Source organism: Sulfuritortus calidifontis (genome assembly GCF_003967275.1).
In the GTDB taxonomy this organism is placed as follows: Bacteria; Pseudomonadota; Gammaproteobacteria; order Burkholderiales; family Thiobacillaceae; genus Sulfuritortus; species Sulfuritortus calidifontis.
Genome location: NZ_AP018721.1, coordinates 1,496,130 through 1,551,626, shown reverse-complemented (window position 1 = coordinate 1,551,626; position 55,497 = coordinate 1,496,130). Strand labels below are relative to the sequence as shown.

Below are 55,497 nucleotides of genomic sequence, written 5' to 3'. Positions count from 1 at the left end.
GCCAAGGCCGGCGCTGCGCATCGCGACACCCTTGCCCGCATGGTCAATCACCGGGCGCGGCCGCACCCAATGGCCCAGTGGTTTCTGCGTGACGCCGCCGGAACGGGCGAGGGTCTCGAAGGCTTGCGCCTGGAACCGGGCTGGCAGGGCCGCCGGCTGCCGGCCGAGGCCTTCCCCGAACTGCTCGTGGCGGAAGCCCTGAATAGCCGACTGGAACGCTCGGTTATTAACGATTATCATCTGTGGCTCGCCCCGCTGCTGCTGTTGCTGCCGAGGCTGTCCGATGCCGCGCGCGAGCGCCTGGAGGTCGCGGCGATGGCCCGGCCGCGCTGGCTGCTCAAGGTGCACCGCCTGCTGCCCAAGGTGCTCGACGCCGACCGGCTCAAGGCCACCTTGGTCGCCGCCAGGCTGGAGGCCGCCGCGGCGGACGGGGAACCGGATTTTTTTGCGAACTGAACCATGCGTCCATCACACATCGAAACCATTCTCGACCGCGAATTCGAAAGCTGCATCGAAGGCATCCACACCCCCGTCATGCTCTGGGGCCCGCCCGGCGTCGGCAAATCGCAGATCATCGCGGGCATCGCCCAGCGCCATAACGTACCCCTGATCGACATCCGCCTGTCGCAGATGGAACCGACCGACCTGCGCGGCATCCCGTTCAAAAGCGGCGACACCGTGAAGTGGTCGGTGCCCGACATGCTGCCCGACGCGGTGCGCCACGGCGAGAAGGGCATCCTCTTCCTCGACGAGATCAACGCCGCGCCGCCCACGGTTTCCGCCGCCGCCTACCAGCTTATCCTGGATCGCAGGCTGGGCGAGTACGCGATCCCCGAGGGCTGGGCCATCTTTGCCGCCGGCAACCGCCAGGGCGACCGCGGCGTCACCTACGCCATGCCCGCGCCCTTGGCCAACCGCTTCACCCATTACGAGGTCGAACCCAACCTCGACGACTGGATCTCCTGGGCGCTGGAACACGGCATCAACGACCGGATCATGGGCTTCCTGCGCTTTAGGCCCGATCTTCTGTTCGACTACGACCCGGCGCACAACCCGGTCGCCTTCCCCAGCCCGCGTTCCTGGGAATACGTGCACCGTGCCCTGGCCAAGTTCATGAACCGGCCCGACCTGATCACCGACGCCCTGCAGGCCTGCGTCGGCAATGCCGTGGGGGTCGAGCTCAAGGCCTTCATCGACAACATGGAAAACCTGCCGGACATCGATGCCATCCTCGAAGGCCAGGAGACGGGTGTGCCCAAGGGCATCGACCTGCAATACGGCGTCGCCGCCGCCCTGGTGCGGCGTGCCCGGGAGGCGGCCAACCAGCCCAAGGCCCTGGCCAATATCCTCAAATACGCCAAGCAGTTCCCCCAGCGCGAGATGGGGGTCATGCTGGTCACCGACCTGCACCGCGCCGTGGGCAAGCCCTTGTTCGCCGTGCCCGAGTTCGTCGAGTGGGCCAACAGCGTGGCCGAGCTGATGCTGTACGACTTCAAGCCGACTACTTGAATTGATTCCCTCTTCCTTTGGGAGAGGGGGAGAACGTATGAGCCAGGACACCTCCGCCATCGAGACCAAGCTCGCCGCGGCGCGCACGCGGCTGATCCTGGACAAGCCCTTCCTGGGCTCGCTGGTCATGCACCTGCCGCTCAAGGCGGCCGACCCCAAGTGGTGCAAGACCACGGCCACCGACGCCCGCGCCTTCTACTACAACGCCGACTACATCGCCCGGCTCACTCTGGAGCAGACCCAGTTCGTGCTGGCGCACGAGGCCATGCATTGCGCCCTGTCGCACTTCGCCCGGCGCAACCACCGGCAGAAGCACCGCTGGGATGTCGCCTGCGACTACGCGGTGAACATGATCCTCGACGACGAGCGCATGCCGCCGCCGGATGAGGCGTTGATGAACGCCGCCTACCGTGGCCTCACCGCGGAGGAGATCTATCCGCTGCTGCATGAGGACCCGCCGGAAGAGACGATGGACCAGCATCTGTTCGACCAGGAGAACGACACCCCGCCACAGAGCGAGGGCGAGCCGGAAGGACGCGACACCGGCGCGGGCGAGCCGCGCGAGGCGCAGTCGGGCGAGACCGAGGGCGAGCAGGACACCGGGAGCCAGGGCGGCAGCCAGGGCCGGGACAAGAACGACCAGCCGGGCCAGGGCCAGCAGGCCCAAGCCCAGGAAAGCCAGGACAGCGGCGAGGCGCAGAGTGATCTTCAGGAGCAGCCACCGCCGCCGCCCATGGACCCGGACAAGCTGTCCGAGCAGTGGAAGAGCCGGCTCGCCGCCGCCGCCCAGGCCGCGCGCCAGGCCGGCAAGCTGTCGGCTTCGCTCATGCGTTTCGTCGACAACCTGCTGGCGCCGCAATTGCCCTGGCGCGCCTTGCTCGCCCGCTACATGATGAACGCCGCGCGCGACGACTACAGCTTCCAGCGCACCTCGCGCCGCGAAGGCGAGGCCCTGATGCCGCGGCTCTACAGCCAGAGCGTCAACGTCGTGGTCGCGCTCGACACCAGCGGCTCGGTCACCGACGAGGAGCTGCGCGAATTCCTCGCCGAGATCGACGCGCTCAAGGGCCAGGTGCGGGCCGAGATCACCCTGCACGCCTGCGACGACAAGCTGGCCGAGGCCGGCCCCTGGCGCTATGCCATGTGGGAGCCGGTCACCCTGCCGGCCGAGGTGGCCGGCGGCGGCGGCACCGACTTCCGCCCCGTGTTCGACTGGGTCAACCGCGACCGGCTGAGCCCCGACCTGCTGGTGTACTTCACCGACGCCGAGGGGGCGTTCCCCGAGCAGGCGCCGCCATATCCCGTGGTCTGGCTGGTCAAGGGCAAGGCCCCGGTGCCGTTCGGCGTGCGCATCCAGCTCAATTGAAGGTCCGCTAGCACAAACATTTGATGCACTCGGGCCGCGGCCGGCCGATAATCCCGCCATGCCGAAAACCCTCCGCCGCCTGTTCCTGGCCCTGAGCCTGGCCTTGAGCGCCGCCGCCTTCGCCGCCGGCAGCGAGGTTGTCATCCCGGTCCCCTCCGGCGCCGAAATCCACAGTGCGCGCTATGCCGCCCAGGGCCAGACGCTCGCCGTCTTTCTCACCGGCGAATTCGGCTGGAGCGAATACGAATACCAGGCCGGCGCATACCTGGCCGGGCAGGGCATCGAAACCTGGGTGGCCGATGTCATGGGTGCCTATTTCCTGCCCCAGGGCATGAGCCAGGTGCGCAAGCTGCCCGATGCCGATCTCATCGCCTGGCTGGAGCGGGTACAAAAGCTAAGCGGCAAGCGCGAGATCGTGCTCATCGCCACCGCGCACATGGCGCAGCCGGCCCTGCGCCTGGCCCGGCTCTGGCAGGCGCAATACGCCAAGCGGGCCACGCTGCGCGGCGCGGTGCTCTTGTTCCCCCTGCTCTACGAAGAGGTCGAGCCCGGGCAGGAGCCGGTGTACGACCCCGTCGTGCGGCAGGCCCGGCTCGACATCGCCTATCTGCAGCCGCAGTCCTCCGCCGGCTACTGGTGGCGCGAACGGCTCAAGGCCGCGCTGGAATCTTCCGGCAGCCGGGTTCGGCTCACCGTATTGCCTGGCCTGCGCGACGGCTATTACCGGCGCGGCGACGCCACGCCGGAGGAGCTCGCCGAGGGCGGCAAGCTGGGCGAGCTGCTGCACGGCCAGATCGAGGCTTTGAGGAAAGGACGCCAATGAAACGCCTGCTGTTCGTCTTGCTGTTGACCCTGCTTACCGGGCCGGTCCTGGCCAAGGGCCTGAAGCCGCTGACGCCGCGGACCGCGCCGCAACTGGCCTTGCCCGCGCTCGACGGCGGCCGGTTCGATTTTCAGCAACTGCGCGGCAAGGTGGTGCTGGTCAACTTCTGGGCCACCTGGTGCCCGCCCTGCCGGCAGGAGATGCCGTCCATGCAGCGGCTCGACGACAAGCTAGCGGGCCGGCCCTTCGCCATGCTCGGCGTCAACGTCGGCGAGGCCCGGGCCCAGGTCAACGCCTTCCTCAAGATCGTGCCGGTCGGCTTCCCCATCGTGCTCGACGAGAAGGGCAAGCACCTGGAGGCCTGGCAGGTCTTCGCCTTCCCCACCAGCTATCTGGTCGACAAGCAGGGCCGCATCCGCTACGGCCTGTTCGGCTCCATCGAATGGGACGAGCCGGAGGCGGTGCAGGTGATCGAGGGGCTGCTGGCCGAGTGATGGCCTTGGGCGATTGTTCGTCATACCCGCGAAGGCGGGTATCCAGTTCTTGAATTTGGCTGGGCTCCCGCCTGCGCGGGAGCGACGAAACAGGTATGAATCAGGAGTTCTTCACAGCTTGCGCGCATCATAGGCCCAGTGCAGCAGGGCCTGTTTCTGCCGGCGTCGGCAATTGGGGTCACCCGCCAGGCAGTTCTTCTTGATCTGCGCGATGTGCCGGCGCACCGCCTTCCAGCGCTTGATCTGCCGCTCGTCGTCCGGGCAGCGGCGGCCCATGTAGTAGCGGCAATACCACTGAAACCAGCCGCGCGGGTCTTCCTCGTAAATCCAGCCCTTGCGCCGCCACTCCGCGAGCGATTGCGAGGCATCCACGCCGAAGAAATTGAGCTTGGGGTTACGCCGTTCTGGCGAGAGCTTGGCGTTTTCGAACCAGTCGGCCGGAAACTCGGCGGCGCAGTCGGTCATGTACTTGCCGCCGAACACGCCCATCGCCAGCATCTGCTTTGGCGTCAGTTCCGGCTTGAACTCCGGGTGGAAGTTCTCGCCCATGGGTTCGGTCAGGGTGTAGCTGTAGCCCTGCTGCATCCGGTCGTTGACTACGATGCGTTTGTTAGATGTTGGCATCTGGCGGATGTTACCGTGATTACCGGGAGCTGCCACAAACCTGGAAATCAGCTTGTGCGTGCCGGTTCCGCATGCAGCCTTGCGCCGAGCGCCTTCATCACTTTCATGACGGTATCGGTGAGGTATTCGGCGAAGGTTTCTTCATTGCCCAGGTAGGCCGAGGCATCGAATGGGGTGAGGTTTTCTGGCATGGCTGGTACCGATCAACCTTTGTACTTCCGCACCATGCCCACCACCACGCCGAAGATCTCCAACTGGCCTTTGGGCCGGATGATGGGGTAGGCCGGGTTGGCCGGTTTCAGCACGTAATCGCCTCTATCTCTCTCCAAGTATTTCAGCGTGAATTCGTTGTCGACGATGGCGACGACCAGGTCGCCGGCGTTGGCCGAGGGCCGGCGCTCGACCACCACGATGTCGCCTTCGTGGATACCGGCGTCGATCATGGAGTCGCCCTTCACCCGCACCAGCACCGTGCGCGAGGGGTGCTCGATCAGGTATTCGTCGATGGTCAGGCTGGCGGTGCCGGTGTCGGCCGGGTGGGGCAGGCCGGCGCGCACGGCGGAATCGGCCAGGGTGCGCTCGAAGAAGCGCGGGCCGGGTTTCAGCCGCTTGTCCGGCGTGGCCTCGAGAAAGCCGGCCAGCTTGAGCCGGGCGACCAGGGCGGCGACCGAGGATTTGGATTTCAGGCCGAGCATTTCGCCGATGGCGGAATAGGGCGGGAAGACCCGGTGTTCGGCGTAGTAGTCCTGCAGGTTGTTCAGGTAGTCGGTGTCGTTCGACATTTTGGGCACCTCGAAAAGCGGTGTCCCAACCTTATCGAACGATGGTTCGTCGCGTCAAGAGGGCTTGCGCCAGGCGGCGTTCAGGGCCGCTGGGGCCGCCAGCGCTTGAGCAGCAGCGAGTTGCTCACCACCGAGACCGAGGACAGGGCCATGGCGGCGCCGGCGATCACCGGGTTGAGCATGCCCAGCGCGGCGAGCGGCAGACCGAGCACGTTGTAGATGAAGGCGAAGAACAGGTTCTGCCGGATCTTGTCGAGCACGGCATGGGAGAGCGCCACCGCCTGCACCACGCCCATGAGGTCGTCGTGCATCAGGGTGATGTCGGCCGCCTCCAAGGCGATGTCGGTGCCCGAGCGCATGCCGAAGCTGACGTCGGCGCTGGCCAGGGCCGGAGCATCGTTGATGCCGTCGCCCGCCATGCCGACCACGCGGCCATCGGCCTTGAGTGCGGCCACGACGGCCGCCTTGTCCTGCGGCAGCACGCGGGCGCGGAATTCGGCAATGCCGGCCTCTGCGGCGATGGCGGCGGCGGTCGCTTCCTGGTCGCCGGTGAGCATGACCACCTGGATGCCGCGTGCCTGCAAGGCGCGCACGGCGGCCTTGGAGCTGGGGCGCAACCGGTCGGCGAAGACGAGTTGGCCGAGGAGTTTGGAGTCATCGGCGAGGGCGACGGTGATGGTGGCCGCAGTCGCTCTTCCCTCACCCCGGCCCTCTCCCGGAGGGAGAGGGGGCAATTCACCCCTCCCCCCCTGGGGGAGGGGGTGAGGGAATGTTTCTTCAGGGCCCTGAGCGGTTTCCAATACCCAGTCCAGCCGCCCCAAGCGCAGTTCCTTGCCTTCCACACGACCACGCACACCTTGCCCCGGAATGTTCTCAAAGGTGTCGACCGCGGGCAGCGCAATGCCGCGCGCCCGGGCGGCATCGAGCAGGGCCTGGGCCAGCGGATGGGTTGAGCCCTGTTCCAGCGCGGCGGCCAGGCGCAGCAGGTCGGCTTCTTCCATGCCGGCCGCGGCATGCAGTTCGACCAGGGCCGGCCGGCCTTCGGTCAGGGTGCCGGTCTTGTCCAGCGCCAGCACCGAGAGTCTTTCCGCCCGCTCCAGGGCGGAGGCCGAGCGCACCAGGATACCCAGTTGCGCGCCGCGGCCCAGGCCCACCATCAGCGCGGTCGGCGTGGCCAAACCCAATGCGCAAGGGCAGGCGATGACCAGCACCGCCACCGCGGGGATCAGGCTCGTGCCGAGCTCGCCGCTGTAGATCCACCACCCGGCGAAGGTGAGCGCGGCCAAGGTGACCACGGCCGGCACGAACACGGCGGCGATGCGGTCGGCCAGTTTCTGGATCGGCGCCTTGGAGCCCTGCGCCGCCTCGGTCAGGCGCACGATCTCCATGAGCTGGGTCTGCGCGCCCACGCCCTCGGCGCGGATCTTCAACATGCCGTCCAGGTTCTGGGTGCCTGCATAGACCCGGTGCGTTGCGCTGGGGCGATTCGTGACCTGGGTTCCCTCACCCCTAGCCCCTCCCCCGAAGGGGGAGGGGAACGAACCCCCCTCTCCCATTGGGAGAGGGGTTGGGGGTGAGGGAGTGAATGGGATACCCACTTTACTGACTGGCAGGCTCTCGCCGGTGAGCAGGCTCTCATCCACGCTCGAGGCGCCTTCGACCACCACGCCGTCGACCGGGATGCGCTCGCCGGCGCGCACCAGAACGAGGTCGCCGACCTTGAGCGCGGCGATGTCGATCTCGATGGTTTCGCCGTCGCGCTCGACGCGGGCGGTCCTGGGTTGCAGGCCGATGAGCTGCTCGATGGCGGAGGAGGTCCTGGCCTTGGCCCGCGCCTCCAGCAATTTGCCCAGACGCACCAGGGCGATCACCGCGGCGCCGGCCTCGAAATAGAGATGACCATCGGGGTCGAACAACAGCACGAACACGCTGTAGAAATAGGCGGCGCTGGTGCCCAGCGCGATGAGCACATCCATGTTGGCGCCGCCGCCGCGCAAGCTGTGATAGGCGCCGGCGTAGAAGCGCCAGCCGGCCCAGAACTGCACCGGCGTGGCCAAGAGCCATTGCAGCCAGCCGGGCAGCCAGGCCGCGTGGCTGCCGGAAAACATCGTCGCCATCTGCGCCAAGAGGGGCAGGGTGAGGGCGGCGGAGACGGCGAAGGCGATCACCTCGCGCCGGTATTCCGCCGCCTGGCGCGCCTTCGCCTCGGCCCGCGTCGCCTCGGTGATCGGGCAGGCCGAATAGCCGGCCTTGTGCACCGCGGCGATCAGGTCGTCGAGGGTAACGAGCCCCGGCGTGTAGTTCACCCGCGCCTTTTCGGTGGCGAGGTTCACCCGCGCCTCGACGCCCGGCAGGCGGTTGAGCACGGTCTCGATCCGCGTGGCGCAGGCGGCGCAGGTCATGCCGGAAAGGCGCAGGTCCAGGCTCTGCGGCGCCACGGCGAAGCCGGTCTTGGCCACCTGGGCGACGATGGCTTCGGCGCTGGCTTGCGCCGGGTCGTATTCCACCCGCGCGCGCTCCGCCGCCAGGTTCACCGCCGCGTTCACGCCCGCCAGCTTGTTCAGGTTGTGCTCCAGGCGGGTCGAGCAGGCCGCGCAGGTCATGCCGGCGATGGGCAGTTCGAGGACTTTCTTCTCGGCGAATTGGCTCATGCTTGTTTGGCCTGCTGGCGACGGATCTTGGTGAGTTGGTCGATATAGTTCGACCCCCATTTCTGCAAAGACTTCAGGATCGGCTCCAAAGTTCGGCCGAATTCGGTCAGCGAATATTCCACCTTGGGCGGTACTTCGGCATAGACCTTGCGCACGACGATGCGGTCGGCCTCCAACTCGCGCAACTGCCGGGTGAGCATGCGCTGGGTGACATCGGGCATCAGCCGCATCAGTTCGTTGAAACGCTTGGTGCCGCCGAGCAGGTGGAACAGGATGACGCCCTTCCACTTGCCGCCAACCACGGCCAGGCAGGCCTCGACCGGACAGCCGAAATCGCAATCGTAGCGTTTGTGTTTGAGGGCCATGTTCGCTTTGCCTTGGTATACAAAATGTAACTACATCACAGAAATGTGCATTCTTACGTGCTTGCAGCCAATGCTATACCTTCGTTCCCGGTTCGTGTGAACCTGACACCGGGAGAAAACAAATGAATGTATTCAACGCGATCGAGGCCCGCCGTTCGGTCAAGCAGTTCGATCCCGATTACAAGTTGAGTGAGGCCGAGATCGAGAAGTTGCTGTCGCTCGCCGTGCTGTCGCCGACGGCATTCAATATCCAGCATTGGCGTTTCGTGCGGGTGGAGGACAAGGCCCTACGCGAAAAGCTACGGGCGGTGAGCTGGATGCAGCCGCAGATCACCGATGCCTCTTTGCTGCTGGTGCTGTGCGCCGACCTCGACGCCTGGCGGAAGAGCCCCGAGCGTTATTGGCGCGATGCGCCGGCCGATGTGCGCGAGGGCGTGGTGGCCGCAATCCAGGCCTATTACGACGGCCGCGAGCAAGTGCAGCGCGACGAAGCCATGCGCTCCTGCGGCATCGCGGCGCAGAGCCTGATGCTGGCGGCCAAGGCCATGGGCTACGACTCCTGCCCGATGGACCTGTCGGACTTCGACCAGGTGGCACCGCTGATCAAGCTGCCGGCCGGCCATGTCATCGGCCTGTTCCTCGCCATTGGCAAGGCCATGCGCGAGCCCTGGCCGCGCGCGGGGCAACTGCCCTTGAGCGAGGTGGTGGTGCGCGACCACTTCTAAGTTTTGACGCTGGCCGCCCGGTAGGTGCGGACGGCGTCGGTAAAGACATGGGTCGCCGAGCGCAGGAAGAGTGCCGCGATGCCCAAGCCGACCACGAGGTCGGGCCATTGCGCGGCGGTGAGCCAGACGCCGGCGCCGGCGACGATGACGGCGCTGTTGGCGATGATGTCGTTGCGCGAGCAGAGCCAGACCGAGCGCATGTTGACGTCGTCGGCGCGGTGCTTCCACAAGAGATACAGGCAGAGCGAGTTGGCGGCCAGGGCCAAGAGGCCGATGGCGCCCATGGTCTCGTAGGTCGGCAGCGCGGGGTGCAGCAGTTTGTCGATGGCCTGGACCAGCACGAACAGGCCGAAGCCGGCCATGATGCCGCCCTTGATGAAGGCGGAGATTGCCTTCCATCTGTCGTCGCGGGCCAGCACATAGAGGCTGAAACCATAGACCAGGGCATCGCCCAGCATGTCCAAGGAATCGGCCATGAGCGCGGTGGAGCCGGCCAGCCAGCCGGCCGTGGCCTCGACCCCGAACATCACGAGGTTGATCGCCAGGACGATCCTGAGCGTCCTGGCCTGACTGTCGCGCATTTTGTCGCTGGCGCAAACGTCGCCGCAGCCGCAGGTGGCCATGGTTATCTTTCTTCGATGAATCTCATGGGTGATGGATACGGCATTGCCAATCGTCATTCCGGGCATGCCGCGATGCGGCATTGACCCGGAACCCAGGAAATAAAACTGGATGCCGGCTTTCGCCGGCATGACGAAAAGGGGTATGCCGATTGCTGACTAGGTTACTCCGGATTGCCCATTGCCGGCAGCCTTGCGCGGCCGGAAGCGGCGGATGCTTTGCCGCAATACCCGCAGGGTCTCTGCCGTGGCCCGGCCGTAGCGCAGGCCGACATAGAGCCGGGTGATCGCGCCGATCGTTTCGGCCAGATCGGGCCGGGCGGCGCCGGCGCGGCGGGCGAAAGCCACCGGGCCTTCATTGCCGTGGCGTTCCAGGCCGAGCCGGGCGAGCTTGCGGCAGAAGCGGGCGTAGAGCCGGGCGGCCGCATCCTGTTTGGTTCGCTTTTCACGCAGCAGGTAAAAGCCGGCCAGGCCGAGGATGAACAGCGTGCTGCCGGCACCGAGCAGCCAGAGCATGGCGTTGAGGTTGGCCAGCCAGGGGGCGAGGCGCGCAAGGAATTCGCGCTGGCGCACGTCGTTGTAGCCGAGCACCCAGAGGTTCCAGCGGTAGTTCACCAAATCCCAGGCCAGGCGCACGGGCGCGAGCCAGCCGGTCTCGACATCGATCAGCGCTGCCGGCCGTTCCGCCACCGGCAGCGCGGCGCCGACGCCCAGTTCCACCCGGGTCGGCGCCACGGCGGCGGTGGGATCGACCCGGCGCCAGCCTTCGCCCGCCAGCCAGACCTCGGCCCAGGCATGGGCGTTGCGTTGGCGCACGATCCAGTAGTTGCCCACCGCGTTGTATTCGCCGCCCTGATAGCCGGTGACCACCCGGGCCGGGATGCCGGCCGCGCGCATGAGGAAGACGAAGGCGCTGGCGTAGTGCTCGCAGAAGCCGCGCCGGGAGTTGAACAGAAAGTCATCCACCGCCTGCTCGCCCAGCCGGGGCGGCTGCAGGGTGTAGACGAAGGGCTCGCGCCGGAAGTGGTCGAGCGCCTGCTCGACGATGGCGGCATCGCTCAGGCCGCTGCCCGCCCAGCGTGCCGCCAGGGCGCGGGCGCGCGGGTTGATGGCATCGGGCAGGTCGAGGGCGCGAACCCAGGTGGCATGGTCGAGATCGGGTCCGTAACGGTAATCGAGCCAGGCCCGCACCTGGTATTGCAGGCGCTGGCTGACCGGGGCGCGGGCGAGCCAGACGAGGTCGCTGCGCAGATCGGCCTCGAGCCTGGGCAGTGCCTCGGGCAGGCCGAGCAGGAACAGCCAGTGCTGCTGGTGCGGCTCCAGGATGACCCGGTAGTCCACCGGCTGGCCGATGCCCTGGCCCACCACGCCGCCATAGGGTACGTCCTGCACGGTGCGCCAGGCGCGGCCGTCATAGTCCCAGAGCACGGGCCCGCGCCAGTAGAGCTGCTTGGGGTCGATGGCGCGGGTGTCGAAGCTGGCGCGGAAGGCGATTTCCTCCGACAGGATCAGGCGGTTGAAGTCGCCTGGCCGCATCTCGTCGGATAGGCCGGTGCGGGCCGAGCTTTCCTGCTGCAGGCTCCAGAGCGGGCCCGACAGCCGGGGAAACAGGATGAACAGGAACACCGCCAGCGGGATGGCCTGCAAGAGCAGCAGGCCGGCCGGCCGCAGCTTGGGCCAGAGCGCCTTGGGCTGTGGCATCTGGCTGGCAATGAGCGAGGCGGTCAGCGCGAGCAGGGCGAGCAGCATATAGGCGGCGCTGAGCAGGCTCTGGTCCTCCAGGAAGTGGGCGACCAGCAGGAAATAGCCGACGAAGATCAGGCCGCTGCGGTCGCGCGGGGCCTCGGTCTCCAAGAGCTTGGCCGCCGAGAGGAAGACCAGCAGCGCGACGCCGGCGCGCGGCCCGACGATGGTGCCGAACTGGACGAATACCGCGACCAGTCCGCCGACGGTGACGGCGATGCGCAGCCAGCGCGGCGGCAGCGGCAGGCGCCGGGCCGCGCGCAGCAGGCACCAGAGCGCGATGGCGGCCCAGACCAGGCTGAGCCAGAGCGGCAGCCGGGCCGTGTGCGGCGCCACCACCAGCGCCAGCGGCAGCACCAGCCAGAGCAGTTCGGGCAGCGCATAGCGCTGGCGCATCAGGCCTCCCCGAAGCGGGCCAGCGCTTCCAGGCAGGCGCGCAGATGGGCCTCGCCCCGGGCCGGGCCGAAGCTGCGCGCCGGCAGGCGCAGGCCGTAGTCGAGACCCGTCGCCTCGGCATCGAGCAGCCAGCGGGTCAGGCGCGAGAGCTTGGCCTCGGTGTTGCCGCCCGGCGTCTGCGTCCAGTCGAACCAGAGGCCGCGCGAAACCGGGGCGGCGAACTGCTTGGTGGCGAGCGGCTGCTCGCGCGCCAGGGTCTTCCAGGCGATGCGCTTGAGCGAATCGCCCGGCCGGTATTCGCGCAGGCCGTCGAATTCCTCGTCGCCCGGCCGGCTGGTCCGACCGGTCTGATCGCCTTCTGCGCCGGCGGGGAAGGGCAGGCTGTCGGCGGCGGGGCGCGGGTAGACCAGCACTGTCCAGTCCAGCTCCAGCACCGTCCAGCAGCGGAACAGGCCGAGCGGATAGGTGGTGGACAAGGCGAACCGGCCGGGCCGATGCAGGCCGCGCCGGGGCTGGGGCAGGCTCAGGCTCAGGTCGGCTCGGCCATGAGCCGGCAGGTCGGCGTGGGCGGGCGCGGCCTGGGCATGTTCGATGGCGATGCGGTAGCGCCCGAGGCCCGTGGGGTTGTCCAGATGCAGGACGAAGTGCGCGCTCTGGCCGGCGAACACCGGAGCGACATGGCCGGCGTGCAGGCGCAGACCGTTCAGGTTGCGGTGGGTCTGGATCAGCCCGGCCACGCCGATGCCGGCCAGCAAAAAGGTGAACAGATAGGCCAGGCTCAGGCTGTAGTTCATCGCCCCCAGCAGCAGGGCGCCGAGCAGCAGGGCGAACAGCAGACCGTCGCGCGTGGGCAGGATGTAGAGCCGGCGACTGCTGAGCCGAATCTCACCGCCTTCGCGCCGCGGCGCCCGCCACGGCAGGTGGGCGAAGCGCAGGGCGGGCAGCGGCAAAGCCATCAGGGAATGGCGACTTCCATCAGCACCTGGGCGGCCCACTCCGGCTCGGCCGCCTCGATGCCGGAGGCCGGGTGCAGACGATGGCCGACCACGGGGCCGAGCACGGCCTGGATGTCCTCGGGCTGGACGAAGTCGCGCCCGTCGAGATAGGCCCAGCCCTGGGCCGCGTGCAGCAGGGCCAGCCCGGCGCGCGGCGACAGGCCGCCGGCGAAGCGCAGATCGCGCCGGGTGGTGTCGATCAGGGCCTGCACATAGTCGAGCAGGGCCTCCGACACGTGCAGGCTTTGCACCGCCTGCTGCAGGGCGATGAAGCCCGCCGGGTCGAGCACGGGCGCAAGCTGCGCCAGCAGGTCGCGCCGGTTTTCGCCGCGCAGCAGGGCGCGTTCGGCCGCATGGTCGGGGTAACCCAGGCGGATGCGCATGAGGAAGCGGTCGAGCTGCGATTCCGGCAGCGGGAAGACGCCGGCCTGCTCGACCGGGTTTTGCGTGGCGATGACGAAGAAGGGCTTGGGCAGTTCGCGCGTCTCGCCCTCGATGGTGACCCGGCCTTCCTCCATCGCCTCCAGCAGGGCGCTTTGCGACTTGGGACTGGCGCGGTTGATCTCGTCGGCCAGGATCACCTGGGCGAAGATCGGGCCGGGATGAAAGCTGAAGCTGCCGCGCTCACGGTCGTAGATGGCCGCGCCCAAGAGGTCGGCCGGCAACAGATCGCTGGTGAACTGGATGCGATGGAACTGCAGGCCCAGGGTGACGGCCAGGGTGTGGGCCAGGGTGGTCTTGCCGACCCCGGGGGTGTCTTCGATCAGCAAGTGGCCGCGCGCCAGCAGGCAGGCCAGGCACAGGCGCACCTGATGTTCCTTGCCGAGGACGACGCGGTTGATCTGGGCCAGGGCCTGGGCGAGTTCGGTTTTCATGACGGCAACTCTATAGGCAAACCGTGGCTGCGCAAAGCGGATGCGGTATGCTTGCGCCATCCCTGTCAGGCCGAATCATGACCACCCGCATCTGCATCATCCGCCACGGCGAGACCGACTGGAATCTCGAAAAACGCATCCAGGGCCAGATCGACATCCCGCTCAACGCCACCGGCCGGGCCCAGGCGCTGGCCATGGCCTACAACGCGGCGCACCACAGGTTCAGCGCCATTTACAGCAGCGACCTCGCCCGGGCGCTCGACACGGCACGCGGCCTGGCCGAGCGCCTGGGGCTGGAGCTGAAGACCCTGCCGCAATTGCGCGAGCGGCATTACGGCATCTTCCAGGGCCTGACCGCGGCCGAGGGCGCGCAGCGCCACCCCGAGGCCCACGCCCGCTATGCCGCGCGCGATGCCGACTACGATTTCGAGACAGGCGAGACCCTGCGCGCCTTCGCCGTGCGCGCCATCGAGGGCATAGACTGGCTGGCCCGGCACCATGCCGGCCAGACCATCGCCGCAGTCAGCCACGGCGGCGTGCTCGACGTGCTCTATCGCAAGGCGACCGGCCGCGCCCTGGAGGCACCGCGCGATTTCAAGATCCCCAACTGCGCCCTCAACTGGTTCCACATCGACGCCCACGGCTGGCACCTGGAAACCTGGGGCGACCGGCACCATCTCGAAAACGTCCTGGTCGAGTCGCCCGAATAAGGAACGAGGCCGTGGCCCATACGGTCGTCCTGCTCCGCCATGGCCATAGCGACTGGAACCTCACCGACCGCTTCACCGGCTGGACCGACATCGCGCTGACCGGCCAGGGCATCGCCGAGGCCGAGGCGGCCGGCCGCCGCCTGGCCGGCGCGGGCTTTCGTTTCGACGAGGTGCATTGCTCGGTGTTGCGGCGCACCCGGCAGACCGCCGAGGCGGTTCTGGCGACGCTGGGGCAGACGGCTATTCCCATCCACGAGACCTGGCGCCTGAACGAGCGCCACTACGGCGCCTTGCAGGGCCTGAACAAGCAGGAAATCTTTTCCGCCTGGGGCGAGCAACGGGCGCGGCACTGGTGGCGCGGCTATGCCGAGCCGCCGCCGGCACTGGAACCCGACGACCCCAGACACCCGCGCTTCGATCCGCGCTATGCCGATCTGCCGCCCGAACAGCTGCCGGCGAGCGAGAGCCTGGCCGACTGCCAGCGCCGCCTGCTGCCTTACTGGAACGAAGTGCTGGCACCCCGCATCCGAACGGGCCGCCGCCTGCTCGTGGTCAGCCACGGCAACACCCTGCGTGGGCTGGTCATGCATCTGGATCGCATCAGCGCCGAGGCGATGGAAAAAGTCGAGATCGCGCCGGGCGTGCCGCTGGTCTATCGATTCTCCAACGGCCTGGCAGTGCTGGGCCGAGAATGGCTGGAGTAGTCCACGCCAGGTTCCGGCCAGTGCGCATATCCCGATGATGTAAACTCGCGCGCTGGAAGAACAGCTACAGGACAGCGTTCCGGCCAGTGCGCATATCCCGATGATGTAAACTCTTTGCGGGTACAGTCATTATGGCGTGTATGTTCCGGCCAGTGCGCATATCCCGATGATGTAAACTTGCCACCATCAACGCCAACAACATCGCCAAGTTCCGGCCAGTGCGCATATCCCGATGATGTAAACTCACCACAAGCCAACCATTCGGCAGCGCTCCGTTCCGGCCAGTGCGCATATCCCGATGATGTAAACTGGCGATGGCTTGCTCGACTTGCGCCGGTTTGTTCCGGCCAGTGCGCATATCCCGATGATGTAAACTCCAGCAGTCCCGCGCCGAGGTGCTGGCGCAGTTCCGGCCAGTGCGCATATCCCGATGATGTAAACTTGGCAGGCCCATCGTGCGCCAGGCAGGGCCAGTTCCGGCCAGTGCGCATATCCCGATGATGTAAACTTCAAGGGCGCCAGCCTGATCGAGAGGGAATAGTTCCGGCCAGTGCGCATATCCCGATGATGTAAACTCTACGACTACATTATGGACGGTATCGCCCAGTTCCGGCCAGTGCGCATATCCCGATGATGTAAACTTGACGCTGGCGTAACCGGCGCTGAGCCCACGTTCCGGCCAGTGCGCATATCCCGATGATGTAAACTGGCCGGTGGCTTCGTGCAGCGTGGCCGCCGGTTCCGGCCAGTGCGCATATCCCGATGATGTAAACTGAACCGCCCAAACAACGGACGGCCACGGGTGTTCCGGCCAGTGCGCATATCCCGATGATGTAAACTTTTATCTGCCGCCGCCAGGATCTCGCCGGCGTTCCGGCCAGTGCGCATATCCCGATGATGTAAACTGCAGCACATCGGCGCTGTCCGGCGCAGACAGTTCCGGCCAGTGCGCATATCCCGATGATGTAAACTTTACCAGGCAAAACCCTCAACTCAAGGCCAGTTCCGGCCAGTGCGCATATCCCGATGATGTAAACTGGCAGATCGACATCTAGCACTTCCTTGTAGGTTCCGGCCAGTGCGCATATCCCGATGATGTAAACTCAGGTCCGCTCGAAGCGACAGTTAGACCACGTTCCGGCCAGTGCGCATATCCCGATGATGTAAACTCAACGTCGAATGCTCAATGGCCAAAGGATCGTTCCGGCCAGTGCGCATATCCCGATGATGTAAACTACCCGCCTCCAGCACCGATTCGCGGGCCTTGTTCCGGCCAGTGCGCATATCCCGATGATGTAAACTACGCTGACTGCAGCGAACGTGGTGACGACTGTTCCGGCCAGTGCGCATATCCCGATGATGTAAACTACTCCGTGTAGGCATTCGTCACTGGATGGTGTTCCGGCCAGTGCGCATATCCCGATGATGTAAACTTTCTTAGTGGCCTCCGCAATCTCGGCAGAGTTCCGGCCAGTGCGCATATCCCGATGATGTAAACTTCACGGCCTCCTCATATTCGTCGATCATGTGTTCCGGCCAGTGCGCATATCCCGATGATGTAAACTGTCTTGACCAGGTTCGAGGATTGGCCATCTGTTCCGGCCAGTGCGCATATCCCGATGATGTAAACTAAATACGATCGGCCCTGACATCATTGCCATGTTCCGGCCAGTGCGCATATCCCGATGATGTAAACTTGATGTTGGCACTCACATATCGCTTGTTGCGTTCCGGCCAGTGCGCATATCCCGATGATGTAAACTCCACCGGGCTGGCGTAGCGGGCGCCGTGCAGTTCCGGCCAGTGCGCATATCCCGATGATGTAAACTCCGGGGACACCTCAGCAGTCGTGCCCTGCTGTTCCGGCCAGTGCGCATATCCCGATGATGTAAACTAGTATGGTTCAAAAACTTTGAACCTTGCAAGTTCCGGCCAGTGCGCATATCCCGATGATGTAAACTCCGTGCCAGACGCGATCGGCTCACCGTCGGGTTCCGGCCAGTGCGCATATCCCGATGATGTAAACTCGAGACGGCCCGCGAGATCGTCCAGTCCGAGTTCCGGCCAGTGCGCATATCCCGATGATGTAAACTAGTTTTGCCACTACCAGGTGTGCCTGTAACGTTCCGGCCAGTGCGCATATCCCGATGATGTAAACTTCGATGTGACATAACCCGCTGACTTGTCAGCGGGTTTTTGTCTTTTTGGGCCCCAAAAATCGGCCTGGGTGTCAGAACAAGTCATATTGGTCGGGCGATTTTTTCGCGGCCTGCTTGGCTTTGCCTTGATAGGTGATGATGCGCTCATATTGCTTGTCGGTGAATATGAGGATATTGACCTTGCCGCCATCCGGCAAGGCTTTTTCCACCCGTTTGCAGTAGGTGTCGATTTGCGCTTGGCTGGTGCAAAAGCGCATGTACACCGAGAACTGGGCCATCTCGAAACCCATATCCAGCAGGGTGTTGCGAAAGTCGGTTGCTGCTTTGCGTTCTGTTTTTTCGACCACGGGTAGGTCGAACATGACGGCCACCCACATCAGTCGATATCCGCTGAGCATGGCATGTCAGTCGTCGGCCAGGCTTGCGGCCATGGACAGTGGTAGCCCTGGCAAGGGAAGGTCGAGCTTGTCGCGCTCACCGAGATAAACCTGGGCTAAAGAAACGGCCAGTCGCTGCATGCAGACCATGACCGGCGTGGCGCCGGAATTGGTCTGCATGTCGTCGTATAAGGTACGGACCAAGGATCGCTTGGTTTCCGGTGTGATACTGGCCTCACCGATGCGTTGCAATTGCCAGACATGCAGATCGACAATGGGCCGAAAGGGTTCCATCAAGTCGTCTACCAGGCGCATGGGATTGCCTTCGTTGGCGTGGTGCAGGCCAAGGGTCGGGTGGAGCCCGGCGGCAATCACGGCACGGGCCGTGGCGGCACGCAGCACGGTATAGCCATAATTAAGCATAGCATTGATGCCACTTGCGTTTTGGTCGCGCCGAAAGTCGTTGCCGAACAATAGGCCCCAATAGCGCCGGGCACCTTGCGCCTCCAGATTGTCGGGGTCGCCGGAACGGACCTTTTTCGTCAATGCGGCCAGCGGTGCGACGGGGGCGCCAGCCGCTTCCAAGGCGGCGGCTTGTTGTTGTAGTTTGCTACGCACTACCTCGGCCCAGAGACGTTTGTGGGTGGGCAGCGTCGCCGCAATCTGGGCATCGAATCGTTTGGCCTGCTGGAAATTGCCAGCCACCGGCCAGAGCATACCGATGGCGTTATGGTTTGCCGCACACAGTACGAAGGGGGCGCCACGCTCGGTCAAGGCCACCAGGAGGTTGTTGGTGTAGCTCAGGCCATGGGCATTGGCGATGACGGCGGCGATGTCGTCCAGCGGTACCTGCCCAAGTTCTTTACGCTCGCCCTCGGTGTCCTGCACCACCATGAACCCACGCGAGGCGAACAGGTGCCGCTTGTCGTCGGCCACCTCGACGATGCGGCCGATCATGTTGTTTATCCCCTAAATCCCGGGTCGCGCAGGTCGCCGATCTCGGAGACGGTAACTCGGCGGCCTTGGGCTGTCTGGAGCGACCCCGCGATTTTTGAGACATATTTGAATGAGTCTCCGTCGTCTTTGTTTCTGGCATCAACGTTTGCTTCATTGTGCTCGGCAAAAAACATCTGGCCATTTCCACCAATTTTAACGACGCGCATGGTTTTGGTATTGCCGCCCAGATTGAGCCGCACCAGGTCGTTGATCATCAAGCGCATGACCAGTGGTTTTCCAGAGAGGCTGTAGGATGGATTTCTGAGCCGTTTGATTCCTTCAGCCTCACCGTGCAGGCGTATCAGCTGGTAAGCTTCGAAGGTGGAAATCACATCGCTATCCCACTTGCCCTTTTCGTCCCGCCAGATTTCGATACAGTAATTGCTGCCGCCGACATAACCCTTATAGGCCCTTGGGCTGCCATTTTCATCCAAACCGTGGCGCTCGGGGTTCCGGGTGCTGGCTATCGCTATCACACTTTTATTCTTGATCTCGCGCTGTCGCGGGCCGCCGTCTTCCGGTCTAATCCTCCTGGACACCACGCCATTGCCATGTAACCTCCAAGCGGTGTCTTCGTGCATGGCGCCCTGATAGCCATGATCCGGCTTATGGCTCACAATAATATTTTCAAGCGCCCTCTCGACATGTTCGCGATAGGATGGCCATGGTAGCGGCATTTCCTCAACCAGCCGATCTAACTGTTTTACCCGTGCGCTGGCGCTGGCCTGCGCGAAGCGCTGCAACAGGCCTTGATCGGTGATGCCGATGACAGCAGCGTCCAGAGCATGGTGGCGGTGGTCGTTGCGGTTTTTAGATTCGGTGCCGGAAAGCAATTGATTGAGGCCAAACTTGCCGCGCAACAAGGCGGTCATGCGGCCGGGAATGGCCCGCACCTTGTTCGGGTGGCAAACGAGGGACAGATATTCCTTGGCGATACGCGACAGATAGGCGGTATCGTTCAGGGCGCGGGCCAGAAAGTCCTTGTCCTCCTTTAGCCAGCGTTGGTAGCCATCCGGCGCGAATCGCTTGGTTTTTTCGCGCGGCATGAGCGCCGCACGTTGGAGGATGGCCTCGTAGTCGTATCCTGGCTGCGAGATCTCTCCGAATGCCTGGTATGGGGTTCGGTTGCCCTTGTCCCGGTTCGCGCGGCGTAGCGAAACCGTCTTGTTGTTCATGCTGTCGTCCAGCGTCATCGAGTAGGGCAGGATATGCTCGATCTCGACTTCGTTGGACAAAAGCCGTTCGATGCCGATCTGCTCACCTGTGTAGGGGCACTGGCGGTCGGCGACATTCTTGGAGTTGAGTTCGACCCATAGTTGCATCTTTTGCGACAGTTCGCGCCGCTTGGCCCGATCTAAATTGGTCGGGGTCAAACCCAACACTACGCAGGCTTCGGCAACCTGCTTGTCATTGAGTTCCTGTCGCTCCTTTTGTTCTCTTTGGATTTCCAGCTTTCTTTCACGGCTCAATTTGAGTTCGCGTGCGACCTCGACAATGATTTCACTGGGCCTGCCATAGCGCTTGATGAGGGCATTGACCACCTTGCGCAGCTCGTTGAGGCCAATATGCACGGTCGGGTTGGCGATCTTGCCATAACGCTCTTCGTCGTTGCGTGGGTTGTCCTTGGCAAAGGCAACATGGCGACGCAGGGGGATGCCGTAATAGGGTAGGGCATCCATGATTTCGCCTGTTTGCTGGATATAAGACAGCGCACTGTGGCTATCGAAGCCTGCCCGCTTGACGGCGTCGGAATACATCACGACATCTTTGATGAGCTCAGGCACGATACGATCCAGCGCGGCCCGGCTCAGGTTGCCATAACCCTCGGGTAGGCTGGTATTGGCGATGCGCTCTGCGGTTGCTTCATCCACGCCGGTATGTTCTTGCAGCCAGCTCACCAATGCCGACTCGCTCGCCTCATTCAGCAGTTTGTCGACGATGTCGTCTTGCATGGCATGGTCGAAACTGTACCAGCGCTCGTCAAAGCAAGTGTCTTTGGCAAGGGCGGCCGATGTCGCATTTCCCTTGAGCCGGTCTCGCTTGATGTCCTCTAGGTTGAATTTGGTCGTGCCGGGTAGTTTTAGCGCCTTCAAGATTTTTGTGAATCGGACTTCCCCTTGGTGTTCGAGAAGCTGGACGACCTGATTGCGCTGTTCCAGTGTCAGGGCCTGTTCACGCAGGTCTGGCGTAAGCAGGCGTAAATTGTTGACTTCCTGGTAGATGCGGAAGCGCTGCGTGCTAGGCAAGGCCAGCGGTGCGCGTTCTTCGTCTGGCAGCAATGTGCATCGGCCCGGTTTGACCGGCTTGAGCGGGCGTTGATGAAGCAGGATGTCCTTGAGTTCTTTTCGGGCCGCCTCATTAAACAAGGCGGGGTTAAGGCTGCTTTGCTTGGCCCACAGTACGTCGAACTCATGTTCGATCATCGCCCGGTCTGCATAAAAATCGTAGGCCTTGTCCTTCTGGGTTCTGCCGCGCAGGCGGGCGCGAACGCTCAAGCGGTTCTCATGGCGGTTGGCCAGCCATTCGCCGAGGGTCTGGCAGTTTTCCTGGGCTAGCTTGTCGCGCAAATCCTTGATGGCTTTTTTCAGGGCACCGCTATCGCTGTCCTTCTTGTCGGTCTTCCGGTTGCTCAGAAAGCCGCGCCGCTGGTTAATATGGAACAGCGCACGGGCAAACTCTGGTCCGCTCAGCGCGTCATAGAGCCCCTTCTTGCGCAGGGCATAGGGGTCGAGGTTCACCAATTGACGACGCTGAACTTCATCGGTGGGGAAGAAACCAAAACGGGTTAGGGCGGCCAGCATTCGCTCTTTGCGTTTGAGCAGGCGGTCGCGCCGCCGTCGCATCTGGCGGGCGTTGCGTCGGGTGACGGCAAGCGAGGTGCCGTCCTTTGGATTGCGGCCGTCGGAGAAAATACGAACTCCCATGCGAATGATCGCGACGGGTTTGTCATCGCCGTCTAGGCGAAGCAGGCACCAGCCGATGGATGTGGAACCGATATCCAGAGCCAGTCGATAGCGCATCTTGGACAATTTGCCGCCTCCGTGTATTGATTTTTGTTGTCTGTAAGTATAACTTGAGGGCGCATACTTCATCGGGATATGCGCTCTGTCCGCTAACAAGCTGAGAGATGCACCAAATGCGGGGCCGCTATATGCGGCCCCGATTCATTTCGGCCTCTCGGGCCGCACCCTATTGAAGCCGAAAGAAAGCTGCCGATGGTGACGGAGGGTCAACTGGTGCTAAGGTCAGTTCGACCATGCGCTGCCTGAATGACCGGGTTTTAGTTTCCAATGCGCGCTAGTCTTCCTTGCGCATCTGCGGGAACAGGATCACGTCGCGGATGCTGGGCGCGTCGGTGAGCAGCATGACGAAGCGGTCGATGCCGATGCCGCAGCCGCCGGTGGGCGGCAGGCCGTATTCCAGGGCGCGGATGTAGTCGGCGTCGTAGTACATGGCCTCTTCGTCGCCGGCTTCTTTGGCCTCGACCTGCTTGCGGAAGCGCTCGGCCTGGTCCTCGGGGTCGTTCAGCTCGGAGAAGCCGTTGGCCACCTCGCGCCCGGCGATGTAGAGCTCGAACCGCTCGGTGATCTCAGGCCGGGTGTCCGAGGCGCGGGCGAGCGGCGAGGTCTCGACCGGGTAGTCGATGATGTAGGTCGGCTGGATCAGCTGGTGCTCGGTGGTCTCTTCGAACAGGGTGAGTTGCAGACCGCCCAGGCCGTCGTGCTTGCGGTAGGGGATCTTGCGCCGTTCCAGTTCGGCGCGCACGAAGTCGATGTCGTCCAGCGGTTGGCCGGCCAGCTCCGGGTTGTACTGCACCGTGGCCTCGAGCGCGGTCAGCCGGGCGAAGGGCTGGGCAAGGTCGATCACCGTGCCCTGGTAGTTCACTGCCGCGGTGCCGGTGGTCTTGATCGTCACCTCGCGCAGCAGCGTTTCGACGAAGTCCATCAGGCCCTTGTATTCCATGTAGGCCGCGTAGAACTCCATCATGGTGAACTCGGGGTTGTGCCGGGTGGACAGGCCCTCGTTGCGGAAGTTGCGGTTGATCTCGAACACGCGCTCCAGGCCGCCGACCACCAGGCGCTTCAAGTAAAGCTCGGGCGCGATGCGCAGGAACAGCTCCATGTCCAGCGCGTTGTGGTGGGTGATGAAGGGCTTGGCCGAGGCGCCGCCGGGGATGGGGTGCATCATCGGCGTCTCGACTTCGAGGAAGTCCTGGCCGGCCATGAACTCGCGAATGGCCTGGACGATCTTCGAGCGGCGGATGAAGGTCTGCCGGGTGTCGTCGTTGGTGATGAGGTCGAGATAGCGCTGGCGGTATTTCTGCTCGGTGTCGGTCAGGCCGTGGAACTTCTCCGGCAGCGGGCGCAGGGCCTTGGTCAGCAGGCGCACCGACTTGGCGTTGATGGTGAGCTCGCCCTTGCCGGTCTTGAACAGGGTGCCGGTCACGCCCAGGATGTCGCCCAGGTCCCAGTGCTTGAAGGCCTCGTGCGCGTCCAGCCCGGTGACGTCGTTGGAGACGTAGATCTGCAAGCGGCCGCTCTTGTCCTGCAGGGTGGCGAAGCTGGCCTTGCCCATCACGCGTTTCAGCATCATGCGGCCGGCCAGTTGCACTTCGACCGCCATGGCTTCCAGCTCTTCCTTGCTCTTCTCGCCATATTGCGCGTGCAGGTCGGCGGCCAGGTGCTTGCGCTCGAAGTCGTTGGGGAAGGCGACGCCGTTTTGGCGCAGCTTGGCCAGTTTCTCCCGACGCTCGGCGATGATCTGGTTCTGGCTTTGGCCGTCCGCTTGTGCGGACTTAACATCGGCTTCGCCGATATTAGCCTTCGCCGAAACTTCGTTTTCTTCTTGTTGAGGCTGGAGGTTCTCTTCGCTCATGGCGGCTACTCTCTGGCTTATACGCCCTGTTTCAGGCTGGCTTGAATGAAATCGTCCAGGTCGCCGTCGAGCACGGCCTGGGTGTTGCCCACTTCGTGGTTGGTGCGCAGGTCCTTGATGCGCGACTGGTCGAGCACGTAGGAGCGGATCTGGTGGCCCCAGCCGATGTCGCTCTTGGCGTCTTCCAGCTTCTGCTGCTCGGCCTGGCGCTTTCTCAGTTCCAGTTCGTACAGGCGGGCGCGCAGCATCTTCCAGGCTTCATCGCGGTTGCGATGCTGCGAGCGGTCGTTCTGGCACTGGACCACGATGCCGGTCGGGATGTGGGTCAGGCGCACGGCCGAGTCGGTCTTGTTGATGTGCTGGCCGCCGGCGCCGGAGGCGCGGTAGGTGTCGGTGCGCACGTCGGCCGGGTTGATGTCGATCTCGATCGAGTCGTCCACCTCGGGGTAGACGAAGACCGAGCAGAAACTGGTGTGGCGCCGGGCGTTGGAATCGAACGGCGATTTGCGCACCAGGCGGTGCACGCCGGTTTCGGTGCGCAGATAGCCGTAGGCGTAGTCGCCGTCGACCCGGATGGTCGCGCTCTTGATACCGGCCACCTCGCCCTCGGATTCTTCCAGAAGTTCGGCCTTGAAGCCCTTGCGCTCGCAATACTTGAGGTACATGCGCTCGAGCATGCTGGCCCAGTCCTGGGCCTCGGTGCCGCCGGCGCCGGCCTGGATCTCGATGAAGCAGGGGCTGGGATCCATGGGGTTGGCGAACATGCGGCGGAATTCCAGCTCCGCCACGCGCTTCTCGATGCCGGCGAGATCGGCGGCGACCGAGTGCAGGGTGTCCTCGTCGGCCTCCATCTGGGCCAGCTCGAACAGCTCGCCGGTGTCTTTCAGGGATTGCTCGACCTCTTCCAGGGTGAGCACCACGGCCTCCAGCGACTTGCGTTCGCGCCCCAGTTCCTGGGCCTGCTTGGCGTCGTTCCAGAGGGCGGGGTCCTCGGTAAGTTTGATGACTTCGTCTAGCCGGTCGCGTTTGCCCGGGTAGTCAAAGATACCCCCGTAGCTCTTTGGTCCGACGGGCGAGGTCGGCCAGTTGGTTCTCGATCTGATTGAGCTGTTCGGCTTCCATTTGAATTCCTGATTTCCTACCGGGGCGGAAAAAACGCAAAATTATAGCCGTCTTCAGCCTTGAGCCCCAGTCCTGCCGCCGCCATGACCCGCCGTTACCGCTATTTCGACCACGAGGCCGACATCGGCATCGAGGCCCGGGGCAAGACCGTGGACGAGGCCTTTGCCAACGCCGCCCTCGGCATGTTCGCCATCATGGCCGAGCCGGCCACGGTGCTCCCCGAGCAGGAGGTGGCCGTCGAGTTCGAGGAGGCCGACCTGGAGCTGGCCCTGGTGACCTGGCTGAACCAGCTGCTCGCGCAGGCCCGGCTGCGCGGCCTGGTCTTCTGCGCCTTCGAGCTGGAACACGCAGACACGCATTGGCTGGGCCGGGCCTGGGGCATGCCCTGGCGGCCCGGGGCGGAGCGCGGCACCGAGGTGAAGGGCGCCACGCTGACTATGCTGAAGGTGGAGCAGGGGACGAAGGGCTGGCTGGCCCGCTGCATCGTAGATGTCTGATTGAAAAGGGTTTGACCATGGACATGGCACGGCTCAGGCAGCTCGACGACTACTGCTTCACCGTGCCCAGGGCGGCGGGCGAGGTACGGTCCGAAGTGCTGCTCTACGGCAGCGCGCCGCTCTTGCGGACCATGGACGACATGGTGCTGACCCAGATCACCAACGTGGCCAAGCTGCCCGGCCTGGTCGGCCCGGCCATGACCATGCCCGATGCCCATTGGGGTTACGGCTTTCCCATCGGCGGGGTGGCCGCCTTCGACCCCGACTTGGGCGGCATCGTCTCCGCCGGCGGCGTCGGTTTCGACATTTCCTGCGGCATCCGCTGCCTGCGCAGCAATCTCGAGCTCAAGGACGCCGCGGCGCAGTTTCCCCAACTGGCCGACGCCCTGTTCCAGGCCATCCCGGCCGGCGTGGGCGAGGAGGGCGCGCTCAAGCTGTCCAGCCACGAACTGGACCAGGTCATGCTGGGCGGCGCCGAATGGGCGGTGCATCAGGGTTATGGCAGTGAATCCGACCTCGCCCTGATCGAGGAACACGGCAAGATGCGCGGCGCGGTGCCCGGCAATGTCTCCGAGTTGGCCAAGAAGCGCCAGCGTGGCGAGATGGGCACCCTGGGCTCGGGCAACCACTACCTGGAAGTGCAGGTGGTGGAAAAGATCTTCGACACCCAGGCCGCCCGGGCCTTCGGCCTGCACGAAGGCCAGCTGCTGGTCTCCATCCATTGCGGCTCGCGCGGCCTGGGACATCAGATCGGCACCGACTATCTGGTTTCCCTGGCCAAGGCGGCAAGTCGGCTGGGCATCGTCCTGCCCGACCGGGAACTGGCCTGCGCGCCGATCAATTCGCCCGAGGGGCAGGAATACCTGGGCGCGATGAATGCCGCGATCAATGTGGCCCTGGCCAACCGGCAGATCCTGGCCCACCTCACGCGCGCGGTCTTCGCCCGGGTGATTCCGGGCAGCCATCTGGCCACGCTGTACGATGTCTCGCACAACACCTGCAAGCTGGAAAAACACCGGGTCGATGGCAAGGACCGGATGCTCTATGTCCACCGCAAGGGCGCGACCCGCGCCTTCGGTCCCAATCACCCGGCGCTGCCGGCCGAATACCAGGCGGTGGGCCAGCCGGTGATCATCGGCGGCAGCATGGGCACCGGTTCTTACGTGCTGGCCGGCACGGCCGAGGGCGAACGGCGCGCCTGGTCCTCGGCCAGCCACGGCGCCGGCCGGGCCATGAGCCGCAACGCCGCCTTGAAGAAATGGCGCGGCCGGGAACTGATCGAGCAGCTCAAGGGCCAGGGTATCCTGATCCGCACCAAGTCCATGCGCGGCGCGGCGGAAGAGGCGCCCGGCGCCTACAAGGACGTCGACCTCGTGGCCGAAGCCACGGAAAAGGCCGGCCTTGCCCGGCGCGTGGCCTTCCTGCGGCCCAAGGTCTGCATCAAGGGTTGAACTGCGTAATCGCGCGGCTTGACAGCCCCGGCAGGGGAGGAGGTTTAATAGCGCCTGCGGAAGCGATTCCGCAACCTACAAGGGCAAACCCGTCGAAAGGCGGGGACGCAAAGTTACCGGTCTAAGGGGGCGACCCTACGACAGCGGGACCGCTAGGTGGCCAAACGTGGCGCGTTGGTGCGCGCCACCCATCTTCGCAGGCATTCGCCTGTTTGCATTGCCCTGATTTTTGCCGCAACGCAGCGGTGTTTGGACCCGAAGATCGCGCTCTCGGGTCAGGAGGTCGGGCCATGCAGGAATCGAATCTGAATCAACTTTCGCCGGATGCCGCCGCGCTGGTCGGCCAATGCCGCGATGCCGCCGTCGCCTGCTTGCCTTCGGCCTTTGCCGTGACACTGGGCGATGCCCTCAACGGCCTGATCGAGGCCAGGCCCTGGGTGGGGCCGGACAGCGCGATCGAATTGTATGAACAAGCCATCGGTGTCCTGCGACATCGACGGGGCGATTTGGAAGCGGCGTTCAGGGAGCGATATGCCGCGCTGTCCGACCCGGCCGGGGACAAGGCCGGGCAGACCGCGACGGCGCCAGCGCAGCGGCCCGGCCTGATGGACGAGGACGTGCATTACGACTTCGCGGCGCCGGAGACCCTGGCCCAGGCCATCGCCACGGCCTGCAAGGGCGAGCTCTACAGCCTGGAGCGGCGCCTCGATGCCATCACCGGCACGCGGGGCTGGCGGCAGTCGCCAGTGGCGCCGCAATTGATCGGGGCGGCGTCCATCGAGGCCATGCGCCAAGCCGGCCTGGTCCGTGCGATCCGCCAGAGCCTGCTGCCCTTGTTGGCCGAATATCTGCCGCAGCAGGTCAAGCCGGTCTATCAGGCGCTCAACCAGTTCTTGCTCGAGCGCCAGGTGCTGCCCGAGTTGAAACTCGGCCTGCCGGCCAAGGGCCAGGCCGGCACCGTCGCCGCCGTCTGCCAGAACTGGCTGATGCGGCAGTCGTTGAGCCAGCCGACGCCGTCGCAGGGCCAGACCCTGGCCCAGGTGCTGGCTGGCTGGCGGCACGGCGATGCCGAGGCTGCCCGCCTGCTCGGGCTGGATGCCGGGGCGCTGGCCGCGGGCATGGCGATCCTGCGCCGGATCGAGCAGGCCGCCAGCCTGCAGCTGAGCGCGGCGGATCGGGTGGCGCTGGATTGGGCGGCCGGATGGTTCGAGGCCCGGGTCTTCACCGCTGCAGTGCCCGCCGACTGGCAGGTGCGCATCGGCCGTCTGCAGCTGGTCGTGCTGCGCGCCGCCTTGCAGGATGCCGAGGGCGTATTGCGCCAGGGCGCGCACCCGGTGCGTCAATTGCTGGACGCCCTGATCGTCCTGGCCGGCTGCGAAGCGGCGCAGACCGTGGCGGTCAAGGCCGAGGTCGCGACCCTGATCGAGGGCCTGCAACAGCGTGAGGACAATCTGGCTGAGGGTTTCCGTCAGGCTTTGGCCGCGCTGCCCGGGCTGGATCCTGCTGCCGCAGTCGATGGCGCTAGCCAGTTTGGCGATGCCGCTACAGCCGAAGCGATGATCCGGCATGCGCTCGAAGGCCGCCGCATCCCCGGTGCCATGGAATCCTTCCTGCTGATGCACGGACCCGAGTTGGTGCGCCAGACTGATGCCACAGAGGCAGCGCAAATTCTGGCCGACCTGATCGGCAGCCTTGAGCCGGCCGGCTGGCGGCAGCGTCGTGAAGAGCTGGCCGCCGCCCTGCCGGGCTTGCTCAAGCGCCTTCAGGGGCTGATGGCGCAGGCCAACCTGGCCAGCGAAGTGCGCGGCAAGTTCTTCGGCGACCTGGTGAAATGCCATGCCACGTTGATGCGCGCCACCCGGAACAAGACAGCCGAAACCAAGGCGAACCCCGACAGCAAGGTGGCTTGATCATGGTGAAAAAGGAGATGCCGGCGAGTCATTTGCAATTGCTTGGGCGCAGCGGCACGGACAAATCGCCAGCGCGCGCTTCCGGCCCGCTGCGCTTTCTGACCCGGCAACCCATTCTCGACGCCGGACACCGGCTGATCGGCTATGAGTTCGGCGTGCAGAAAAACGTCCCGGTGCCGGTGGCGGCCGGGGCGCAAAGCCTGCAGCAGATGCGCGACGAATGGCTGCTGGCCAGTGCCCGCACCTCGGGCCTGCAGCAGGCCCTGGGCGACCGCTATCTGAGCTTCCTCGCGGTCGATGCCGCCAGCCTGACCGGCCTGTCCCTCGATCGCTTGCCTGCGAGCATCGTGCTCGTGGTGCGCGACCTTGCCGCGCTGTCGACGGCCGGCCGGGATCGCCTGCTCGATCTCGCCAGCCTCGGTGCGCGCCTGGCCCTCAACGACGAAGACAGCGTCGCAGCCGCCGCCCTGCCGGCGGCGATCTGGCGCTATGTGCGGATCGACGTCAATCAGGGCGATGCCCTGGCGCTGGCGCAGCGTTACGACCGCGCTCGCGGCCAATATCCGGCCGCTCGCATCGTTGCCGCCGGGGTCGATACCGACGAGGCATTCCGGGCCTGCAAGAAGACCGGTTTCCAGTTGTTCCAGGGCTATCACCTGGCCAGCCTGCAGCCGGCCGCGGCGCACCGCCTGTATGGCAGTCGGGCCCGGCTCATGGACCTGCTCAACAGCGTGATGAATGGCGCCGAGATCGCCGAGGTCGAGGCGAAATTCAAAACCGATGCCGGGCTGAGCTACAAGCTGTTGCGCTATCTCAATTCGCCCGCCCTGATGCTGAACCAGCCCATCCAGTCGATTGCCCATGCCCTGATGTACCTCGGTCACGAGCAGTTGTATCGCTGGCTGACCTTGCTCCTGTTCGCCGGTGGCGAATCGGACGCCCGCAGCCAGGCCCTGCTGAGAAACGCGGTGGTGCGTGCGCGGCTGGTCGAGAACCTGGGCAAGGGCCAGGTGCCCATGGCCGAGCGCGGCCGGTTGTTCATCCTGGGCATGCTTTCGCTGATCGATGCCCTGCTCAATCTGCCCATGCAGCGCGCCATCGACGGCCTGCATCTGCCACAGGGCGTGGTCGACGGCCTGCTTCAGCGTAGCGGGGCCTACGCGCCCTATCTCTTGCTGGCCGAGGCCTGCGAGGGGTTCGATCAGGAGGCGGTCGAGGCGCTGGCCGGCCGGGTCGGCCGCTCCGCCGAAGAGGTCAACCTGGCCCATGTCGAGGCCCTGATCTGGGCCGAAGAACTGCTCACCTGAGCCGGCTGTTTCGGGAAAACTAAATCAACCACCAGGCCACGGCCAGGCCGCCGGCCACGGCGGCCATGCCCGGGAGGATCTGTCGGGCCAGCGCGAGGCCGCTGATGCCGCTGGCCATGGCGCACTTGAACACGATGTTGGCGAGCAGGGCGATCAAGATGGTCGCCGCCGTCTGCTTGGTTCCCAGGTTGCCCAACTCGTACAGGCGCAAACTGGACAGGGTGATGGCATCGACATCGGTCAGGCCCGAGATCAGGGCGACGGCATAGATGCCCTGCTTGCCGACCACATCGTTCAGCCAGGCGGCGGCGAACAGCACCAGCGCGAACAAGCCGCCGAAGCTCAGGGCGGAACGGATCTCGGCCGGGTTGGCGACTACCAGTTCCGGCGGCGCGGGCCGCTCCTCCTGGCGCCGCCAGAGCAGGTAGACGAAGGCCGATCCGGCCAGCAGGCCACCCAGCAGCATGCTGCTCAGGGGCAGCCAGAGGCCAGGCATGACCACACCGATGACGATGGAGATGCGCAGGAGGACGACCAGGTTGGCGATCAGGATGATCAGCGCCGCGATGCCGGTGAGATGGGGGTTCTCTTTGCTGTTGCGGGCGAAAGCCAGGGTGGTGGCGGTGCTGGAGACGGTGCCGCCGAAGAAGCCGGTCAGCAGTGTGCCGTAACGGTGGCCACCCAGGCGCAGGGCGGCGTAGCCGACCAGCGACAGGCCGGAGATCAATACCACCATCAGCCAGATGTGATGGGGATTGAGCGCGTGGTAGGGGCCATATTCCTGGTTGGGCAGCACCGGCAGGATGACGAAGGAGAGCACGGCGAACTGCAGGATCGAGACGAGATCCTTGCGCGACAGGCGCTGGCTTGCGCCGCGCAGTTCGGTCTTGAAGTAGAGCAGGGCGGTGGCGGTGATGGCCAGGGCGACGGCGATGTCGTAGAGGCCATACCAGATCATGGCGCCCAGGCCATAGCAGACCACGACCGCGGCGATGGTGGTGGTGCCAGGATCCTCCGCCTCTTCGCCGCGCAGATAGGCGGCGATCATCATGCCGCCCAGGATCAGGAGGCCGGCCGCCAGCAGCCAGGGCTGGCCGGTCCTGTCGCCGAGCAGGGCACCGATGGTGCCGGCCAGGGCGACCAGGGAGAAGGTGCGCAGGCCGGCCTTGGCCGCCGGCGAGCGTTCGCGCTCCAGGCCGATCAGAAGGCCGATGGCCAGGCTGATGACGAAGGCCGACCAGGGCCACAAGGTCTGGATCAACTCAGTCATGGGTTGTGTGCTCCATGAGCCCAGTGCTCCAGAGTCAGTTGCAGCGAACGGGTGCCGTTGTATTCGTTGACGTCCAGCCGATAAACGGCCTGGATGCGCTCCGGCAGGGGCTCGGCGTGGTTGAACAGCATGGCCTCGGCCGCGATGGCGCCGTCCGACACTTTCAACTTTAGATGCTTGTCGGCGATCAGGCGCTGGGACTGCACGGCGAATTCGCCATGGAAGCTCGGCTGGGGGAAGCCCTGGCCCCACACGCCCTGATGCAGGGCGAGGGCGTTGGCCAGGGTGCATTCCTCGCCGGCCAGCGGGCCGTCGGTCTCGATCACCCGTTCCAGCTCGGCCGGCGCGATCAGTTCGCGGGCTACCTGTTCGAATCCTTCGGCGAAGGGGGGGAAATCGGCCGCTTTCAGCGTCAGGCCGGCAGCCATGGCGTGGCCGCCGAACTTGAGGATCAGGCCGGGATTGCGGCGGTCGACCAGGTCCAGGGCATCGCGCAGATGCAGGCCGGCGATGGAGCGGCCCGAGCCCTTGATCAGGCCATCGCCGCCGTCGGCGAACACGATGGTCGGCCGATGATGGCGCTCCTTCAGGCGCGAGGCGAGCAGGCCGATCACACCCTGGTGCCAGGCCGGGTCATAGAGGCAGAGACTGGCGCCTTCGGCGACGTCGATGCCTTCGAGCAGGGCCAGGGCCTGTTCCTGCATTTCGGCCTCGATCTCGCGCCGCTCGCGATTGAGCCGGTCGAGTTCGCGCGCCAGGCGCTCGGCCGCCATCGCGTCGCCGGCGAGCAGGCACTCGATGCCCAAGCTCATGTCGGTCAGTCGGCCGGCGGCATTGAGCCGGGGGCCGAGAACGAAGCCCAGGTCGTAGACGCTGGCCCGCTGCGGGCTGCGGCCGGCGGCACGGAACAGGGCCTCGATGCCGGGCCGGGCGAGGCCGCGGCGCATGCGGCCGAGGCCCTGGGCCACCAGGAGGCGGTTGTTGGCATCGAGCCGGACCACGTCGGCCACCGTGCCCAGGGCGACCAGGTCGAGCAGCTCGGCCAGATTGGGCTCCTCCCGGCCGGCGAAGCGGCCGCGCCGGCGCAGTTCGGCGCGCAGGGCGGCGAGCAGATAGAACATGACGCCAACCCCGGCCAGATGCTTGCTGGGAAAGCCGCAGCCGGGCTGGTTGGGATTGACGATCAGGGCCTCGGGCAAGGTGTCGCCCGGCAGGTGGTGGTCGGTGACGATGACCTCGATGCCCAGCCGCTTCGCCTCGTCGACCCCGGCGTGGGCGGCGATGCCGTTGTCCACGGTGACGATGAGATCGGGCCTGCGCTCGGCGGCCAGGCGCACGATCTCGGGCGACAGGCCGTAGCCGTAGTCGAAGCGGTTGGGCACCAGATAGTCGACCGTGGCGCCCAGGCTACGCAGGCCGGCGACGGCGACCGCGCAGGCGGTGGCGCCGTCGGCGTCGTAGTCGGCCACGACCAGCAGTTTCTCACCGCCTTCGATGGCATCGGCCAGGCGGGCGGCGGCCGTGTCGCTGTTGCGCAGGCGTTCGTGCGGCTCCAGCTCGGCCAGGCGCTGGCGGATTTCGTTGGGCTCCTGGATGCCGCGGGCGGCATAGAGCCGGGCGATCAGCGGCGGCTGGCCGGCAGCCTGCAGCTTTTGCGCAACGGCAGGAGACCAGGGACGGGATTTCAGCTTGAGCATGGGATCGACGAACATCAGAACGGCGCCGGGGCGGCTATGATAACTCCATGGCGCATTATCTCCCGCTCTCCCGTGTGGCGCGTCTGGTCGGCGTGACCCGCAGCGCCCTGCAAAAGATGATTCAGCAGGGCGAACTCGATACCTTCGATGGCATGATCGAACTGGAGGAGTTGCTGCGCGTTTTTCCCGATGTCCATTGGCAGGACGAAGGCGAGCTGGCGCATGTCAACCAGATCAAGGAGCGCGCCTTCGCCAAGCGCATCCTGGAGCGGACCCTGCCGGACAAGGAAGTGCTGGCCGAGCGCCTGTACGAGCTGGGCAAGGAATTCGGTGCGGCCAGGTCCCTGCTGCGGCACTACGACCAGGTGTTCGACTGGCTGTGCAAGCAGATGGGCGACGTGGCGGCCGACCTGGGTGGCGAGCCCGCGGCGGCCCTGCTTGCGCTCAAGCATCAATTACGCCAGCAGCTCAATGCCGCACCGGTGGAGGCCGGGCGCGGGCAATCCCTGCTGGCCGAGGAGAGTGTGATGCGCATCATGTCGGTCCATGTCACCGTGCAGCCTTCGGGCCACGACTTCTTCGTCGAGGGCAACGATACCCTGCTGGAGGCGGCCCTGCGGGCCGGCATCCCGCTCAACTACGGCTGCAGCACCGGCAATTGCGGCGAATGCAAGGCGCGCCTGGTCTCCGGCCAGGTCAAGAAGGTCCACCCCTATGACTTTGTCCTGAGCGAACCGGAGAAGGCCAATGGCGGATTCCTGCTCTGCTCCTACACGGCGGTGACCGATGTGGTGATCGAGGCCCAGGTGGCTGGGGCCGAGGACATCCCGCAACAGATCATCCAGACCCGCCTGCGCAATATCGAGCCGCTGGCCGACGACCTGCTGGCCCTGCACCTGGTTACCCCGCGCAGCCAGCGCCTGCGCTTCCTGGCAGGGCAGCGGATCAAGCTGAGCATCGACGGCGTCGAGGGCGACTACCACATTGCCAGTTGCCCCTGCGAGGACCGCCACATCGAGATCCACGTCCGGCGCGACAACCGCAACTTCTCGCGCCGGGCCTTCGATAGCCTGCACAAGGAGGACACGGTCACCCTGACCGGGCCGGAAGGCGATTTCGTGGTCAAGCTCGATTCTCGGCGGCCGGTGATCTTCCTCGCCTGGGACGAGGGTTTCGCCCCAATCAAGAGCCTGGTCCAGCACGTGATGTCGCTGGAGGTGGCCGATTCCATGCATCTGTATTGGGTCAGCGATCGCTTGGTACACTACCAGGAAAACCTGTGCCGCTCCTGGGGCGATGCGCTGGACAATTTCCATTACCAGCCGCTGTTCGCAAAAGAGGGGCTGGCCCGGGTGATCGAAAGTATCTATGCCGAGCATCCCGACCTCGCGCGTTGTGACATCTATGCCGCGGGGCCGGCCGAGTTCCTCCAGGCGGCACGCCAGGCGGCGCTGGACCGGGGCATGTCGATGCTGGGCTGGCATATGGAAAGGATAGAGTGAAGCCATGGCAGCAAAAGTGATCGCAGTCGTCAACCAGAAGGGCGGCTCGGGCAAGACCACCCTGGCCATGCTCCTGGCCGGCAGCCTGGGCGATGCCGGCCACCGCGTCATGGTGGCCGATGCCGACCCGCAGAACACCTCCCTGCGCTGGGCCAGCGCCGGCGACGCCTTCCCGGCCGACGTCGAGGACGTCTCCGGCGAGGAGGGCAAGCTGCACAAGGAGTTGCGCCGGCGCCTGGAAGAATACGACTACATCGTGATCGACAGCCCGCCGGCGGCGACCGCCCCGGTGACCGAGAGCGCGCTGAAGCTGGCGCATCTGGCTCTGGTGCCGGTGATCCCGTCGCCGCTCGATCTCTGGGCCTCGGAGATGATCCGCGAGGCCATCTTCCGGGCCCAGGAGAAGAACCCGACGCTGCAGGCCCGGCTGGTGATGAACCAGTTGCAGCCGAATACCCTGATCTCGCGCGAGGTGATCGGTCTGTTGCCCGACTTCGGCATCCCTCTCTTGTCGGCGACCCTGCGCCAGCGCACGGTCTACAAGGAGTGCGCGACCGAGGGCCACAGCATCGAGGGCCTGGGCAGCCGCGCCCAGATGGCGGCGAAAGAAGTCGACTTCCTCAAGCGCCGGGTGCTGGCGCTGCTGCGCAGAATCGACAATACCTGACGCGCCCCTAGCGCGATTTCCTATTCAGACACTCCAGATAGGCCAGGCCGTCCGGCTGGCTGCGGTTGCGCTGCGCCTGCCAGACCACCTCGGCCAGGCAGTCCATGATGAGGTGCTGCGCGGCATGCGGGTCCTGAGTGCGCTGCAGCAGGCGTTCGTAGGCGGCCTTGATCCCCGGCGGCTGGTCGATCGACAACTGCTCGGAGATGGTCAGGTGCAGCGAGAGGTGGAGGAAGGGGTTGGTCTCGCCCAGCTCCGGCAGCCATTCCCGGTCGAGGCTGTCCTCGCCGGCTTCAAGGATGGCGTGGTATTCCGGGTGGTGGGCAATATGCTCGGCCGCCAGCAGTTCCAGCTCGGTCATCACCGAGCGTTCGCGATACTTGCGCCAGGCCTCGATCAGGAAGCGGCGGGCCTGTTCCCGGCTGGGGTCGAACATGGTCAGAGGTAGCCCAAGCCCAATACTGCGCTGTATTGCAGCAGACGGTTCATGCCGTTGAGCCGGGCGATCTCGCCGTTGCCGTAGAAGCCGATCAGCGGCAGTTCGGGATAGCGCTCGGCGATGAGGGCCAGATCGCGGTCCTCGCCGCCGTAGAAGGCGGGGCCGCGGCCGAGGCAGGGGAAGAACAGGCCGAAGGCGGGCGCCTCCAGGGTGTCGCTGCCCAGGCGGTCGAGCATGAGGCGCAGGTCCTGCTCGGCCGCGTCGGGCTGGCGCACGGCCCAGAACAGCTGGTCGCCTTCCGCGAGCTGGGCCGGGACGGTGACCACGCCGTTGTCCGGGTTGGCCGAGAGGATGGGCAGCAACTGGTAACGGCCCTCGGCCAGGGCGCCCTCCGGCTCGCCGTGGGTGACGCCAGCCATGAACAGATGCAGCGGCATGCCTTCGATGGACTGACCAAGCTGGGGCAGGGCCTGGGCCAGGCTGGCCAGGGCCATCCTGCCGGCGACCGCCATGATGTCGTTGCCGATTACCCGGGTGATCTCCTGCGGCTCCGACAAGGGGCGCGCGCCCTGCGACAGGCCGAGGCGCAAACGGACGCCGCCGAAGGCGAGGCCGCAATGGCCACCGGGTTGCACCCGGCCGCTGCTCCAGACCCGGAACGGCCCCTGGCCGTCGCTGTCGCTGGCGACCGCGCCGAAGCGGACTTCGTCGCGCTCCAGCCAGGTGAGGTCGAGCCCGCCGGGGGCGGCGAAGGACAGCACCGGCTCGTCACCGGGCATGGCGTGCTTGAGCTGGATATCGCCGCCGAAGACCATGGCCGCCACGGCCGGCTCGCTCATGGCCCGTGCGTTCTCGGTGAACAGGCCGGCGGCGCTGCAGCCGTCGATCTGCAGGCAGCCGGCGACGCGGGCGGCCTCGTGCAGGGCGGGGTTCGGTTCCTGGGCGTAGTGGTCGGACAAAAACAGCAGCACGGCATTGGCATAGCGCAGGCCGGCGCGGTCGAGCGCGGTCTCTACCGCCTCGTGCACCAGCTCGGTCCGGGCGAGGCGGCCGCGCACCAGGGCGGTGGCGATGCTCACGCCGCCTCCCGGGTTTTGCTCTTGATTCGGCTTTGGCCGCCTGGCTTCGCCGGCTTGATGTCCGTTTCACGGGCATTGGCCTTCGTCGCAACCCGCTTTTGCGGTTGGCTTTTGTTTGCGGGAAAAACCGGGTTGTCGCACAAATCGGCGATCAGGCAGTGCGGGCAATCCGGCTTGCGCGCCTTGCAGACATAACGGCCGTGCAGGATCAGCCAGTGATGGGCATCGTGCTTGAACTCGTCCGGCGTGGTCTTGAGCAGTTTCTGCTCCACCTCGAGCACGGTGTTGCCCGGGGCCAGACCGGTGCGGTTGGCGACCCGGAAGATATGGGTGTCGACCGCGATGGTCGGCTGGCCGAAGGCGGTGTTGAGCACCACGTTGGCGGTCTTGCGGCCGACGCCGGGCAGGGCCTCCAGCGCCGCGCGTTCGGCCGGCACCTCGCCGCCGTGCTTTTCCAGCAATTGCCGACACAGGCCGATGATGTTCCTGGCCTTGGTCTGATACAGGCCGATGGTGCGGATGTATCGCTTGAGGCCTTCCTCGCCGAGGGCGAGCAGTTTTTCCGGGGTATTGGCCACCTGGAACAGGCTGGCGGTGGCCTTGTTGACGCCGACGTCGGTGGCCTGGGCCGAGAGCACCACGGCGATCAGCAGCTCGAACGGCGTGCGGTAGTTGAGCTCCGTGGTCGGCTTGGGATTGGCCGCCCGCAGGCGTTCGAAGATGGCGCGGCGTTTGGCCGGGTTCATGCCGCCTGATGTTGCGGAGCGGCTGTCGCGGCCGCGGCCTTGGCCCGCAGTTCCAGCCAGTTGCGCAGGGCGATCAGGAGGCCCAAACCGATGAAGGCCCCCGGCGGCAGGATGGCGAGCAGGAAGCCGTGGTAATCGGGCGCAAGCAGGATGGTCCAGCCGGCGGCCTGGGGGCCGAATACCAGATCCAGCCCGGACAGCAGGGTGCCCTTGCCGAACGCCTCGCGCCCGGCACCGAGCGCGACCAGCACCAGGGTCAGGCCCAGGCCCATCATGATGGCATCGAGTATCGAGTGCCAGGTCGAGCGCTTGGAGGCGAAGGCCTCGACCCGGGCCAGCACGATGCAGTTGGTGGTGATCAGGGGGATGAACACGCCCAGCACCAGATAGAGCGGGTGGACATAGGCGTTCATCAGCAGCTGGACCACGGTGACCAGGGCGGCGATGATCAGCACGAAGACCGGGATGCGGATGGCGTGCGGAATCAGGTGGCGCAGGCCGGAAACGGCGCCGCTGGAGACGGCCATGACGAGGGTGGTGGCCAGGCCGAGCGACAGCGCGTTGACCACGGTGTTGCTGATGGCCAGCAGTGGACAGAGGCCGAGCAACTGGACGATGCCCGGATTCTGCTTCCACAGGCCATTGACGATGATGTCGCGTATCTGGCTCCAGCCGTCGCTTTGCGACTTAACATTCGCTTCGCTCATGTTAGCTTCCACCGAAACTACGTTTTCTTAGAGAAATCATGCCGTCACCTCGCTGCTTGGTTTGAGCAACTCCGCCTTGTGCAGTTCGAAATAGCGCAACGCCTTGTGCACCGCCTTGACGATGGCGCGTGGGGTAATGGTGGCGCCGGCCATGTAGTCGAAGCGGCCGCCATCCTTGCGCACCCGCCATTGGTCTTCCGCCATGCTGCCGAGCGAGAGGCCGTCGAACTGGCGAATCCAAGGGTTCTTCTTGAGCTCGATGTAGTCGCCCAGGCCAGGGGTCTCCTTGTGCTGGGCGACGCGCACGCCGCCCAGGCGACCGTCGGCCAGGATGCCGATCAAGAGCTTGATCTCGCCGGCGTAACCATCCGGCGCCGTGGCTTCGATCACCACCGCCACCGGCTTGCCGTTCAGGCGCGCCGGATAGGCGAGGCCGGGCTTCTTGCCGCCGAGCAGAGGATCGAGCGCCAGCGGCATGGCCTCGGCCACCAGGTTATTGTCGAAGCTGCCTTCCGGCAGGGTCTGGGCGATCAGAATTTGCCGGGTGGCCTGTTCGCTGCGGGTGATGGTGTCGAGGGTCAGGCTGTAGGTGCCGGAAAGCAACACCGTGCCGATGGCGCTGAATACCAGCAAGGCCAGGGCCGTGGTGATGGCGGCGCGGACCATGGCCTTCATGGCTGCTTGTCCTTCCTGCCGGTCTGGCCGAACACCCGCGGCTGGGTATAGAGGTCGATCAGCGGCGCGGCGATGTTCATCAGCAGCACGGCGAAGGCGACGCCGTCCGGGAAGTTGCCGTAGACCCGGATGATCACGGTGAGAAAGCCGGCACCGGCAGCGTAGAGCAGCTTGCCGCGCGGGGTCGAGGCGGCGGTGATCGGGTCGGTCGCGATGAAGAAGGCGCCGAGCATGGCGCCGCCCGTGGCCAGGTGGAACAGGATACCGGCTTGTTCGCCAGGTTCGATGAGTTGAATGACGCCTGCGGTGAGCGCGATGGCGGCAAGGAAGGCGAGCGGGATGTGCCAGGTGATCAGGCGCAAGGCCAGCAGCAGCAGGCCGCCTGCCAGGAACATGAGAGCGACGATTTCGCCCCCCGTGCCGCCGATATGGCCGAATATGGCCTGGCCGGCAATGTCGTCGAAGGCGGTGCCGGCGCGCAGCTGGGTCTTCAGGCTGTCCAGCGGCGTGGCCGAGGTGTAGGCATCGACGCTCAGCGCACCCTGGCCGGCGAAGACCAGATCGAAGGCCTCGACCAGGCTGGGCACGTGCGCGGCCAGGGCCGCCGGTGCCGGCCATTGGGTCATCTGCACTGGGAAGCTCAGGATCAGCACGGCAAAGCCGACCATGGCCGGGTTGAACAGGTTCTGGCCCATGCCGCCGTAGAAATGCTTGGCCACGATGATGGCGAAGAAGATGCCGACCAGATACAGCCACCAGGGTGCCAGCGTGGGCATGGACAGGGCCAGCAGCCAGGCGGTGACCAGCGCGGTGTTGTCGCGCAGATAAAAGCCGATCGGTCGATTGCGCATGAGCAGGGCCAGGCTCTCGAAGCCGATGGCGAACAGGCTGCACAAGAGCAGGCTGACCAGGATGCCGGGCCCGAACAGCCACCAGTGCGCGGTGATGCCCGGCAGCAGGGCCAGCAGTACCAGTTGCATGACGCGCGGCGTCTCGCGCCGGGGCTGGGTGATGTAGGGCGAACCGGTCATGCCTTGTCCTCATCCTGGGCGTGGGCCGCTTCGCGCAGCTTGGCGCGCCGCGCCTCGATCTCCTCGATCTCGTGCCGCACCTCGGCCGAGACATTGTCGACGTTCTTCGGCGTGACGTCTTCCTTGGCCTTCTTCGCCCGCTCGATGGCGGCTTGGAGGATGGCCTTCTTGCGCTCGGCCTCGGGGTCGGCGGTGGCCGTCGTCGGCTCGGCCTGCTTCAGGCGTTCGGCCGCCTTGGCCGCGAGCTTGTCCGCTTTTTCCTGCTTCTCCCGCTCTGCCCGGAACTGATGGAACTCGTGTCGGGTACGGGCCTGTTCCGCGGCTTGCTTCTCGCGTTCGCGGGCCCAGATCTCGCTCTTGGCAAAGCGGAAGTAATCGACCAGGGGGATGTGGCTGGGACAGACATAGCTGCAGCAGCCGCATTCGATACAGTCGAACAGCTGGTAGCCCTGGGCCTTGCCGAAGTCGCGGGCCTTGGCATACCAGTGCATCTCGAAGGGCTGCAGGCTGACCGGGCAGGCGCGGGCGCATTCGCCGCAACGGATGCAGGGCATGGGCGGCGGCGCGGGCGGGAACAGGGCCGGGCTCTTGACGATGACGCAGTTGACCGCCTTGGTGATGGGTGCGGCGGTGTCGCGCAGGTCGAAGCCCATCATCGGACCGCCGATCAGCCGGCCCGAGGCACCGGACAGCTCGCCGCCGGCCAGGCGGATCAGGTCGGCGATCGGGGTGCCGATGCGCACCTCGATGTTCTGCGGCTCGGCGACATGGCCGGTGGCGGTGACCACGCGCGAGATCACCGGCTCGCCGAATTCGATCGCCCGGTACAGGCTGTAGGCGGTGCCGACGTTGAACACCTGGATGCCGATATCGGTCGACAACGCGCCGGACGGCGTTTCCTTGCCGGTCAAGAGATAGGTCAGCTGCTTGCCGCCGCCGGCAGGATACTGGGTGGGCACCGCCACCACCTCGATCGGGAAGCCGCATTGCTCGGCAGCCTCGCGCATGGCGGCAATCGCCTCGGGCTTGTTGTCCTCGATGCCGATCAGGATCTCTTCGGCATGGAGCAGGGACTGGATGACCGCCGTGCCGCGCAGGATGTCGTGCGCCCGTTCGCGCATCAGCCGGTCGTCGCAGGTGATCCAGGGTTCGCATTCGGCGCCGTTGAGGATCAGGGTGGGAACCCTGCCCGCGCTTTTGGGATTGAGCTTGATGTAGCTGGGGAACACCGCGCCGCCCAGGCCGGCCAGGCCCAGATCGCGGATGCGGTTGCGCAGCGTGCTCGGGTCCATGCTGCGCCAGTCGATCAGCGGCTCATATTCGATGGCCCGGTCGTCGCCGTCGGCCTCGATCACGATCGCGAGATCGGCGATGCCGGACGGGTGCGGCACCGGCTGTGGCGCCACGGCGACTACCCGGCCGGAAGTGGGGGCGTGGATGGCGGTGGAGACATAACCGTCGGCGTGGCCGATGCTCTGACCCTTGAGCACCTTGTCGCCCACCTTGACCACCGGCTTGGCCGGCGTGCCGATATGCTGGCGCAGGGGCACGACATAGCGCGGCAGCAGCGGTGCTTGGGCGATTGGCCGGCCGTTCGACTCGGCCTTGTGGTCCGCAGGGTGGACGCCGCCGGGGAAGGGATGCAGGCTGCGCATGGTTCAGCTCTTCTTTACCGGATGCAGGGGGATCACCGGGTAGCGCCACTTCCAGCTGGTGATGTCCTCGCGCACCACTTCCATGTGGATGCACTCGACCGGGCAGGGCGGCAGGCACAGCTCGCAACCGGTGCATTGGTCGGCGATGATGACGTGCATCTGCTTGGCGGCACCGACGATGGCATCGACCGGGCAGGCCTGGATGCACAGGGTGCAGCCGATGCACAGGTTCTCGTCGATGACCGCCACCGACTTCGGCTTGTGCTCCAGGCCTTCGCCCAGGGGTTTGGGATCGACCCCGAGCAGTTCGGCCAGGCGCTTGACGCCATCCTCGCCGCCAGGCGGGCAGCGGTTGATGTCGGCCTCGCCCTTGGAGATGGCCTCGGCATAGGGCTTGCAGCCGGGGAAGCCGCATTGGCCGCACTGGGTCTGGGGCAGGATGGCGTCGATTTTCTCCACCAGCGGGTCGTCCTCGACCCGGTAGCGGACCGAGGCCCAGCCCAGCACGCCACCGAGCAGCAGGCCGCCCAAGGCCATGACCAGAATGGCGGTCAACACCGGCCGTCATGCCCGCGGAAGCGGGCATCCCTGTCGATTAAAAGCTGGATCCCCGCCTTCGCGGGGATGACCATGTCTCGCTCAACGCTCGACATGGTCACTTGATCAGCCCCGAAAAGCCCAGGAAGGCCAGGCTCATCAGGCCGGCGGTGACCATGGCGATGCTGGTGCCGCGGAAGGCGGGCGGCACCTCGGCCGCCTCCAGCCGCTCGCGCATGGCGGCGAACAGGATCAAAACCATCGAGAAACCGAGGGCGCCGCCCAGGCCGAAGACCAGGGATTCGACGAAGTTGTGCCCCTCCTGCACGGTGAGCAGGGGGATGCCGAGCACGGCGCAGTTGGTGGTGATCAGGGGCAGATAGATGCCGAGGACGCGGAACAGCACCGGGCTGGTCTTCTTGATGAACATCTCGGTGAAGCCGACGATGGCCGCGATGGTGATGATGAAGGACAGGGTGCGCAGATAGCTCAGATCCGGGCCGAGCAGGTAGGTGTCGATGATGTAGCTGGCGCCCGAGGCCAGGGTGAGGACGAAGGCGGTGGCGGCGCCGAGACCGAGCGAGGTTTCCAGCTTCCGGGATACGCCCATGAACGGGCAGAGGCCGAGGATCTTGCTCATCACGATGTTGTTGACGAACACCGTGCCGATGAGGAGGAGTAGGTAATCTTGCATGGCGGGATCGCTGAAGATAATGGATTATCGGCCAGCGGCAGGGTGGGTGACAAGCCTGCAGGGGGCGTGGTTACTGGTTATTGCCGCTGTGGCGTAGGCGTCGGAGGAGCCGGCCGTAGATCACCAGATTCATTGCAATGGCCAGGAGGCCAAGGCCGATCTGCACCGGCCGGGTCAGGCCTTCCGGGTAGATGACGGCGAGCAGATAGTGGCCGATGAAATCGCCGGCGTAGCCGGCCTCACCGGCCGCCTGCCGCAGGTGGTTTTCCAGCGGCGTGAGCGGGCAGGGAAGATTGCCGATCTCCACCGCCGCACCCCAGGCCGCGGCCGGTAGATGCAGCCAGATCAGGCGCGGCCAGCGGCTGACCAGCAGACCGCCGCCGCCGACGAAGGCGATGAAACCCAGGTGCGCCAGCAGGACGAGATCGGCCAGCAGGCTGTAGCTCATCGCCTCGCCGCCGGCTGCTCAGTCGAGCAGTTCGTGGGCGCCGTCGCAGAAGGGGGCATTGGCCGTGTGCTTGCAGGCGCAGAGCCAGTAGGTGTCCTTTTTCTCCACCTTGAAGGCCATTGGCTGGAAGTCCGTGCCCTGGTGCGAGCCGTCGCAGAACGGCTGGGTCTTGGAGCGGCCGCAACTGCACCACCAGTATTCGCCCGGTTCAAGTTCGACGCCGATGGGGCTCTTTGCGGCTACGACGGGATCGCTCATGGTTTTTTCCTCTCTTCACAAGAAACAAGAATGCGCCGCTTTGTTGCTCGGGTCGCAAGGTTTGACCCGGATCAAGGCCTTGCGGCATGCGGCCCGATAAGATTGTTGACAACTTTGCTGTGTTATTTCCTCAACCACATTGAAAGGACGCAATATGGGCCTGCAAAAGATCTTCGAAAAAAGCGAGAACACCGCCGTTGCCGTGATGTTCGGTCTGTTCATCGTTTCCCACTTCGGGGTGCTGTACCTGTTCACCACCGTCTAAGTGGAATCCCCGGTCTCACAGCAGATTGCGCCAGTCGGCGCAGTCGAGGCCGAGGTCTTCCGCCAGGCCGGGGTGGGCCAGGCGGCCCTTCGCCAGATTGAGGCCGGCGGCAAAGCCGGCATCCTGTTCGAAGGCGCGGTGCATCCCTTCTCCGGCCAGTTTTAGCAGATAAGGCAGGGTCGCCTCGGCCAGGGCCAGGGTGCCGGTGCGGGCCACCGCGCCCGGCATGTTCGGCACGCAATAGTGGACAACGCCTTCCTCGACGAAGAAAGGCTCAGCATGGCTGGTCGGCCGCGAGGTCTCCGCGGTGCCGCCTTGGTCGATGGAGACGTCGACCAGGGCGGCACCGCGTGGCATGGCGCGCAATAGCGCGCGGCTGATCAGACGCGGGGCGTGGCGGCCCGGCACATAGGCGGCGCCAACCACGAGGTCGGCCTCGGCCAGGCACTGCTCGATATTGGCTGGGCTGGCGAAACGGGTTTTCAGTCGGCCCTGGTAGAGGTCGTCGTAGGTTTTCAGCTTGGCCGCATTGCGATCGAGCAGGGTGACGTCGGCACCGATGCCGACTGCGATGCGGGCGGCATTGCCCCCGACATTGCCGCCGCCGAGGATGACCACCCGGCCGGGGGCCACGCCCGGCACACCCGAAAGCAGCACGCCGCGGCCGCCGTTTTTCATCTCCAAAGCCTGCATGCCCATCTGGAGCGCCAGCCGGCCGGCGATCTGGGACATCGGGGCGAGCAGGGGCGTGGCACCCCTGGTATCCATCACGGTTTCGAAGGCGACGGCGGTCACGCCGCGCTCGAGCAGGGCTCGGGCCAGTTCCGGCGCCGCGGCCAGATGCAGATAGCAGAACAGAATCTGGCCTTCGCGCAGCAGGGGAATCTCCTCGGCCAGGGGTTCCTTGACCTTGTAGATCAGCTCGCATTCGCGATAGAGCGCCGTCGGGGTGGCCGCAATCGAGGCCCCGGCGGCCTGGTAGGCAGCGTCGTCATAGCCGATGGCATGGCCGGCGTTGGTCCCGACCATGACGGCATGGCCGGCGCGGACCAGTTCAGCCACGCTGGCCGGGGTGGCGGCAACGCGGTATTCGTGGTTCTTGATCTCTTTCGGAATGCCGATGCGCATGATGCCGGTCGCTCGATATAGGCGACGTCATCTTACCGGCTGCGGGGGAAGTTCCCAACCCCGACTACGTCAGGGAATTGGCTGCGAAGATGGGGTGATTATGTGATCGCAAAAAAAACACACGGGCCCCCTCCTGGAGGAGAAGCCTAAAGGGACCCGTGCGGAAGCGGACTGATTACCACCAATAAGTCAGCTGAAGACTGAGCCGGTCTGCAGTATTGTCGGCCACGACCAGGGCGTTGGTTCGTTGAGCGGCATTGGTGATGGCGTTGACATGCGGCACTTCCTGATCGCGCCACTCATAGTTCAAGGTCACCCGGGTGTTCTTGTTGAGGAAGTACTGGGCACCCAGGGTCCAGGTCTTGAAGATGCGCTGGGCCGCCGGGTCGTCGTGACTGCGGTCGAATTCGTCGTAGCGCGCCTCGATTTCCCAGCTCGGGTGAAACTTCCAACCGCTTTCCAGATACCAGCCCCGCGCCTTGCCGTCGAGCGCGATGTTGAGGTTGTAGGGTGGGGTCAGGCCGGTGGGCTTCTGCGCGATGGTAGGCGGGTTGGGGCCGCCGGCGATCATGCCCTCGCCCCGGATGTATTCGCCGGAGATGCGCAGGCCGCTCTTGTTGTAGCGGAAACCGACCCCCTCGCGGATGCGGTCGCGTTCGGTCGTGCCATAGCTGCGCTTACCGTCCTGGCGCCAGGCGAAGGCGTAGACGTCCTCGCGGTTGGCACCCTTGCCGCCGAAGATGTAGGAGACCTGGCCGCGCAGGGTGAGGTCCTTGTTGTCGTCGTTGTCGCCGATGCTCTCGATCTCGTTGCCGTTGGAGAGCATGGCCGCATAGGCGAATTCCCAGTTGTCCTTGAGGAAGCTGTCGAATACCTGGACGCCCCAGTCTCGGAAGGCGTTGTTACCGGTAGCCGCCTGGCCGCAATCAAGTGAGATGTTGCCGGCAAGGACGGTACAGCCCGACGGGGTGCCGGCTACGTCCTTGAAGAAAGTCTCCTGCACCAGGGCGCTGGTGACGGCGCTGTAGTAGACGTAGGAATGATGAGTGGGGTTGGGCACCAGGGCCTCCTCGCCGGTGGGCAGCTTGAACAGGCCGGCCCGGATGCGCGCGCCCGGAATGAAGTTGAAGGTGAGCGAGGCATCGGTGACCATGAATGGGTGCTGCACCGTGGTTGCATTGCGGCCGACATCGGTGAGCAGGAAATAATTGATCTTGTCGGTCAGGTTGCCGCGGGCACCGAACTGGGCACGCAATAGTTGGACCTGATTGACGCTGTCGAAGTTGGGGCCGACCAGGTTGTTGGGCTGGTATTGGCCATTGATCTGGGCGTTGCCGCCCGACATGCGATCGGCCAGGTAGTATGTGTAGGTCGGCTGGACAAAGCCGAAAAAGCGGAACTTGGGCGCATCGGCCGGCTCGGTGCCGATGGCGTCGACCCAGTTGCCGGCCTGGGCCGGTATTGCGTTTGCGAAGGCAGCAAGTACCCCCGCAGCGATCAGGCTGCGTTTCATGGTATCCCCTTGATTGCTGGCGAACCGCCCGGTGTCCGGGCGGATGCGTGGTTGACCTTAAGGCTTCAGGTAGACGTAGCCTTCCTTGGCCTGAAGCTTGCCGATCTCGGCGACGCCGGACGGCACGACCTGGGCTTCCATGATGACGGCGTCATCGCCCAGGTTGCGGCTTTTCAGGGTGTTGCGACAGACCCGGAACTCGACGCCTTTCTCCTTGAGGCCGGCTACCTGGCCCTGATATGGCCCCTTGTCGTCCTTGGCGTCGTTGAGCAGGAAATCGATGCCCTTGCCATGGGTGACCACGACGATCTTGGCATCCGGCGCCGCGGCCAGGTGGTTCTCCACGTTGCGCATGGCGATGCGGGCAACGCTGGCATCGTTGATGTGATAGACCACCTTTTCCTTGGGGGCGGCAGGTTTCTTCTTGCTGGCTACTTTGGCAGGGGCCGGATTAGTGGCGGCAACCACAGGTGTTGCGATGGCGAAGGACAGCGCTGCCAGCAGTGCAGTCAACAGAGAGGTTGGTTTCATCGGTTGTCTCCTTGGTGGTATGGGGTCGCGTCAGGCGCTCCAGGCACGACTTGTTGCTTAAGACGCAGGGGCCGCCGGATTTATTCCCGATTTATTTCCAGTGATAATGGAATAAATAGGGGGGTACATTCGTCTCATGCTGAAGATGGGACACAAATTCGCAAATCGCTGCCTAAACCAACGATGACCTTGCTTTCATTTTTTTCCGGTTCACGCGCCTGCGGTGTTCGGCTCAAGCAGCAAAGGGCCAGGCTGCTGCGCGTGGCCTATGCCTGGTGTCACAACCGCGCGCTGGCCGAAGACCTGGTTCAGGAGACCCTGGCCCGCGCGGTGGAAAAGTGCAGCCAACTCAGAGAGTCCGAACAGGTCGAGCCTTGGCTGTTCGCGATCCTGACCAACTGCTGGCGCGATCACCTACGGCGTTTGCGTCCCCAGGAGGACATCGACGAGTTGGAAGAGGCCCTGCTCGACCCGGCGCCGGGGCCGGACCGGCTGGGCGAGCGGGGGCAGATCGTCGACCGGGTGCGGGCCGCTGTCGCGCGTCTGCCGCTGGGGCAGCGCGAGGTGTTGACCCTGGTCGACCTGGAAGATTTCTCCTATGCCGAGGTCAGCGGCATTCTCGATATCCCCATCGGCACGGTCATGAGCCGGCTGTGTCGTGCCCGCCAGTCACTGAAAAAAGACCTGATCGAATTCGATGTGGTGACCGCGGGCGATTCGGCACCACTGCGGAGGGTGAAATAAATGAACAAGACGCAGCAGTTCTCGGACGAATTCCTCAATGCCTTCGTCGATGGCGAGTTGTCTCCGGCCGAGCGGACCCAGGCCATCGAGCAGATCAGCGGCGATGCACTGCTGAAAAGGCAGGTCTGCGAGCTCAATATGCTCAAGGAGATGGTCAAGTCCAGCTATCGTGGGCCGAACAGCGTCTCGCACGACTTCGGTACCGGCCGTCGCCGGCCTCAGGTCAGGCACGCCATCGCCGCCAGCTGCCTGGTCGTGGTCGGGGTGCTGGCTGGTTGGCTGGGCCGCGGCCATCTGGCAGATGACAGGGACACGCTGCGCACCGCGTGGCTGGGCAATGTCGCGACCAATCAGAACCGGATCATGCTGCATGTCGACAAGGCCGGCCTGGCCCGTTTCGATCAGGTTCTGGACCGGGCTGAGCATGCCCTGGATGCCGCCCGTCGCGATGGCCGACGAATCCAGGTCGAACTGGTGGCCAACAGCCAGGGCATCGATCTCTTGCGCGCGGCGACCTCACCCTATGCCGATCGACTGCAACGGCTGCAGGCGCGCTATGACAACCTGGCCTTGATCGGCTGCGGCCAAACGCTGAAGAAGTTACAGGAACGCGGCCAGGACACCCGCCTGCTACCCGGCGTGCACATCGCGCCGGCGGCGCTCGACGAGGTGGTGGACAAGTTGCAGGCCGGCTGGGTCTACATCAAGGTCTGATGGCAGCCGCGCATTCGGCGATAAGCGCCGGTCCGCGGTAGATCAGGCCGCTGTAGATCTGCACCAGGCTGGCGCCTGCGGCCAGTTTGGCCTTGGCATCCTCGCCCGAGAGGATGCCGCCGACCCCGATCAGGGGAATTTCTCCCGCCAGTTCGCGATGCAGCGCTGCCAGCACGGCGGTCGACTTTTCCCGCACCGGCCGACCCGACAGGCCGCCAGCCTCTTCGCCGTGGTTTAGGCCCTCGACACCATGGCGCGACAAAGTGGTATTGGTGGCGATGATGGCGTCGATGCGATGTTGGCGGAACAGGGCAGCCATGTCGGTGATCTGGCTGGCTTCCAGGTCGGGTGCGATCTTCACAGCGATGGGGGTGTACTTGCCATGCTGATCGGCCAGGTGCGCCTGTTCCGCCTTCAAGGCGGCGAGCAGCCGGTTGAGTTCGTCACCCTGTTGCAGGTCGCGCAGGTTCTTGGTGTTGGGCGAGGAGATGTTGACCGTGACGTAGCTGGCTGCCGGGTAGGCCTTGCGCAGGCCGATCAGGTAGTCGTCCACAGCCCGCTCAATCGGGGTGTCGAAGTTCTTGCCGATGTTGATGCCGAGGATGCCGCGGTAGCGGGCGCGGGCGACGTTTTCCAGCAGGGCGTCGATACCGTGATTGTTGAAGCCCATGCGGTTGATGATGGCCTGGGCATCGGGCAGGCGGAACAGGCGCGGCTTGGGGTTGCCTGGCTGGGGCCGGGGGGTGACGGTGCCCACCTCGATGAAGCCGAAGCCGAGGGCGGCCCAGGCGTCGATGCATTCGCCGTTCTTGTCCAGGCCGGCGGCCAGGCCGACCGGATTGGGAAATTCCAGACCCATGACCGTGCGCGGGCTGGCGGTCACGGTTTCGCTCACAAGCCCGAGCAGGCCTGTAGCCTGCGCAGCCTTCAGTGCCTTCAACGTGAGGTTGTGGGCGTTCTCGGCATCGAGCGCGAACAGCAGAGGACGCAGGTAAGGGTAGGGATTCATCGAATGGCGGGGTGGGGAGTTTTCAGGGCCGCTACTTTACCGCATCGCCGCCGGCACCTCATCCCTGCCGCCCGCTTGAATTATTCCGGCTGCCAGATCTCGATGCGGTTGCGGCCGTTTTCCTTGGCCCGGATCAGGGCCATGTCGGCATTGGCGATGGCCTCCTCGACCGGGCGCCTGGTGTGCATCTCGGCCAGGCCGAAGGAGGCGGAGATGCGCAAGGTCTCGCCGGAGGGCAGTTCGACCGGCAAGTGGGCCAGTCCGTTGCGGATGCGCTCGATCACGACGACGGCGTCCTTGAGCGGCGTGCCGGGCAGGCAGATGAGAAATTCCTCGCCGCCATAGCGGTAGATCGAATCGTATTTGCGCAGCAGACCCAGGGTGAACTTCATGCCCTGGCGCAGCACGGCATCGCCGGCAGGGTGGCCGAGTTCGTCGTTGATCCGCTTGAAACGGTCGAAATCCATCAGGCAGATGCAGCAGGGGCGCTGGATGCGGATGGCACGCTCCTGTTCCTCGCGCAGTTTGCCCAGCATGCCCCGGCGGGTGGCGCAGCCGGTCAAGGGGTCGGTGGTCAGCAGTTCGCCGATGATGTCGAGCTGCAGTTTGCGCAGCTTGGTGTTCAGCCGCAGGCTGAGGTCGATGAAGTTGTCGTAGGTCTCGGGGAAGGGCCGCGCGCCCTGGATAATGTCGAGCAGGGCCAGGCGGGCCGCATTGTGCATGGCCTGCTGTACCTCGGCCAGTTCCTGGAATGCGGGATATTCCACCAGCGGGTGGGTCTCATGGGTGTAATACCACTGACCGAAGGGCGAGCGCAGATGGGCATCGGGGGCCATGTCGCCGGGCGGCGGGTCGCAGGCGCAGACCAGGGAGCGATTCAGCTGCTTGAACCAGGCCAGATGGGCCGCGATGATTACCTCCAGCTCTTCGGTGAGGTTCTGGATGGCTTCGCGTTCCAGGGGTAGCGGCATGGCTTGGAAATGGGCTATGGATGGCTGCTATCTTAATTGGGAATTGCCGGCCGATGCCGGGTTGCGCCGGACTGCCGGCCGGAGGATTCGGCTTCTGTGATGTCTTTGGACACAGGTAAAATTACGTACGTACCTCTGCCAGGCGGCCGCGCCCATGAAAGACCATCCCGAAGCACTCCTGCACGCCAAACTCAACTGCGAGACCGGTCGTCTCCACTGGCGGGAGCTTGAACGTCATTTCGCCCGGGGCGCCGTGGTCAAGGTGGCGCCGGGCATGGATCTGGTCGAGGTGGCGGTGCGCTTCGCCCAGGACGACAAGCCGACGATCGAGGCCTGGCTCGAGGCGGGCCGGATCGATCGCGCCGCGACCGAGGATGCCGTGGTCTGGCAGGGTCGGCAGTCGGTGTTCTGGGCCGTGGTGGTCGCCCCCTGGGTGTTGGTCCAGGAAATCGCGCCGGCCCAGAATGACTGAAGTCGGCGCGATCACGCAATCAGGAGCGAGCATGGAAGCGCGCATGACCGAGCTGGAAATCAAGCTGAGCTATGCCGAGGACTTGCTGGAGGAACTCAACCGCACGGTGTTCCGCCAGCAGGAGCAGATCGAGCGCCTGCAGCGGCAGTTGCTGCAGCTCGCCCAGCAGCTGCAGGATCTGACCCCGCCCGAGCGCGGCGAAGCGCGCGACGAGATTCCGCCGCACTATTGAGCGGCGGGGAGCTTTAGCGGCTGATCGGCTTGTAGCGGATGCGCTTGGGTTTGGCGCCCTCCTCGCCCAGGCGCTTCTTCTTGTCCGCCTCGTATTCCTGATAGTTGCCGGCGAAGAACTCCCAGTGCGAGTCGCCTTCGCAGGCCAGGATGTGGGTGGCGATGCGATCGAGGAACCAGCGGTCGTGCGAGATCACCAGCACGCAGCCGGCGAACTCCAGCAGGGCATCTTCCAGCGCGCGCAGGGTTTCCACGTCGAGGTCGTTCGAAGGCTCGTCGAGCAGCAGCACATTGCCGCCCTGGATCAGGGTCTTGGCCAGGTGCAGCCGGCCGCGCTCGCCGCCGGAGAGCTTGCCCACGATCTTTTGCTGGTCGGCGCCCTTGAAGTTGAAGCGGCCCAGATAGGCCCGGCTCGGCATCTCGAAGCGGCCGACGGTCAGGATGTCGCGGCCTTCGGCAACGGCGTCGAACACGGTCTTGCTGTCGTCCAGACCCTCGCGCGACTGATCGACCGAGGCGAGCTTCACCGTCGGGCCGATCACGATCTCGCCGGCATCCGGCTTCTCCAAGCCCTGGATCATGCGAAACAGGGTGGACTTGCCGGCGCCGTTGGGGCCGATGATGCCGACGATGGCGCCGGGCGGGACCTGGAACGAGAGATTGTCGATGAGCAGGCGGTCGCCGTAGCCTTTGGACACATTGTGAAACTCGATGACCTTGTCGCCCAGGCGCTCGCCCGGCGGGATGAAGATCTCCTGGGTCTCGTTGCGCTTCTGGTATTCGACCGAATTGAGCTCCTCGAACCGGGCTAGGCGCGCCTTGGATTTGGCCTGGCGCGCCTTGGGGTTCTGCCGCACCCACTCCAGTTCCTGTTTCATCGCCTTCATGTGGGCGTCGATCTGCTTCTGTTCCTGCTCCAGGCGCGCCTCCTTCTGCTCCAGCCAGGAGGAGTAGTTGCCCTTCCAGGGGATGCCGTGGCCGCGGTCCAGCTCCAGAATCCACTCGGCGGCGTTGTCGAGGAAGTAGCGGTCGTGGGTGACGGCGACCACGGTGCCCGGGAAGCGGGTGAGGAACTGCTCCAGCCACTCGACCGATTCGGCGTCGAGGTGGTTGGTCGGCTCGTCCAAGAGCAGCATGTCCGGCTTGGACAAGAGCAGTTTGCACAGCGCCACCCGGCGCTTCTCGCCGCCGGAGAGGTGCTCGATCTTGGCGTCCCAGGGCGGCAGGCGCAGGGCGTCGGCGGCGATCTCCAGCTGGGTCTCGGTGTCGTTGCCGGCGGCGGCGATGATCGCCTCCAGCCGGGCCTGCTCCTCGGCCAGCTTGTCGAAGTCGGCGTCCGGCTCGGCATAGGCGGCGTAGATCGCCTCCAATTGTTGTTGGGCCTGCATCACTTCGCCCATGCCGGCTTCGACCTCTTCGCGCACGGTCTTGGCCGGGTCGAGTTGCGGCTCCTGCGGCAGGTAGCCGATGGAGACATTGGGCAGGTGCTGCACCTCGCCCTCGTAGTCCTTGTCGACACCGGCCATGATGCGCAGGACGGTGGACTTGCCCGAGCCGTTGAGGCCGAGCAGGCCGATCTTGGCGCCGGGGAAGAAGGACAGCGAGATGTCCTTGATGATCTGTCGTTTCGGGGGGACGACTTTGCTCACGCGGAGCATGCTCATTACATATTGGGCCATAAGTGCAAGACAGCGAAAAAGTGCAAAAGCGGAAGATTACCTTACGTCGGGTATCCGGCGGTAGGCAGTGGTGGGCGCTGGATGAGGCCCGGAAGCTACTGCGAGAGGGCGAGCCCCTTGCGGACCAGATCGGCCAGGGAATCGGCCCGCATCTTGGAATAGAGGTTGGCCCGGTGGACCTCGATGGTCCGGGGGCTGACGCCGATCTTCTTGGCCATTTCCTTGTTCGACAGACCGGCCATGATCAATTCCAGCACTTCCCGCTCGCGCGGGGTCAGCCGGGCCATCAGGCCCTGGACGTCCTGGGTGGCCGGCTTGAGCTGGTGGCTTTGGTGGCTCTTGGCCAGGGCCTTCTGTACGGCATCGAGGAAGACCTGAGCCTTGAGCGGCTTTTCCAGGAAATCTTCGGCGCCGGCCTTCATCGCCTGCACGGCGGTACCGACATCGCCGTAACCGGAGGCGAAGATCACCGGCATCCAGATACCGCGCTCATGCATCTTTTCCAGCACGGCCAGGCCGGTCATGTCGGGCAGGATCATGTCCATGACGGCGCAGGCGGTATCGGAGGGGTGGACCATGCTGAGGAATTCCTGGCCGCTGGGGTAGACCGCGACATTGACGCCGATCGATTGCAGCAGGCCGATGTACCACTTGCCCATGGTCGGGTCGTCTTCCAGGATGTAGACGATGCTCTCGGTCATGTTCTGCATATTTGTCGTTTCTCGCTCTCGAGTCAGTTCAACACTGAATCCTAAGAACTCTCCCGAATTATCTTACGCAAATATAACCGGAATTGGCCACTCTGGCACGGCTTTGCCCGCGACCGATTGGGATTGAATGACAAAAATGCCGAGGGCCGCAACAGCGGCCCCCGGTTTGCTCGGTCGATGAGGCTTATTTTTTTGCCGTACGACGCAGGCGCGACAGCAGGCGCCGCGCCAGCTCGCCGAACAGCTCGGTCTGGGTCGGGTGCGGGAAGATGGCCTGGGCGACCTGGGTCAGGGTCATGCCGCCGGACACCATCATCACCGCCGCGCCGATCAGGGTGTCGGTGTGGTCGGCCAGGAAGTGCACGCCGATGATTTTCTGGCTGGCCTTGTCGGCCACCAGCTTGATCATGCCGTGGGTCTCCAGCGCGATCATGGCCTTGGCGTCGATGCTCATGGGCATCTTGGCCTCGACCGCGTCGATGCCCTTGGCCTTGGCCTGGGCGAGCGAGAGGCCGACGAAGCCGGCCTCGGGCCGCGAGAAGGTGACGCCGCAGTCCAGGTCCTGGTTGTATTGCAGCGCATGGCCGGACAGGTTGTGCGCCGCGACACGGCCCTGGGTGGCGGCGGTGTGGGCCAGCATGTAGCCGCCGATCACGTCACCCACGGCATAGATGTGCGGCACGTTGGTGCGGCAGCTGGCATCCACCTTGATCGCCGCGCCGTCCAGCGCCACGCCCACGGCCTCCAGGTTGAGCTTGGCGGTGTCGGGCCGCTTGCCGGTGGCCATCAGCACGTAGTCACAGGTGTATTCGTCGGCCTTGCCCTCGGCGTCGCTGTACTTGATGGTCATCTTGCCCGGCTTGCCGGAGATCTCGGTGATCTTGGCCGAAGTCACCACCTTGAACTCTTCGTTCAGGATGGCGGTGAGTTGCTTGGCGATTTCTTCCTCGATCTCGGCCAGGATGCGGTCCTTGGCCTCGAGCATCAGGATGTCGGCACCGAAGTCGCGCCAGATCTGGGCCATTTCGACGCCGATCACGCCGCCGCCGACGATGCCCAGCTTCTTGGGCGGCTTGGGCAGGTTCCACACGGTGTCGGAGGTGATGACGCCGCCGGTCTCCAGGCACTCGCGCGCGCCCGGGATGGGCGGTACGAAGGGCGGGGCGCCGGTGGCGATCACCGCGGCGCCGAAGGTGAGGGTCGATTCCTTGCCGTCGGGGCCGACGATCTTCAGGGTGTGGGCGTCGACGAAGGAGGCGAAGCCCTCGCGCACGTCGATCTTGACGCCCTTGTCGGTCTTCAGTGCCAGTTCACCCCGGGTCTGCAGGATGCTCTTGCGGTGCTGCTCCAGGGTCTCCCAAACCATCTTCGGCTTGTCGGTGCCGGTCACGCCCTTGTCGGCATCATGCGCGCGGTCGCGGATGATGTCGGCCGCATGGCGCCAGGCCTTGGACGGGATGCAGCCGCGCCACAGGCACTCGCCGCCGGGGAAGGGGGCGTTGTTGATCATGGCGACCTTGATGCCGTGCTCGACCAGGTCGCGGGCGCAGTCCTCGCCGCCGGGGCCGCCGCCGATCACGGCGACCTGCACGTCCCAGTTGCCCTCGGGGATGGGCGACACGGCCGGAGCGGCCGCAGCCACGCTGCCGGCACCGGCCATCCAGGCTTCGGGCGCCTCGATCACCTGCTTCAGCTCGGCCAGATAGGCGGCGACGTCGGCGCCATTGAGCACGCGGTGGTCACCGGTGATGGTGAACGGCGTGCCCTGCGGGCCGTTGGCGGCGATGGCCAGGATGGCGGCGATGCCCGGGGTCGGGATCGCGGTGAAATGGGTCACCCCGAACATCCCCATGTTGGAGATGGTGAAGGTGGGGTTGGCGAATTCCTTGGGCGCCAGCTTGCGGATGCGGGCGCGTGGCACCAGGTCGTTCCAGTCGGCCTGCATCTGTTCCAGGCTCTTGGCCTCGATGCCGCTGATGATGGGCACCACCAGGCCGCCATCGTCCGATTTCACGGCGATGCCGAAGTCGTGGTTGCCGCGCTCGACCA

53 protein-coding genes, 1 CRISPR repeat array and 1 riboswitch (2 of these 55 running past the window's edge) are annotated in these 55,497 nt (G+C 65.2%); of the genes, 18 read left to right on the top strand and 35 right to left on the bottom strand.

Annotation, left to right across the window (positions count from 1 at the left end; all coding sequences use genetic code 11):
• The 5 genes in view from EL388_RS08110 to EL388_RS08090 are tightly spaced (at most 58 nt apart) and all read left to right on the top strand, a layout consistent with a single transcriptional unit that may run on beyond the window.
• On the top strand, window positions 1–456 hold the 3' portion of the coding sequence (locus tag EL388_RS08110) for a hypothetical protein (protein WP_126462153.1). 429 nt of this gene lie to the left of the window's left edge; only the last 456 of its 885 coding nucleotides appear in the window; the start codon falls outside the window, past its left edge; its stop codon occupies window positions 454–456.
• Window positions 457–459: 3 nt separating this feature from the next.
• A complete protein-coding gene (locus EL388_RS08105; protein WP_126462150.1) occupies window positions 460–1,509 on the top strand; it encodes an AAA family ATPase in 1,050 nt (349 codons plus the stop codon).
• Between the two features lie 37 nt (window positions 1,510–1,546).
• On the top strand, window positions 1,547–2,875 hold the full coding sequence (locus EL388_RS08100; RefSeq protein ID WP_126462147.1) for a vWA domain-containing protein: 1,329 nt from the start codon (window positions 1,547–1,549) through the stop codon (window positions 2,873–2,875).
• A 58-nt stretch (window positions 2,876–2,933) separates the two neighbouring features.
• On the top strand, window positions 2,934–3,698 hold the full coding sequence (locus EL388_RS08095) for a hypothetical protein (RefSeq protein ID WP_126462144.1): 765 nt from the start codon (window positions 2,934–2,936) through the stop codon (window positions 3,696–3,698).
• A complete protein-coding gene (locus EL388_RS08090; protein WP_126462141.1) occupies window positions 3,695–4,192 on the top strand; it encodes a TlpA family protein disulfide reductase in 498 nt (165 codons plus the stop codon). Before EL388_RS08095 ends, EL388_RS08090 begins: the two co-directional genes overlap by 4 nt.
• Window positions 4,193–4,303: 111 nt before the next feature.
• Here EL388_RS08090 and EL388_RS08085 read toward each other — a convergent pair whose 3' ends face one another.
• The 5 genes from EL388_RS08085 to EL388_RS08070 all read right to left on the bottom strand — a co-directional run bounded on the left by EL388_RS08085 (window position 4,304) and on the right by EL388_RS08070 (window position 8,614).
• Window positions 4,304–4,816 carry a hypothetical protein gene (locus tag EL388_RS08085; protein ID WP_126462138.1) on the bottom strand — a complete coding sequence of 171 codons (513 nt, stop codon included), beginning with the start codon at window positions 4,814–4,816 and terminating at the stop codon, window positions 4,304–4,306.
• Between the two features lie 47 nt (window positions 4,817–4,863).
• Complete coding sequence (locus EL388_RS13840; protein ID WP_165919100.1) at window positions 4,864–5,007, bottom strand: hypothetical protein; 144 nt, start codon at window positions 5,005–5,007, stop codon at window positions 4,864–4,866.
• A gap of 12 nt (window positions 5,008–5,019) precedes the next feature.
• On the bottom strand, window positions 5,020–5,598 hold the full coding sequence (locus tag EL388_RS08080) for a LexA family protein (protein WP_126462135.1): 579 nt from the start codon (window positions 5,596–5,598) through the stop codon (window positions 5,020–5,022).
• Between the two features lie 80 nt (window positions 5,599–5,678).
• Window positions 5,679–8,249, bottom strand: coding sequence for a heavy metal translocating P-type ATPase (locus tag EL388_RS08075; RefSeq protein ID WP_126462132.1), 2,571 nt, complete (start codon window positions 8,247–8,249; stop codon window positions 5,679–5,681).
• Complete coding sequence (locus tag EL388_RS08070; RefSeq protein WP_126462129.1) at window positions 8,246–8,614, bottom strand: winged helix-turn-helix transcriptional regulator; 369 nt, start codon at window positions 8,612–8,614, stop codon at window positions 8,246–8,248. The genes EL388_RS08075 and EL388_RS08070 overlap by 4 nt, the downstream gene beginning before the upstream one ends.
• 122 nt (window positions 8,615–8,736) lie before the next feature.
• On the opposite strand from EL388_RS08070, the gene EL388_RS08065 reads away from it, so the two are divergent.
• On the top strand, window positions 8,737–9,339 hold the full coding sequence (locus EL388_RS08065) for a nitroreductase family protein (protein ID WP_126462126.1): 603 nt from the start codon (window positions 8,737–8,739) through the stop codon (window positions 9,337–9,339).
• Here the strand turns inward: EL388_RS08065 and EL388_RS08060 are convergent.
• The 4 genes from EL388_RS08060 to EL388_RS08045 all read right to left on the bottom strand — a co-directional run bounded on the left by EL388_RS08060 (window position 9,336) and on the right by EL388_RS08045 (window position 13,968).
• The gene (locus EL388_RS08060) at window positions 9,336–9,962 is read right to left on the bottom strand and encodes a cation diffusion facilitator family transporter (protein WP_126462123.1); all 627 of its coding nucleotides are present in this window, start codon (window positions 9,960–9,962) and stop codon (window positions 9,336–9,338) included. The two genes, EL388_RS08065 and EL388_RS08060, sit on opposite strands and share 4 nt — an antisense overlap.
• Before the next feature lie 156 nt (window positions 9,963–10,118).
• A complete protein-coding gene (locus tag EL388_RS08055) occupies window positions 10,119–12,098 on the bottom strand; it encodes a transglutaminase TgpA family protein (protein ID WP_126462120.1) in 1,980 nt (659 codons plus the stop codon).
• On the bottom strand, window positions 12,098–13,054 hold the full coding sequence (locus tag EL388_RS08050; protein ID WP_126462117.1) for a DUF58 domain-containing protein: 957 nt from the start codon (window positions 13,052–13,054) through the stop codon (window positions 12,098–12,100). Before EL388_RS08050 ends, EL388_RS08055 begins: the two co-directional genes overlap by 1 nt.
• Entirely contained in the window at window positions 13,054–13,968 is a 915-nt protein-coding gene (locus EL388_RS08045) for an AAA family ATPase (RefSeq protein ID WP_126462114.1), read from the bottom strand. The genes EL388_RS08050 and EL388_RS08045 overlap by 1 nt, the downstream gene beginning before the upstream one ends.
• Before the next feature lie 77 nt (window positions 13,969–14,045).
• Here EL388_RS08045 and EL388_RS08040 point away from each other — a divergent pair, with 77 nt between their 5' ends.
• Together EL388_RS08040 and EL388_RS08035 are read left to right on the top strand one after the other, a co-directional pair.
• Entirely contained in the window at window positions 14,046–14,678 is a 633-nt protein-coding gene (locus tag EL388_RS08040; protein ID WP_126462111.1) for a histidine phosphatase family protein, read from the top strand.
• Between the two features lie 11 nt (window positions 14,679–14,689).
• Window positions 14,690–15,382, top strand: a complete 693-nt coding sequence (locus EL388_RS08035) for a 2,3-bisphosphoglycerate-dependent phosphoglycerate mutase (protein ID WP_126462108.1) — start codon at window positions 14,690–14,692, stop codon at window positions 15,380–15,382.
• Window positions 15,383–15,392: 10 nt separating this feature from the next.
• Window positions 15,393–17,541: direct repeats of the CRISPR family, unit length 36 nt; unit sequence GTTCCGGCCAGTGCGCATATCCCGATGATGTAAACT.
• Window positions 17,542–17,612: 71 nt separating this feature from the next.
• Here EL388_RS08035 and cas2 read toward each other — a convergent pair.
• From cas2 to prfB, 5 genes are all read right to left on the bottom strand, one after another.
• Entirely contained in the window at window positions 17,613–17,918 is a 306-nt protein-coding gene (gene cas2 / locus EL388_RS08030; protein WP_126462105.1) for a CRISPR-associated endonuclease Cas2, read from the bottom strand.
• A gap of 27 nt (window positions 17,919–17,945) precedes the next feature.
• Entirely contained in the window at window positions 17,946–18,875 is a 930-nt protein-coding gene (gene cas1 / locus EL388_RS08025) for a type II CRISPR-associated endonuclease Cas1 (protein WP_126462102.1), read from the bottom strand.
• A gap of 5 nt (window positions 18,876–18,880) precedes the next feature.
• On the bottom strand, window positions 18,881–21,934 hold the full coding sequence (gene cas9 / locus EL388_RS08020; RefSeq protein WP_232019225.1) for a type II CRISPR RNA-guided endonuclease Cas9: 3,054 nt from the start codon (window positions 21,932–21,934) through the stop codon (window positions 18,881–18,883).
• 277 nt (window positions 21,935–22,211) lie between these two features.
• Window positions 22,212–23,789, bottom strand: a complete 1,578-nt coding sequence (gene lysS, locus EL388_RS08015; RefSeq protein ID WP_126462096.1) for a lysine--tRNA ligase — start codon at window positions 23,787–23,789, stop codon at window positions 22,212–22,214.
• A 17-nt stretch (window positions 23,790–23,806) separates the two neighbouring features.
• A protein-coding gene (gene prfB, locus EL388_RS08010; RefSeq protein WP_126462093.1) for a peptide chain release factor 2 occupies window positions 23,807–24,911 on the bottom strand; the annotation gives its coding sequence in 2 pieces (ribosomal slippage) (window positions 23,807–24,829 and window positions 24,831–24,911; 1,104 coding nt in all).
• Window positions 24,912–24,970: 59 nt separating this feature from the next.
• Here prfB and EL388_RS08005 point away from each other — a divergent pair.
• The 4 genes from EL388_RS08005 (at window position 24,971) to EL388_RS07990 (ending at window position 30,076) form a co-directional block, all read left to right on the top strand.
• Complete coding sequence (locus tag EL388_RS08005) at window positions 24,971–25,408, top strand: archease (protein ID WP_232019063.1); 438 nt, start codon at window positions 24,971–24,973, stop codon at window positions 25,406–25,408.
• Between the two features lie 17 nt (window positions 25,409–25,425).
• Entirely contained in the window at window positions 25,426–26,859 is a 1,434-nt protein-coding gene (locus tag EL388_RS08000; protein ID WP_126462090.1) for an RtcB family protein, read from the top strand.
• A 72-nt stretch (window positions 26,860–26,931) separates the two neighbouring features.
• A riboswitch (cyclic di-GMP riboswitch) is annotated at window positions 26,932–27,016 on the top strand.
• 133 nt (window positions 27,017–27,149) lie between these two features.
• On the top strand, window positions 27,150–28,769 hold the full coding sequence (locus EL388_RS07995; RefSeq protein ID WP_126462087.1) for a DUF1631 family protein: 1,620 nt from the start codon (window positions 27,150–27,152) through the stop codon (window positions 28,767–28,769).
• Window positions 28,770–28,771: 2 nt separating this feature from the next.
• Window positions 28,772–30,076 (top strand): EAL and HDOD domain-containing protein, encoded by a 1,305-nt coding sequence (locus tag EL388_RS07990; RefSeq protein WP_232019223.1) that lies wholly within the window; start codon window positions 28,772–28,774, stop codon window positions 30,074–30,076.
• Window positions 30,077–30,095: 19 nt separating this feature from the next.
• Here the strand turns inward: EL388_RS07990 and EL388_RS07985 are convergent, their stop codons facing one another.
• A complete protein-coding gene (locus EL388_RS07985; protein WP_126462081.1) occupies window positions 30,096–31,346 on the bottom strand; it encodes an MgtC/SapB family protein in 1,251 nt (416 codons plus the stop codon).
• Complete coding sequence (recJ, locus tag EL388_RS07980; protein WP_126464049.1) at window positions 31,343–33,043, bottom strand: single-stranded-DNA-specific exonuclease RecJ; 1,701 nt, start codon at window positions 33,041–33,043, stop codon at window positions 31,343–31,345. Before recJ ends, EL388_RS07985 begins: the two co-directional genes overlap by 4 nt.
• Window positions 33,044–33,090: 47 nt before the next feature.
• Between recJ and EL388_RS07975 the strand changes: the two genes are divergently transcribed.
• Together EL388_RS07975 and parA are read left to right on the top strand one after the other, a co-directional pair.
• Entirely contained in the window at window positions 33,091–34,545 is a 1,455-nt protein-coding gene (locus EL388_RS07975; protein ID WP_126462078.1) for a 2Fe-2S iron-sulfur cluster-binding protein, read from the top strand.
• Between the two features lie 4 nt (window positions 34,546–34,549).
• Window positions 34,550–35,212 (top strand): ParA family partition ATPase, encoded by a 663-nt coding sequence (parA, locus tag EL388_RS07970; RefSeq protein WP_126462075.1) that lies wholly within the window; start codon window positions 34,550–34,552, stop codon window positions 35,210–35,212.
• Between the two features lie 7 nt (window positions 35,213–35,219).
• Here the strand turns inward: parA and EL388_RS07965 are convergent, their stop codons facing one another.
• The 14 genes from EL388_RS07965 to EL388_RS07900 form a co-directional block, all read right to left on the bottom strand.
• Entirely contained in the window at window positions 35,220–35,648 is a 429-nt protein-coding gene (locus EL388_RS07965; RefSeq protein ID WP_126462072.1) for a DUF1841 family protein, read from the bottom strand.
• 2 nt (window positions 35,649–35,650) lie between these two features.
• Window positions 35,651–36,730: an FIST C-terminal domain-containing protein gene (locus EL388_RS07960; RefSeq protein ID WP_126462067.1), complete on the bottom strand. Its 1,080-nt coding sequence runs from the start codon at window positions 36,728–36,730 to the stop codon at window positions 35,651–35,653.
• Window positions 36,727–37,476, bottom strand: a complete 750-nt coding sequence (gene nth / locus EL388_RS07955; RefSeq protein ID WP_126462064.1) for an endonuclease III — start codon at window positions 37,474–37,476, stop codon at window positions 36,727–36,729. The genes EL388_RS07960 and nth overlap by 4 nt, the downstream gene beginning before the upstream one ends.
• Window positions 37,473–38,183 (bottom strand): electron transport complex subunit E, encoded by a 711-nt coding sequence (locus EL388_RS07950; RefSeq protein ID WP_126462061.1) that lies wholly within the window; start codon window positions 38,181–38,183, stop codon window positions 37,473–37,475. The genes nth and EL388_RS07950 overlap by 4 nt, the downstream gene beginning before the upstream one ends.
• A 36-nt stretch (window positions 38,184–38,219) precedes the next feature.
• Window positions 38,220–38,858: an electron transport complex subunit RsxG gene (gene rsxG, locus EL388_RS07945; protein WP_126462058.1), complete on the bottom strand. Its 639-nt coding sequence runs from the start codon at window positions 38,856–38,858 to the stop codon at window positions 38,220–38,222.
• Entirely contained in the window at window positions 38,855–39,889 is a 1,035-nt protein-coding gene (locus EL388_RS07940; protein WP_126462055.1) for an RnfABCDGE type electron transport complex subunit D, read from the bottom strand. The genes rsxG and EL388_RS07940 overlap by 4 nt, the downstream gene beginning before the upstream one ends.
• On the bottom strand, window positions 39,886–41,544 hold the full coding sequence (gene rsxC / locus EL388_RS07935) for an electron transport complex subunit RsxC (RefSeq protein WP_126462052.1): 1,659 nt from the start codon (window positions 41,542–41,544) through the stop codon (window positions 39,886–39,888). The genes EL388_RS07940 and rsxC overlap by 4 nt, the downstream gene beginning before the upstream one ends.
• 3 nt (window positions 41,545–41,547) lie before the next feature.
• Window positions 41,548–42,102: an electron transport complex subunit RsxB gene (gene rsxB, locus EL388_RS07930; RefSeq protein ID WP_126462049.1), complete on the bottom strand. Its 555-nt coding sequence runs from the start codon at window positions 42,100–42,102 to the stop codon at window positions 41,548–41,550.
• A 97-nt stretch (window positions 42,103–42,199) separates the two neighbouring features.
• A complete protein-coding gene (rsxA, locus tag EL388_RS07925; protein ID WP_126462046.1) occupies window positions 42,200–42,775 on the bottom strand; it encodes an electron transport complex subunit RsxA in 576 nt (191 codons plus the stop codon).
• 70 nt (window positions 42,776–42,845) lie between these two features.
• Window positions 42,846–43,223, bottom strand: coding sequence for a DUF2784 domain-containing protein (locus EL388_RS07920; protein ID WP_126462043.1), 378 nt, complete (start codon window positions 43,221–43,223; stop codon window positions 42,846–42,848).
• A gap of 18 nt (window positions 43,224–43,241) precedes the next feature.
• Window positions 43,242–43,481: a CDGSH iron-sulfur domain-containing protein gene (locus EL388_RS07915; RefSeq protein ID WP_126462040.1), complete on the bottom strand. Its 240-nt coding sequence runs from the start codon at window positions 43,479–43,481 to the stop codon at window positions 43,242–43,244.
• 280 nt (window positions 43,482–43,761) lie between these two features.
• A complete protein-coding gene (gene ald, locus EL388_RS07910; RefSeq protein ID WP_126462037.1) occupies window positions 43,762–44,874 on the bottom strand; it encodes an alanine dehydrogenase in 1,113 nt (370 codons plus the stop codon).
• Between the two features lie 175 nt (window positions 44,875–45,049).
• Window positions 45,050–46,387 carry a porin gene (locus EL388_RS07905; protein ID WP_126462034.1) on the bottom strand — a complete coding sequence of 446 codons (1,338 nt, stop codon included), beginning with the start codon at window positions 46,385–46,387 and terminating at the stop codon, window positions 45,050–45,052.
• A gap of 57 nt (window positions 46,388–46,444) precedes the next feature.
• Complete coding sequence (locus EL388_RS07900; protein WP_172599387.1) at window positions 46,445–46,918, bottom strand: DsrE family protein; 474 nt, start codon at window positions 46,916–46,918, stop codon at window positions 46,445–46,447.
• A 183-nt stretch (window positions 46,919–47,101) separates the two neighbouring features.
• On the opposite strand from EL388_RS07900, the gene EL388_RS07895 reads away from it, so the two are divergent.
• Complete coding sequence (locus EL388_RS07895; RefSeq protein ID WP_126462031.1) at window positions 47,102–47,662, top strand: RNA polymerase sigma factor; 561 nt, start codon at window positions 47,102–47,104, stop codon at window positions 47,660–47,662.
• Window positions 47,663–48,376 carry a DsrE family protein gene (locus EL388_RS07890; RefSeq protein ID WP_126462028.1) on the top strand — a complete coding sequence of 238 codons (714 nt, stop codon included), beginning with the start codon at window positions 47,663–47,665 and terminating at the stop codon, window positions 48,374–48,376.
• On the opposite strand, the gene EL388_RS07885 is transcribed toward EL388_RS07890, so the two are convergent.
• Both EL388_RS07885 and EL388_RS07880 read right to left on the bottom strand, forming a co-directional pair.
• Window positions 48,366–49,385: a quinone-dependent dihydroorotate dehydrogenase gene (locus tag EL388_RS07885; protein WP_126462025.1), complete on the bottom strand. Its 1,020-nt coding sequence runs from the start codon at window positions 49,383–49,385 to the stop codon at window positions 48,366–48,368. The genes EL388_RS07890 and EL388_RS07885 overlap by 11 nt on opposite strands.
• 80 nt (window positions 49,386–49,465) lie before the next feature.
• Entirely contained in the window at window positions 49,466–50,356 is an 891-nt protein-coding gene (locus tag EL388_RS07880; RefSeq protein ID WP_126462021.1) for a diguanylate cyclase, read from the bottom strand.
• Between the two features lie 154 nt (window positions 50,357–50,510).
• On the opposite strand from EL388_RS07880, the gene EL388_RS07875 reads away from it, so the two are divergent.
• Entirely contained in the window at window positions 50,511–50,828 is a 318-nt protein-coding gene (locus tag EL388_RS07875; protein ID WP_126462018.1) for a DUF2288 domain-containing protein, read from the top strand.
• A 31-nt stretch (window positions 50,829–50,859) separates the two neighbouring features.
• Window positions 50,860–51,060, top strand: coding sequence for a SlyX family protein (locus tag EL388_RS07870; RefSeq protein WP_126462015.1), 201 nt, complete (start codon window positions 50,860–50,862; stop codon window positions 51,058–51,060).
• A 13-nt stretch (window positions 51,061–51,073) separates the two neighbouring features.
• On the opposite strand, the gene ettA is transcribed toward EL388_RS07870, so the two are convergent.
• The 3 genes from ettA to EL388_RS07855 all read right to left on the bottom strand — a co-directional run.
• A complete protein-coding gene (gene ettA, locus EL388_RS07865; protein WP_126462012.1) occupies window positions 51,074–52,738 on the bottom strand; it encodes an energy-dependent translational throttle protein EttA in 1,665 nt (554 codons plus the stop codon).
• A gap of 95 nt (window positions 52,739–52,833) precedes the next feature.
• Window positions 52,834–53,448 carry a response regulator transcription factor gene (locus EL388_RS07860; RefSeq protein ID WP_126462009.1) on the bottom strand — a complete coding sequence of 205 codons (615 nt, stop codon included), beginning with the start codon at window positions 53,446–53,448 and terminating at the stop codon, window positions 52,834–52,836.
• A gap of 184 nt (window positions 53,449–53,632) precedes the next feature.
• Window positions 53,633–55,497, bottom strand: partial view of an FAD-dependent oxidoreductase gene (locus EL388_RS07855; protein ID WP_126462006.1) — the 3' portion only. The gene runs 1,108 nt beyond the window's last position; the window shows 1,865 of its 2,973 coding nt (coding positions 1,109–2,973); its start codon lies off the right edge, out of view; its stop codon occupies window positions 53,633–53,635.

What these genes read in the sequence shown, in the direction of transcription:
- EL388_RS08045 (WP_126462114.1), bottom strand. Translation starts at nt 13,968, where the DNA reads ATGAAAACCGAACTCGCCCAGGCCCTGGCCCAGATCAACCGCGTCGTC.
- EL388_RS08075 (WP_126462132.1), bottom strand. Translation starts at nt 8,249, where the DNA reads ATGAGCCAATTCGCCGAGAAGAAAGTCCTCGAACTGCCCATCGCCGGC.
- EL388_RS07920 (WP_126462043.1), bottom strand. Translation starts at nt 43,223, where the DNA reads ATGAGCTACAGCCTGCTGGCCGATCTCGTCCTGCTGGCGCACCTGGGT.
- EL388_RS08050 (WP_126462117.1), bottom strand. Translation starts at nt 13,054, where the DNA reads ATGGCTTTGCCGCTGCCCGCCCTGCGCTTCGCCCACCTGCCGTGGCGG.
- EL388_RS08090 (WP_126462141.1), top strand. Translation starts at nt 3,695, where the DNA reads ATGAAACGCCTGCTGTTCGTCTTGCTGTTGACCCTGCTTACCGGGCCG.
- nth (WP_126462064.1), bottom strand. Translation starts at nt 37,476, where the DNA reads ATGAACCCGGCCAAACGCCGCGCCATCTTCGAACGCCTGCGGGCGGCC.
- EL388_RS07900 (WP_172599387.1), bottom strand. Translation starts at nt 46,918, where the DNA reads ATGAAACCAACCTCTCTGTTGACTGCACTGCTGGCAGCGCTGTCCTTC.
- parA (WP_126462075.1), top strand. Translation starts at nt 34,550, where the DNA reads ATGGCAGCAAAAGTGATCGCAGTCGTCAACCAGAAGGGCGGCTCGGGC.
- EL388_RS07965 (WP_126462072.1), bottom strand. Translation starts at nt 35,648, where the DNA reads ATGTTCGACCCCAGCCGGGAACAGGCCCGCCGCTTCCTGATCGAGGCC.
- EL388_RS07985 (WP_126462081.1), bottom strand. Translation starts at nt 31,346, where the DNA reads ATGACTGAGTTGATCCAGACCTTGTGGCCCTGGTCGGCCTTCGTCATC.
- EL388_RS08040 (WP_126462111.1), top strand. Translation starts at nt 14,046, where the DNA reads ATGACCACCCGCATCTGCATCATCCGCCACGGCGAGACCGACTGGAAT.
- EL388_RS08055 (WP_126462120.1), bottom strand. Translation starts at nt 12,098, where the DNA reads ATGCGCCAGCGCTATGCGCTGCCCGAACTGCTCTGGCTGGTGCTGCCG.
- cas1 (WP_126462102.1), bottom strand. Translation starts at nt 18,875, where the DNA reads ATGATCGGCCGCATCGTCGAGGTGGCCGACGACAAGCGGCACCTGTTC.
- EL388_RS13840 (WP_165919100.1), bottom strand. Translation starts at nt 5,007, where the DNA reads ATGCCAGAAAACCTCACCCCATTCGATGCCTCGGCCTACCTGGGCAAT.
- ettA (WP_126462012.1), bottom strand. Translation starts at nt 52,738, where the DNA reads ATGGCCCAATATGTAATGAGCATGCTCCGCGTGAGCAAAGTCGTCCCC.
- EL388_RS08000 (WP_126462090.1), top strand. Translation starts at nt 25,426, where the DNA reads ATGGACATGGCACGGCTCAGGCAGCTCGACGACTACTGCTTCACCGTG.
- EL388_RS07975 (WP_126462078.1), top strand. Translation starts at nt 33,091, where the DNA reads ATGGCGCATTATCTCCCGCTCTCCCGTGTGGCGCGTCTGGTCGGCGTG.
- cas9 (WP_232019225.1), bottom strand. Translation starts at nt 21,934, where the DNA reads ATGCGCTATCGACTGGCTCTGGATATCGGTTCCACATCCATCGGCTGG.
- EL388_RS07890 (WP_126462028.1), top strand. Translation starts at nt 47,663, where the DNA reads ATGAACAAGACGCAGCAGTTCTCGGACGAATTCCTCAATGCCTTCGTC.
- EL388_RS08085 (WP_126462138.1), bottom strand. Translation starts at nt 4,816, where the DNA reads ATGCCAACATCTAACAAACGCATCGTAGTCAACGACCGGATGCAGCAG.
- EL388_RS07860 (WP_126462009.1), bottom strand. Translation starts at nt 53,448, where the DNA reads ATGCAGAACATGACCGAGAGCATCGTCTACATCCTGGAAGACGACCCG.
- EL388_RS08080 (WP_126462135.1), bottom strand. Translation starts at nt 5,598, where the DNA reads ATGTCGAACGACACCGACTACCTGAACAACCTGCAGGACTACTACGCC.
- recJ (WP_126464049.1), bottom strand. Translation starts at nt 33,043, where the DNA reads ATGCTCAAGCTGAAATCCCGTCCCTGGTCTCCTGCCGTTGCGCAAAAG.
- EL388_RS07950 (WP_126462061.1), bottom strand. Translation starts at nt 38,183, where the DNA reads ATGAGCGAAGCGAATGTTAAGTCGCAAAGCGACGGCTGGAGCCAGATA.
- EL388_RS08100 (WP_126462147.1), top strand. Translation starts at nt 1,547, where the DNA reads ATGAGCCAGGACACCTCCGCCATCGAGACCAAGCTCGCCGCGGCGCGC.
- EL388_RS07870 (WP_126462015.1), top strand. Translation starts at nt 50,860, where the DNA reads ATGGAAGCGCGCATGACCGAGCTGGAAATCAAGCTGAGCTATGCCGAG.
- EL388_RS08060 (WP_126462123.1), bottom strand. Translation starts at nt 9,962, where the DNA reads ATGGCCACCTGCGGCTGCGGCGACGTTTGCGCCAGCGACAAAATGCGC.
- EL388_RS07875 (WP_126462018.1), top strand. Translation starts at nt 50,511, where the DNA reads ATGAAAGACCATCCCGAAGCACTCCTGCACGCCAAACTCAACTGCGAG.
- EL388_RS07940 (WP_126462055.1), bottom strand. Translation starts at nt 39,889, where the DNA reads ATGACCGGTTCGCCCTACATCACCCAGCCCCGGCGCGAGACGCCGCGC.
- lysS (WP_126462096.1), bottom strand. Translation starts at nt 23,789, where the DNA reads ATGAGCGAAGAGAACCTCCAGCCTCAACAAGAAGAAAACGAAGTTTCG.
- EL388_RS07880 (WP_126462021.1), bottom strand. Translation starts at nt 50,356, where the DNA reads ATGCCGCTACCCCTGGAACGCGAAGCCATCCAGAACCTCACCGAAGAG.
- EL388_RS07905 (WP_126462034.1), bottom strand. Translation starts at nt 46,387, where the DNA reads ATGAAACGCAGCCTGATCGCTGCGGGGGTACTTGCTGCCTTCGCAAAC.
- rsxG (WP_126462058.1), bottom strand. Translation starts at nt 38,858, where the DNA reads ATGAAGGCCATGGTCCGCGCCGCCATCACCACGGCCCTGGCCTTGCTG.
- cas2 (WP_126462105.1), bottom strand. Translation starts at nt 17,918, where the DNA reads ATGTGGGTGGCCGTCATGTTCGACCTACCCGTGGTCGAAAAAACAGAA.
- EL388_RS08065 (WP_126462126.1), top strand. Translation starts at nt 8,737, where the DNA reads ATGAATGTATTCAACGCGATCGAGGCCCGCCGTTCGGTCAAGCAGTTC.
- rsxA (WP_126462046.1), bottom strand. Translation starts at nt 42,775, where the DNA reads ATGCAAGATTACCTACTCCTCCTCATCGGCACGGTGTTCGTCAACAAC.
- EL388_RS07895 (WP_126462031.1), top strand. Translation starts at nt 47,102, where the DNA reads ATGACCTTGCTTTCATTTTTTTCCGGTTCACGCGCCTGCGGTGTTCGG.
- rsxC (WP_126462052.1), bottom strand. Translation starts at nt 41,544, where the DNA reads ATGCGCAGCCTGCATCCCTTCCCCGGCGGCGTCCACCCTGCGGACCAC.
- EL388_RS07885 (WP_126462025.1), bottom strand. Translation starts at nt 49,385, where the DNA reads ATGAATCCCTACCCTTACCTGCGTCCTCTGCTGTTCGCGCTCGATGCC.
- ald (WP_126462037.1), bottom strand. Translation starts at nt 44,874, where the DNA reads ATGCGCATCGGCATTCCGAAAGAGATCAAGAACCACGAATACCGCGTT.
- EL388_RS07915 (WP_126462040.1), bottom strand. Translation starts at nt 43,481, where the DNA reads ATGAGCGATCCCGTCGTAGCCGCAAAGAGCCCCATCGGCGTCGAACTT.
- EL388_RS07990 (WP_232019223.1), top strand. Translation starts at nt 28,772, where the DNA reads ATGGTGAAAAAGGAGATGCCGGCGAGTCATTTGCAATTGCTTGGGCGC.
- EL388_RS08105 (WP_126462150.1), top strand. Translation starts at nt 460, where the DNA reads ATGCGTCCATCACACATCGAAACCATTCTCGACCGCGAATTCGAAAGC.
- EL388_RS08095 (WP_126462144.1), top strand. Translation starts at nt 2,934, where the DNA reads ATGCCGAAAACCCTCCGCCGCCTGTTCCTGGCCCTGAGCCTGGCCTTG.
- EL388_RS07995 (WP_126462087.1), top strand. Translation starts at nt 27,150, where the DNA reads ATGCAGGAATCGAATCTGAATCAACTTTCGCCGGATGCCGCCGCGCTG.
- EL388_RS08070 (WP_126462129.1), bottom strand. Translation starts at nt 8,614, where the DNA reads ATGGCCCTCAAACACAAACGCTACGATTGCGATTTCGGCTGTCCGGTC.